This is a genomic window from Nonomuraea sp. NPDC051298 (assembly GCF_055586305.1).
The window spans coordinates 115,081-160,647 of the sequence record NZ_JBVJIM010000020.1 but is presented as its reverse complement, the minus strand read 5'-3'; the positions used below and the strand labels follow the sequence as shown (position 1 = coordinate 160,647).

Genomic DNA, 45,567 nt, shown 5'->3' with positions numbered 1-45,567 from the left:
TTCTACTGAGACGCCGTGCTCCTCGGGCGTCTCAGTAGAACTGTCACAACCGAGGTGGATGAGCCTCTCTGTGTCGCATCAATTGAGACGGGACAGCCGGGGGCTGTTTGTCCCATTTCAATTGAGCTGACACAGTATCAGCAGACCTAGCGCATTCGACAGCTTCTCAGTGGACCTGACATAAGAGACGAGGTCGGTCTCTCGCATCCTGATGGGCCTGCATCGCGGTTGCCGCCAACTGATGCCAACGCTCGCTGGCCGCGGTGAACCCTCGCATGTAGTAGGCGCCGGTAGCTGTTTCGCGAAAGGCGTCCCAAACGTTGGTGATCACTTCGGACTCGTCTTGCTGAGGCGCATCAGGCCGATAGGCATCGGGCCGGAAAGCGACGCTCATCGAAGCCACGGCGATGCTGGCTTCGGGGATGGAAAGCAGACGGAACGCTGCTGGCTTAGCTGCGTGGTGGAGCCGTCATAAGTCTTCCTGGTGGACGCGGAGGCCGGCGTGAACGGTGGGCTCGTTGTCTGGCTGAGGCACGTCGGTGACGGTGGCGTAGTCGTTGTCGGCGGCGTGTGAGCCGAAGGGCCCCGGTTCACCGGCTCTGCTGGCGCCCAGGATCGGTGCGCCGCCCTTGGCGCGATGTGGCGTGCGGATCACGGCTGTTCCTTCGGCTGTCGGGTCGGTGGCTTCATCGTGGTCGTGCGTCAAGGGGGCCATGAGACGGGACGAAGGAGCCCAGGGCTTCTTCTCCTGGCGTCTCCGTTCGGTTGAGGGCGGGCGGCACGGGGGCGCCGGTGCTCTTGGCGCTGTGTCGGGGCAGGGTGCGGACGACTATGTGCTGCTGCTCGTCCCAGCGTAGATAGCCGCGATCGGCCAGCCAGCGGAGATGGTCAACGAGTTCGTTGATCGTGACTCCGGTTTGTTCGGCGAGCTCGGCCAAGGTCACGGGTTGTCTGCGCGGTCCAAGCGGAAAGGTATCTGCGAGACAACGGTAGAAATTCGTCTCGCGGTTCCTCCTGTGAGGGCGCGCTGATTTTGTCGAATAGGTTCCATGGGGGCACAGCCAGCGCGTACACCGTTTGTGGGGAATCTGTGGCGTTGGCACTGCGATGGCGGTGTTCCTGGATTCGGTGTGCGAGACGTGCCCGCCGTCTCGGCTGCCGTGGCCTCTTTTTGCTCACGTGATGCTCCCTGTTTGGGATGATCGGATAGAGGGTGTCAATGCATTGTTCCGGTCCAACGTGGAGGAGAACCGAGTGATTCGAACTCGCCCCATCATAGAGATCAACTCAACTTGACAGAATAGGTCAACGTCGCCAATCTGTAACGGCACACAGTGCAGATCGCCAGCGGGCATCAGAGTGCAGGGGTCGAGCCATGGAGGCTGATCGTGCCGAGTCAACATGACCGATCTGGGCCGGTCGACCTGCTGCAACTGGCCGCTGCGGATGTGAAACTGGCCGTCCCGCAGGACACAGCCGCTGGCGTCCCAGGGACTGCAGACGAGACGTCCACAAGCGGTGCGGACGCATCTGCCCCACCGGAAACCTCTGCCGGAGGCGTCACCAACGATGAACCGGACAGGGAGTTTTGGGGAGACGATCTCGACGATGAGGCGCAGACAGGCCGGCGCGCTCGGACGCGCCTGCTTGCCGCAGCGGGAGCTGGGGTGGCAGCAGTGGTAGTCGTCGTCCTGCTCTTACGTGGAGGAGCAGGTGCCGAACCGGAAGTCCCGGTGACCTCCACTGCCACCCCGTCGACAGCCCCGTCATCAGCCCCGTCCGTACCCGCGCAACTCAAATCCCTGCCACCGCCGCCGACGGTTGACGGCATTCCGGAGTTCACCCCTTCACCGAGCCCCACAGCTCGACCGACCACGCGTCGGCCCACCCGTAAGCCTTCGGCCAGGCCCACTCAATCGCCGGCGGCTGTGACACGGCGTCCCAGCGCCCGGGCGACGAGACACTCTCCTGATCCGGCCACTCCGGGGGTGACGACCGGCCCGACGCGGCTGCCGCCGGTGCCGGAGGTGGAGAACCCTCTCGGGCCGACAGAGGCACCCCCCGTTCCGACCTCATGATGAGCAGGGGCCGCCCGTGCCGTGCCGTTCAGTCCTGGCCGCTGCGGCCAGACGGGCACGCTTTTGGGCGGCTGGTGACAACGGAAGCCGTGGAGGGCGCTGTCAGCTAAGGGGGTTACTCATGGCTGAGATCACTGGGGCGGAGCGCGGCACGCCAGGCGGCAAGCGTGCTGGCACCAGTTTGGGTCAGGAGAGCACGCAGCGTGCCCTACTGACATTGTTGTTGACATGAGGCGCTAACTCGCCGATAGGATTGTTGTCGAGTGAATTATGGCCGAGGTGGGGGCACCAGCGGCTGGCGCTTGGTGCGCTCAGCGAATGGGAGCCCTCATGGCTGAATACTTCACCTCATGCGCGCACGTGCGACGGCGTACGCGTGGCACGCGAGGCCGTCCTCTCTCTCCCGCGGTCCAACTCCTCTGCCTCCCCGCGGGCTTCCCACACGCGAAGCCCATCACCTGACCGGTAAGGCCCGCTGTTGGATTGCCGCATTTCAGCGCCCCGGCACGTCGACGCGAAGGGCTGGGCACCTGGGATCTCCCGCTTTCGAATACCGCCGGTGCCCAGCACTTTCATCAGTACGTGAGTGCGCGGTCCCTGGACCTGTGAGGTGCGGTGATGTCGTCGTCGATCGGAGCGAGGCATGTCGTCCACCGCACCCGGAAAGAAATCGCTGTTCCGCCGCATCCGCGCGGCTGTCTCTCGCGGCCGCCGTCGCGGCGAGCACCAAGCCGCCCAGCGGGCTCAGCAGGCGTACCGAGCACGCGCCGCTGGCGATTTCGCGCTACGTCGCCTGTCGGGCCAGCTCCAAGCACAGGTCACGCTGGCCCAACCCGCCATCAGCGAGGTCTATGACGACGCCTGGTGGCAACAGGCCACCCCCGAACGCATCGGCGGGGCGTGGCAGATCATCGTGTCCTGGGCTGCGATCGGTGAGCCTACTGCCACCGCCGCACTTGAGCATCTGCGCGAGCAGACCCATACCCGCTACGGCGTGCGCGTCGCTCACGTCCGCATGCAGGCCCGAGACGTGGTCGCACTGCTGGCCCGCGCCTGGCCGACACCTCCGGCTGCGCCGGCGGATGCCAACAGCGCTGCTGAGCGTCCGGTCTGCAGCTACGTCATCCGCGACCTCTGGCAGCGCACGATCGCCACTCAGGCGGTCGGCGTCGTGCCGCGCGAGGGCTTATCCGAGCAGGAGTTCGCCGCCGGACACATGCTCGCGTTCCAAGAGCGCCTGCGCGAGCTGGCCGGTCCACCGCCGGCAGACCAGCGCCTTCGGTACGTCATCGAACTCCACCGCGGTGTCGACGTCACGGGCCCACCAGCGCTGAGGCTGACCGACGGCCAAGCACGGCACCTCCACAACACCATCGAGGACCGTCGTCAGCAGATCCTCCATGGCGCGGTGGCACCGGCCGAAGAACGGCGTGATGCGCTCCTGGTACAGCGCGGTCGGCTCGATGACCTGATCACGTCCCATGAACGCGGCACTGCAGAAGAAATCGGCCCTCCTGGCGGAGCCGACACCGGTGAACTCACACCCCTGCGCGAGCAGCGAGCCTACGTTGAACTGCAACTGGCGGCCGTGGCAGCCGAGCTCCGCGGTGAAGACCCGCAATGGGTGTTCACCGCGTCGCAACTCCTGCACTGCCTCACCGAGCAGTGGTGGCAGCAGGCGAACCCTGAGCAGGTGGCGGGCCTCTGGCAGCACATCCAAGGCTGGAGCCAGGGGCAGGCTCAGCACCAGATGCTGACGCACCTCGTCAGTCAGATGCACGACCGCTACGGCGTCACCATCACCTCCGACGCATCCGCCGAACAAGTGTCCAACGCCGTGCGGGCCTTGGCCCCCCCACCGGCCGACACACCACCTCCTGAAGCGCAGGCCCTGCCCGACCCCACAGGAGAGCCACGCTCGACGGAGCCCGAGCATCCCGACCAGCGCCTGGCCGAGGCGCACGCCGATTTCGTCAGCAACGATTCGCCCGCGCCTGAACCTGCCGTGACGAGCACAGAGCAGACACCCTCGACCGAGCCGCGACCAACCGATGGCCCCGGACCCGAACAGCCCATTCACGATGACCCCGCCGCCGCCCTCGCTCCCCAACATCCAGCCGCAAGCGAGCAACCTGCGGCCATCCCAGCCTCGGGTCCAGAACGAGTCGGCAGTCCCCAGGCTCCAAGTCCCCCACCGCGCACGGAGCAGGGAGAACCACCCCCGCCCGCCCGCGCCGCGAGCAGCCCACAAGCAGCCGAAACGCCCACACAGCTCGAGCGACCCTCCGCTGCGCTCATCCCCGAGCAGCAAGAAGGCCCTCGCGAGCAACCGCCCACCTCAGCCGCAACGGCGCCGCCTCCTCCGCCGACGGAGCCTCAACAGTCGGCTGACCAGGCGCCTCCTGCACCGCGCCCCGCTTCCCCATCTCCCCCAGCCCCGTCACCCCCTGCTCCCGATGCTGATCCACAACCGGCCACGACCGGCCCTGAGACGCTCGAAAACGTCACCAGCACACAGCCCTCGTCACCGGCACGATCGATGCGCAACGAGGCGTTCAACGGTCCCGCAGACTGTCGCCGCGCACTGGACACCCTGGCCCAGCACATGCGGCGCTGGCTGAAGACCGCCACCTACCAGCAACTCGATGACGAAGAACAGCAACTGCGCGAAGAGTACGGATACGAGTGCACCAACGAAGGAGCTCGGCTCAAGCTCGCTTGGGTGAGCGCGGAGTCCCTATCGCTGGGAACCCGTCAGGACGTGCGGGCAGCGGTAAAGGGCTTCACCGAACTCGCCGACGTCGCGGCCTCGGCACACCGTCTGCTGGCCACTCGTGAGGCCTTCGCCCAAGCCGATGACGGCCTGATCCTTCACGCCGTGGCGATGCACGCCGCTGAGTTCGTTAGCCGCTTGCGCGCCACATCCACTTCAGCCACCGCACCGCACCAGCCGCAACAACAGCATGCCTCCCACCAAGCCATCAGCCAGACGGAGCCGCACCAGCTCGGACCAGTACCTGAACCTGCCCTCCCTCCAGCCGTCTCTGCCCAGGCAGGCACCTCATCAGCACCGCCACCCCCGCCAGGGCCGGTGTCCGCCGCTCCCACGCCCGTCCATGAGCCAGCCGCGCAGGCCACGCGCCCGGACAGCGGCCCACGCCACGCACCGCCGCCATCAGCACCGTCAGCTCCCTCGAAGCCGAGCTCTGAACAACAACGGGCCGAGAACGACAGCTCCGGATCGCTGCGGATCCCAAGCCCGCACAGCCCACGTCAGCAGCCGCCGACCAGGCCCGCACCGCCACGGTCGCACTCGACGCCACCGCAACCAACCGTGCCGCCCCAGCCCGCACTTGCCTCCGTGCGACCGCCGGGCCCCGACTCCGCGCCGTCGGCTGACGAGCCCGAGATCGCACGACCTGGCCCGTCGCAACGCCCGGAGAGCCGGCCAACTCAGCCCAACCAATCCGCACGGCCAAACCCGGCTGCGGGTGGCGACCAACGATCACACCAGCCACAGTCGGCCGCGCAGCCGCCCCCCACGGCTCCACCGCTCCCCTCCCCCGCACAGCATGTACTGCCCAACCCGGTCAGCACCCCCGCATCGCGCACAGCACCGTCACCTTCGACCCCCGACCAGCGACCCCCCGCCGCACCCGCACGCACCCCAGCCACCCCCCCGACACCCAGCCCGCCACGCCCCAAACCGGGCATCCCTGGCGAGGCACCCTCCCAGGCGGTCGTCCCCGCGCCGCAACCTGCTGCCCCAGCCGCGCCCCCTGCGCCCGTTCGCCCGGCGGAGCCACCGACAACGCCTCCCGCCCCTGCACCGTCGGCCTCCGCCCTCGGCACACCCACCGACCTCCGCCCACAGCAGCCGCTGCAAGCCGCCGCAGGCCCAGACTCAGCCGACACGCATCCTCCTGCACCGGCCCGCGATAGGGCCGCGCGGCGTCAAGGCCAGATGCCGTACCTCGCCCAGCCCGCCCAGGACGGCCCGGCCGTCAACCCCCAGGACGCCGCCGCCACCCCCGCGTTGACCTCCGACCAGGCCCGCCAGGCTTCGCCCGCACCAGGGCAGACGCGCCCAGCCGACTCGCCCACCATCACCCCAGCTCCGCCGCCGGAAAGGAACGCACCCCCTTCCCCTCCCCCAGGCCACACCCCACCGGCCGTCATCCGCTCTCCCGATCAGCCGCCTCAAGCCCCAGAACCGTGGCTATGGCAGAGCAAGCCCGACGGCTCACGGATCGAGCGGCGCTTTCACTACCTCTGGCTCGACGGCGCATGGCAGCTCAAGGCCACGGACGTCGAAGTCCCTAGCTCACTCCCGGCGAACCTGCCCCCCATCGCCTACGCGCTAGGTGGGCACGGCCCAGTCGTTCTGGCCACCCTGCTCCGCGCCGTTGAAGACCCCCGCCACCTCGACGACCTGCGCGCCCGAGCCCGCTGGGCCAGCGCTGACGCCGGCCCGCTGACACCCCCAGGCGCTTGTCAACTGCTGGAGACCGGCATCCGCATGCACCAGGGCACAGACCAGGACTCCAGCCACGAATGGAGCTGGGCTGAACTGGTGACCTGGCTCCACCTGACGAACAACACTCCGCTGAACCAGATCGTGACCCAAGCGGTCGCCCTGCGCGATGCCTACCGCAGCGGCCGCAGAACCCTGACCCTCACCGGACAAGCCCACGTGGGGCGGGCGATCGAGCACGAGCTCACGACCATCGCCGAGCAGGCAACCACCGATCTGCTCGTCGAAGCCGTCGACCGAAACGCGCACCCGCACCGCTACCGCAAACAAAACGCCCAGGAGAGCGAGGCGGAAGACGAGCAGGATAGCGAAGAAGAAGAGGATGAGGAGCAGGAGCAGGCGGAGAGTGAGCAAGACCAGGAAGGCGAGCAGGCCTCGGACGACAATGGCCTGTTCTCGTTGGAGAGCATCTCTCCGGCCGCAGCTCAGCAGGCCCTTGAACGCCGTGAGAAGGAGCGGATGGCCAAGCTGGCCGAAGCCCAGCAGGCCCGTATCCGGCGTGCCCAAGCGAGGCTGGCCAAATTGGCCGAGGCAGCGCCACCTCGCGACGACAGCGGACAGCGGCGGCCCTTGGCGGGACTGCTGCCCAATATGGTCGTCGTCGACGCCCACCAGCAACCCTCACGGCTCCGGCTCACCCACCCGCCCGCCCACGCGCCCGACCGGCTGACCCTGGTCGGCAGCCTGCCCGAGGCAGGTGACAGCGCTGGCGAGCACAGGTGGACCTACACCGGCAAGGACAAGGACCGCTCGCTGTGGGTGCTGCGCGCCCCCAGATCCTTGGCGGCGTTGGTCACAGATGCGGCAGCGGCACCGCCCATGGCCACGGAGGACCAGATCGTCGAGGCGGGCCGAAGAAGCGAGGGCTTCGCCGACCTGGCCGCCCTGCTGACCTACCTCAACGCCCTGCCACCCGAGACGCTTGCCGCCCGCGCACCGGACGAAGGGCCGGAGAAATTCGATGCTCGGCGCGACGGGCGCCGCGCCCTCATTCGCCAGATCAGCATCGCACCTGACCTCGCCCTGAGCCGTCAGGGCCACCTGGTCATCTTCAGCGATGGACGACAGCATCACCTCGCCCTCGCCCGAACCCTGATCTTGATCGCCGACCGGCTGGTCGAGGGACACAACGGCCAGCAGGTACGGGAGTTGGCCGATCGCATCGAGCGAAGCTGCGTCGACGCTCAGGGCAAACCATTCGGCTGGGGCGCGGTCGACGTCCGCGACACCCTGCAGACGTGGGGCTCGGCCAGCGGCCGCAGCCTGCGCGAAGAGATCCATCATGTGATCGCGGGTTTCGACCGCGAGCACCATCTCGACACCATGGCCCTGCGCCTTCAGGAGCAGGACCAGCGCAGCGAGCAGCAACTTCGCCAGTCCCGCCCCACCGGCCCGATCCCGCCCGATCACATCAGGGCCGGAGATCACATTCGCCTGGTGTTCGCGAATGGCCACTGGCAACAAGGCCAAGCCGCCCAGCTCGCGAGCCCCGACCCTGCCCGGCCGGGCCATTGGACCATCACCCTGCGCACAGGCATGGGTGGGGCGGAGGCCCGCGTACCCTTCAACGCGGCCACCGGAAACGTGATCCGCCTGCCCGACCCGCTGCCGGACATCCCCGACACCGCCATCGCGACAGCCGATCCTGCGACACCGGCGTACGACGCCGGACCCCAACTGCTCGCCCCTTCCCATGCGACTGTGACGCGCCGCTTCTCCGACGCCGCAGACCCACCGCCGACTGCTTCGCCCCCAGCCTCGTCACCCGCCGCCCTGGCACCATCAGCGTCACCGGTGGACGGTCCTCCGGCCGCCGGCGCCCTGCCAGCCGCCCCCGCTCAACCCGAGGCGACCTCGGCCCAGGCTCACCCGCCATCCCCCGGCTTCGATTCCGCCGGCGGCTCACCCACCAGCCTCAACCGCCCACCCTCAGCGCAGGAAGCCGAACTCGAGGCCGAACCGGAGCGGCCGGGTTACGATGCCCACGGACACCCCCAGGCTTGGACGCCGCACCACCTGGCTCGCCCGCAACCCCTCGATGAGCTGGCCGGGATGTCCGTCCGGGTGAACGCCGACGACGGCCATACCCTGATCGGGATCCTCACCAGGACCGATGACGGCTGGCAGGTCGCCGGTGAACGCTCCGACGGCAGAGCAGACGTTCTCGAAGTGCACTTCGGCGACGCCGCGTTCGCCCGGGCCGAAACATCTCCGCCCCGACCGCCCGGGCCCGCACCGGCGATCACCCAGCCGGCGCCACCGGCTGGCATGACCGCTCACCGCCAGGCCGTGCTCCTTGCCGCGATCCATGCCCGCGCCGCAGAGTTCGCCAGTCGAGGAAACCCGGCGGCCGACGTCGCCGACCTGGTCGACGCGACTGCTGTGGAATGCTCCTGGATGTACGCGTATCTGCAGGCGCGCCCTGAGGTTCTCGTGCTCGCGGCCGCGGACCGGGAGGAACAGGCCCGGCACTGGATGACCCTCGCCGCGAGCACGGCCGGAGCTGACAGCCGCCCCGACCCCGCCGTGGCGGGCACCGCTGCAGATCCGGAGGATCTGACCACCGCGCCACCGGGGCCTGAGCCGGGTGTGGTGCCGCCCCGCACCGCTGCGCCACGCACCAGCCCTCGACCACCAGGGGACGAGACCACGGCCGCGCAGGCAACCGCCCCGCCTCCCGTCGCCGACATCGTCTTCGCTCTGCAGAGCCTCGACCCCCGCTTTGTCGCCAGGCTCATCCGATCCCTCAACGACCCCGCCGCCCTGTTCGACCTCACCAAGACCCCACGACGCTTCGTCGACCTCGACCACCCCGAGACCACGTGGGTCCAGGCCACTACCCAAGGGGTGGAGTACGCCCGGCACGCCAAGCCCGGTAGCCCTCCAGCCCGCCTTCGCTGGCATCAGGTCATCAAGCACGCCATCATGCCCGGCCTCACCGACCAGCACCGAAGCCTGCTGACCGACGCCTGCCAGGTTCTGGAGCGCTACCAGCACCCTGAATGCATGCTCGCCCTCGCAACGGTCGGCAAGAAGGAGCTGTGGTACCAGGCCCTCAGCGAGCTTGATGCCATCCTCACCGCGGTGGGCGACGACGTGCTCGGCCACGCGCTGGCCACCACGCCCGCTCAGCAAGGCGAACACTCCGGCGATCGTTTCAGCGACGCCGACCAGCCACGACTGCCGCACTCGGCACTGGCCGACGCCCAAGGCCGGGCCGATCTGCCTCGACTGCGGCACCGGCTGACCGAACTGATGCAAGTCCTCCCGGAGAAGTGGGTCATCCGCAAACCGCTCAAGGACCTGCAAGCCGGGGACGCGATGGGGGATCTCCAGGTCGAACCGGAGGCCCTCATCCTCGATGAGCCGCCGCGCACACCCCGATCCACCCAACGCAAGCTGCGCCTGAAGGGACGGCCGCTGATCGAAGGCGTCCTGGGTAAGCCCACGACCGCGGAAGTATGGGTGAACCCGAAGGATTCCTACCGTGTGGTCGTCTTCCCGATCGAGCCCGACCAGCACATAGACACGTCGTCGGCCATTGTCGGGGAAGGACCGCAACGTGTCCCCTTCGCTCATGAGGCGCTGGTCTCGCCACCGCACGACGATGCGCCGGCACCACGCCGGAAGACACGTGCGCGGGGTGATACGGCCAGACCCGCCGATCAGACGGCCCTGCCCCTGGCAGCAGGCGACGACGCCGAACCGGGCTCGCCGGCCAGGCGCTTCGTCACACGTCAGCAGGTGGTGGAGCACCTGCGGCGCGGCGCCGACGGACATGACACCCACAGCCATGTCGGAACACAAAACCTCGCCGAACGCGATGACTGGTACCTCGTGGAGGGCGGCTCCTTCCTCGTCGCCCCCGACCACGCCTTCAAAAGGGGCGAGGAATTCCAATGGTGCGTCATCCCCACGAGCCACGGCCATCTGTGGCGCAAATACCACCTGCCAACCCCTGCCGCGGCCGAGGCCTTCGCGCGGCGGCTGAAGGAACAACAGACCGAACTCGATTTCCACTGGGACGACCCCCACCACCCCGACCCGCCAACCCAGGTGACCTCAGGACTGTATGTCGAGGTGTTGGAGAGCCTCGACGATGTGCCGTTGTCGACCCGTATGGCCTGGGGCATCGGCAAGGACACCGCGAACCCCACTGACGCCGAACCATCTGCAAAACTACGGCCCGCGCCGCCCGCGCCCCTCGAAGAGGAACAGGTCGACCCGTCCCACCGTCCTGACCAGGACCTTGCCGGACCACGCCGTGGAGACGAGCTCGCAGAGCCAACAGCCCCCGCCGCCCCGGTCGTAGCGCCAGCAGCGGCGGCGCAATCGCCCGACGACGCCTCCGCACCAGCCCCCGCATCCGGCTCGGCGGAAGCTCACCCGCACGGGCTCGCCACGGTCGCGCACGGTATGCCGCTGTTCCGGCTCCTGCGCAACGACCTGGCAACCGGCCGCGCAGACGAGGACACCGAGCGAACCACCGCCGCTGCCCACGCGCTCGCGCCCCTGGCCACCGAAGCTTTCGGCCAACAATGGCTGCGGCGCGCCGCGCGTGACCGCACCGAGATCGACTTCACCTGGCGTGTGGTGTCCATGTGGCTGCGGCGACAGCTTCACGAGCGCACCGCCGCCGCCGAGGACTTGCAGGAACAATGGTTCGGACCACACCAGCACATCCTCATCGACGCCTTCGCCCGCTACCTGCTCCAGCACCTGAGCGCCGACCACAGCCTGCCCATCCAGACGTCACCGGAGACCAGCGCGGACACCTCGGCGCCGCCCGCACTGAATGAGGAAGAAGCCCAGCAGGACGCCATCCTGAGGGAACTTGACGCGCAAGGGCTGCTGCGCAGCCTCACCTACCACGAGATGGGGGTCGTCAAGGTCACCCTCCAGCAGACCGACGAGACGATCGTGCTCGCGCTGGATGAGGCAGCCACCCGATTCGCGCCGCACCTGGAGATCGCCCCGCTGCCCTTGAGGGCCGATGACATCGCCGCAGCCTTGGGTAACCTAGCCCGCAGCCAGTTCCACGAACTCGTCGCGCACATCGACGATCTTGACCTCCTGCGCGAGCGCTTCGGCCCCCACCGCGACTTCTTCACGCCGTCGCTTGTGGTCCGGTTCGCCCAGAACGGCATCCACCTGAGGGTCTACCGGGAGCGGACCCACACGGGCCTGCTCGCCTGGGAGGCTCTGCGTGAGCAGTGGATCAGTCCCGGCCTGAGTGGCGAGTATCGCACGGTTCTCTTGCAGGCCCGGGACCTCGCCGCCCGAGTGCACGACGGCTTCGTCGCGTTCGAAATGGCAGGACAAGTCGAACGATGGAGGCTGGTCACCGCCGACGTCGCCGGTGTCGTTGATACTGTCCGCGAGCACCTCTTGAATGTTGCCCTGGTCGGCCTGCTTGGCTCGCATTCCCCGGCCCGCCAGGGCGCGAGCGTAGGCTCAACGCAGACAGCACTGCCTGACCTGCCGTCCGAGCCCGCAGGCCAGCAACCGGCGCCGCTGCTGGCACGTCTAGCTGCCGTGGCTAGCATGCTCCCCCCGAGGTGGACCGCCCCCAAAAGCGTGCTCGATCTCCACAGCGGAGACATCATCACCGACCTCGACAACACCACACGGGTATTCGAGCTCACCGCAGCGCCCACCCGAGCAGGCAACTCCCTGCACTTGCGCGGCCGCTACGCCCGTGACGGCGTGCGGAGCGCTGAGACCTCCCAGCAGATCACGCTCGGGCCACGCCCCGACCAACAGCAGCAGCATGTGCTGGTACTGCCGGACCTTGATGCCACCCTTGCGGCCGCAGATCCGTCTGCCCACGAGAGCGCCGCGCAGCTCAGCGCACCGCCCCCGGCCGACTCGGACAGTCAGGGATCCCCCGCCGGTCGCACGACCGCCGCGCCAGCTGACGACTCGTTCCTGCCGGACGCGCCGGACGGCGGCCACGACACGAACGCCCTCCCACCTGCGGCCACCAGCCAGCACCCGCACCGCCAGCGCGCCCGTCGGCCATCGGAGGAACGAGCTGCTGGGATCGACGACATGGCCGCACGCCTGACCGCCGACGCCCTGACCCACCCGGCCCTGCGCCGCGCCGCAGCCGAACTGGACGACATCGACTTCACCTGGCGCGTGCTGGCGATGTGGCTGGCCCGGCATGCCCGCAACGGCCCCTTCGCCGAGGCCATGCGCCCCTACTGGCGCCCCCCCGAGCAGCAGCGCCTCATCACGAGGGTGGCGCTGGACCTGCGCCAGTACGCGGCCGGGTCCGCTGACGACGAGTCACCAGCCAACGACGACGACACTCTCCTTCAGCCCTGTGACAGCGCGGAAGCGCAGCAGGACCTTATTCTCAGAGGGCTCCACGCCCAGGGCATCCTCCGCAACCTCACATACCACCCCAGCGGGTGCGTGAGGCTGTTCATCACGACGCGCGATTATGAAGATGTCGCACTTGCGCTCGACGAGGCCGCCGCCCGTTTCCTCCCTGAGCTGCGGATCGCACCGCTCGCCCTGCGCGATGAGGACATTGCCGCAGCCCTGCGCGCTTACAACACCCACTGGTTCATCGGCCTAGTGGACGCGCTGGACGATGATCGGAAACTGCGGGCCTTCGCAAGCACGATCAACGGCATAGGCACCGGGCACGTCAGGCCCAAGGGCCTGCAGATCACCGTGCACGAGCAGCGCACCCGCACCGGCACCGTGTCGTGGCAAGACATCCGAGATCATTGGATCACGCCCGGCCTGACCGGCGAGCATCGCGCCCTGCTCGCCCATGCGTCCGAGCTCGACTCCCGGCTCCGCGCCGGGATGGCCGCCTTTGATCTCCTTGACCAGCACAACCGCTGGGCAGATGTCCTGAAGGAGACTGCGGACGTGGTCAAAGCCGTCCGCGAGCATGTCCTGGACGTGGCCCCCTCCCGCCCCTCCCGACCTGCCAGCAGACGAGCACCCAGCATCAAACGCCAGGACGACACCCTGTTCGACCTTGATCCCGGCACCTCGAGCGACACCAACGGTCCCGGCGCTTCCCCGGATGTGCGGCCGTTGCAGGCCCGACTGGCCGCGGTGGCCGACCTGCTGCCTGCGGACTGGACCAGCAGCAAGAGCACAAGCGAGTTGACCGTAGGCGACATTGTCACCGACCTCGATCACAGCACCTCGACCGCTTTCGTGATCACCGGACCCGTCGGGCACACAGCCTCCCACCTCACTCTGCATGGGTACCACCTGCGCAACGGCCTGCGTGGCCAGCCCACCACTATCGAACTCGACCTGGAAGACAACCCCGCCGACCAACCACGCCAGCTGATCACACTCCCACGCCTCGGCACAGAGGCAGACCTGGAGAACCTGCCGGTCGCCGACACCACCAGCCTCAGCGTCTACAGCTTCACACCCGAGGCCTTGGCTCGTGCGCAGCGCCGGGACGAGTCCGGTACCCCGAATCTGCCGCCGGAGGACACACCAGCGGCCGATCTTGAATTCTTGCCGCCCAACGGCCGCCCCACCCAGCCAGTCGTACCGGCGACGCAGCCAGCACCGGCCGTGCCGCCCGCCGCCGCGCGGAAGACCAGCACCACGCCGACTTCGTCGAGCCCCCGATTCGCCTCGGAGGCGGATGTGCGCCGGCACCTGCGCACCGGCGGTGACCTCACCATCCCCATCTTCCAGACAGCCGCGCAGGAATTGGCCGACCGCACTGATTGGCACCTGGTCGCCAACGGCACCTTCCTCGTTCTCCCCGCTTCGGACCAGTCGGGCGCGTGGTGGACCGCCCATTGCGGCAGCGGCCTGATCCTGAAGACATACCCGCTGCCCAACCAGGACGCGGCCGAGGCCCTCGCCTGGCGCCTCAGCCAGGTTCAGGTGGACGGCCAGACCGTCGACTGGGACGACCTCGACGCGGCCACGCGCCTGTCCTCCATCCGCGCCGAACTCCGCCAGGCATACCAGGCAGTCCTCGCCCAGACCTCGCCCGACGCCGCCGACCCCACTCAAGCACTGCTGGCGCCACCAGTCGCAGATCAGCCGCCCGCCCCGCGGGAACTGGCCCTGGACTGGATCCACTACGCCTGGGACGAACGCCGCGGCGGCGTGGGCGCGGTGCGCTCCTCACTGGACAACACCCGCGGCTGGGACCACCATCTGGGTCCCTGGCTAGACCCGGGCAATGTCCCCGGTGCCAGCATCTGCCGGCTGCTCATCGAGGGCCGCACCGTAGTGCTCGCGCGTCTTCGCTCCCCCGGCACCGACAGCAGGCGAAACCTGCGGGTGATGGCCTACCTGGGCGACGACGCCTCACCCACCGTCCGCGAGGCGCTGGCTCTGGCACCGGCCTGGGCCGAGCAGCCGCTACCGGACCGCACTCCCCTGAACCTGCGCTCCCTGACCGGCATCTTCGCCGAACACGCCGAGACACTCGAGCAGCAGGCCCGCGCGGCAGCCCCCGATCTGGCCCCCGTCGTGGCCGCCGCGCTGCGCAGCCCCGGCACCGAGTTGTCCGTGCTCACCCAGGGCGACCTCCGCGCACAAGCCTGGGCCCTGACCCACATGGTCGAACTGGCGCTCGGGCGGAGCATGGAGACGTTCTCGACCTACGAAAGCGACGACCTGCGGCCAGGCACGGACGTCATCTTCCTGCGCCAGTGGCCGGGAGCCTCCATACGCGCCTCCCAACGTCAGCGCGTGGACCTGACCGCACCACCAGCACCAGACCGGTACGACGAGATGGCCGCCCTGATCGTCGACGCGTACGCGCAAGGTTCCCTGGAACTGATCACCCAGCAGCTCAACCTGACCGGCGACACACCCGCCGCCCAGCGCATCGAGATCCTCCGCGAAGCCTTGTCGGCACCACTGCCGGCGCCTCCTCCTAACAGCAAGCCCGCCGGCCCGCCTCCGCCAGATCAGCCGGCCGCCACCGAACAGCCGTCCCGCACACCGGAATCTCCCCCTACGCTCCCAGCACCGGACCCCCAGCCAGAACCCCCGCAGCGCGGCGCCGACCGCGGCGGTACCGACGACACACCGTTGCCCGCCCTACCTGAGGCGTTCCAAGAACTGCTGGAACGCAGTTCGCACCTGAGACTGCGTGGCGACAGGCACTTGGAGGACGTGGCGCGCCTGCTCATCCACCGCTACCAGCAGCACCCCGGCCTGCGCCTGGCCCAGCACACCCTCGAACGCATGGACTTCATCAACCGGATCCTGTCGTTCTGGCTCGCCGAACAGGTACGCACCGACGAACAGATCCCGCAAGAGTTCGCCACCCTGTACTTCGTCGCTGGCGGCCGGACCGCGGATCTGCTGAGAGGCTTCATCAGCTACCTGCTCGTCAGCGACGAGGCCCCGCCCCCACCGGACTCAGCCGACGTCGCCATCCCGCTGCCAGAGGAAACCACCGACGCCATCTTGCGCGGCCTGCGCGACGCCAATGTGTCGTACGAGACAGCACACCGGCAAGACGGCCGCGTCCTTGCCCTCCTCCACGAGGTGGGCGACGAGCTGCCGCTCGACGTCGTTGCCGCCCGCCACGTGCCGGACCTCGGCATCCGCCCCGGCAAGGCCACCGACCTCGACATCGCCATGACCTTGGAGCACTTGGCGCCATCCTGGTTCGTGCTGCTCTGCCAAGCCGTCGCCGATCGCAGCAAGATCAGCGAACTGCATCCCGAATCCGCTTGGGTACGTTGGCGAAGCTGGGAATTCCCGCCAGGCGCGAACCCTCCCACACCGACAGTCCCGGACTCTCTGGAACTTGACGCCACCGCCACCGCCACCGGTCTGCGGCTTCGCCTGCAGACCCCCACCGGGACCCGCACCGGTTTCCCGAAATGGACGCAGATCCTGGACCGCGTGCAAGCGGTCCTCACCCCCGATCGGGCAGCGATCATCGCTGAGAGCGCCACAGCAGAGCGGAAGTTCTACGACTCCCACGACACCTTCGAGATCACCGGCGAGAGCGCCCAGCAACGTCTAGCTCGCGAGGAACTGGACGATCTTGCTGATCGTACCCGCCGCCAGATTCTCCGCGATGCCTTCACACAGCCCGCCACCACACGTGGTGAACGCGCCGGGCAACAGGCCATCAGCTTCGAAATGGCCGCAGATACCGCCGCGACAACCCCCGGCGGGGAGCACGATGCCGATGCCATCACGCTGGTGCGCGTGCGCCAGCTGGCCTCGGTCCTGCCGGACAAGTTCATCACCTCCGCAACGATCTCTGACCTGCAACCCGGAGACCTGGTCCACCGGCGCGAAGGCCGTCTCGTGCCGCTGGTGGTCTCCGAGACCCCGCGCGAGATCGACGGCCTGCTGCACGTGCCCGGCACTCTGTACGGGCATCCCGAGGCCGAGCCGATCTTGTGGCGGCCCCGCGCCTACGACGACGTCCGCGATCCCCAGGTGCTGCTGGTCCATCTGCCCAAGACGCTCACGGGCATCATCGAGGCCGACGACAAGCCGCGCCCAGAGCCCCCACCCGCCGCGCCTGCACCCTCACCCTCCCCCGATCCTCCCCCGATCGTTCCCACCACCGGCGGAGCGGCCAAGCCCACGCCCCCGTCCAGCCCCACATCTCAGCCGACGGGCCTCAGCCACCGCGACATCGCTCAAGCCTTGCACTTGGCGGGTCGGGACTTCCTCGCAGTCCTTGTCAAGAGCCGCCACGACCGCAAGGCCCCGCGCGACCTCATCAACAGCCGCCGAAGCAGCGGCTGGAAGGAGATGAGCGTTGCCATCCGCAAGACCGGTTTGGAGATCCGTAAAGGATCCGGAGACCAGGCCACCGACCACAAGCTGACCTGGGGCCAGATGCGCGCCTGGCTCGAACCGGGGCTGGACGATGATATCGAACACGTGCTGCTCCGCTCCGACGGCCTGCAAGGCGCATGCATCTGGTCCTTCAGGCACTTCTGGCTGGTCGGCGAAGGACCCTGGCAGGCGGCAGCAGCCGACGAGATCCGCCGGATCGGAGAGCAAGTCCGCCTCGAGGTGGTCGTGCGAGCCTTGCAAGCTCACGAGCCGAGCTTTCGCGCCGAGCGCGCACCCGGCACCTACCCCTGGTACGAGACCAGTTCACATCCCGGCGAGTTACCTGTCGACCTGCCCAGGATCCGCCGGCGTCTGGACCTGTTCACCCAAGCGCTGCCCTCGACCGAACCCGACGATGTAGACGTCACACACCTTCAGCCCGGCGACATCATCACAGCGCGCGGAGATGACGACAGCGGATCACTGCGCCTGCTGGCGCCGGTGGTCGAGCTTGCCGACCGATACGAAGTGAGGGGTGAACTGGCCGGTCCGTTCCAGGCCAAGGACATTCCACCCACCTGGAGTCCTGTCACCTGGACCTGGCCCAAACACGAGACCTACATCCCCCAGACGAACCTCGTACGGCTCCCGCGCGCCTCGCTAGCCCCCCTGTTCACCGACGACAGCATCGACAACGACGGCAGCAGTCCAAGTCACGACGCCGCAGCCACGGTCGTGCCGGATGCAGACGAGCCGATCCCCTTGCCCCCTGCCTCCGACACGCTGTTCGACCTACCGGCGGGACGCGACGCCAACGCGGCACGACAACCGCCCGACGAACCGCTTTCACCGGCACGGCCATCTGCCATGCCGACACCACCGGAGCCCTCCGACACTAGCGAGCAGGCAGGGCCGGGCCCGGACGAACGAGCAGTTCCACGTCCAAAAGCAACCGTCGCCGCGAACGAGCCCGTCGAACCGCACAACGATGGCGCGCTGGACACACTGTCGGACCGGGACATCTACCTCGTTCTTTCCCGCATGGGACAGAACCTCGTGGCCGCGCTGGTGGCTAGCCGTACCGATCCCGGCGACCTGAAAAGAGAGATCAGCGGTCAGGGCGGTTTCGGCGGACGCATGGGCGAGACGGACGAGTGGACACTCCTTCGCATCACACGCCGCGGGCTGGACGTGGAGCTAGGAGACCAGTCAACACGCCGCAGGCAACTGCTGACGTGGTCCACCCTACGTACCTGGCTCGAACCCGGACTGAACGACGAACTCGCCCACGTCCTCATCCACGCCAACCGCCTGCACGGCACCTACAACGCCATCGAAGACCGTTACCAGTTCATCGGCGAAGCTCACCTGCAGCACGCAGTGCGCGCAGAGCTGAACACCCTCACGAACCGGGCCTGCGCGGTCATCCTCCAACAGGCATTGACCGCCCACCGCAACGCCCCGACCCTGGACGAGCCTGAAGGCAGTGCCCACGACTTCACCGAGATCGCAGAGCCCCCGGATGCCGCCGTCTTGCAGCGCCTTGCCGCGCTAGATGCGGCGTTGCCCACCATCCGGCACCGTGACGTCCCTCTGGCCGACGCACAGATTGGCGATGTGGCGAGCATCTACGACGATCGGCCGCGTCTACTTCGCCTGACGCAACCCGTCGCGGAGTTCGCGGATCGCGTCGAGATCACCGGAGAACTTCACGACGGCAGCACCCTGACGAGACGTTGGGTCAATCGTCTCCCGGATGGGCAATGGGGCTCTCTGCAGGTGGTCAGCCTGCCCACCTCACTGGCCCCCCTGTTCCCCGATTGGGAAACCAAACGATCGACGGCACCCCTCGCTGTTGTGACACCAACAATCCAGCAGGATCACCAAGCTTACGAACACGGCACGGCCCCCTCCCCGCCCCCTGCTCTCGCCCCAGCCGCAGACCTGGCCGACTCGCCCACTTCGCCCCCGCTGCCGGATCCCGCTGTCGCAGCGGTGGAGAAATCAACACCGGAGCACGACACCGAAACAGCGGCACACACGGGGCCGACAGGCATGACCTTCACGACCCCGTCGGACGATGAGGTCCACCTCGCGCTCACCGCGATCGGCCGCGTGTTCGTCGCCGCTCTGGTGGAGAGCCGCACCAATCGCGAAGCCCTGAAAACTCATATCGACGGTCACCACGGTGCGGGGGGCGGCCAGGGCCCGCAACGCATTCATGCCCAGACCACGCCACACGGGCTCAACGTCGAGGCAGGACCTGCCGAGGCCCGCAAACATCACCTGCTGACCTGGTCCCAGCTCCGCTTGTGGCTCACCCCCGGCGTCAATGACGAACTCGCCCGCATGCTCATCCAAGCCACCCATCTGAGCAGCGCCTACAACGCGATCCATGATCGATACCAGCTCATTGACGAGGAGCACCTCCAGCGCGCCGTCCGCCAGGAACTGGACAGCATCGCCAGCCAGGCCAGCACAGCCATTCTGCAGCGAGCACTGATCACGCACCGCAACGCCCTGACTCCCGACCACGACGACGGCACTTCCCCCACCCAGGCGGCCGAGACCATCAACGTACCGGACCCAACCACGCTGGTCCGCCTTGCCGCCCTGGGCGACGCCCTGCCGCCACTCCCACTCCGTGACGTACCACCCGCCGAACTGCAGCCCGGCAACGTCGTGCACCTGTACCACGAGGGAAACTCCCACCTTTTGACGCTCGCTCAGCCAGTCATCGAAGGCGACGAATACCTCGAGTTCACCGGGACACTGCATGACGGCGCGGTGCTCGTCACTCGCTGGTCCAGGCGCCTACCTGACGGCCAATGGCCCCCAGCCAAGGTGATCACCGTTCCCTCTTCGCTGGCCCCGCTCTACCCCGGCTCCAGCGAGCCACCACAATCCGGCCCACCTCCCGCTGCCCCCTCTGCCGCCCCGGCTGCAACGCCGGCCGCGCCCGCCGACCCGCAACTGCCGGACAACGGTGGCCGCGTGCCGCCCAAACAGCCGCCCGGACCAAGCGCCGACTACCTCGACGACGTCACCCCGATCGAATTGCCCACCCCGCAGGAACTAGCCGCGGCAGCCGCAGCCGGCCAAGGCCCTCTGGCGGGGCGCATCCGCTTCCACAACGACGGCACGATCATCGGCACACGCCACGACGACCCGATCGAGGCCCGGCGCGCGCTGCGCCAAGCGCACTTCGACTGGCAACGCGGTGAGCACGGCAAAGGCCGCGGCAAATGGATCCACATCGGCAACCCCGGCGACCTTGCACGAGACACCGCCACCGCCCGGCAAAGCCTCATCGACCTCGACGTCGCCGAGTCCGAAAGCCTGCTACGCCAGGCAGAAACGGCCGAGAAAGCGGCCTCCACCTTCGCCCCCACCGAGCAGCAGCAGGCGATCTTCGCCGCCGCCGACACCGGCGGCGACGTCGTCGTGCAAGCCCTGGCCGGCACCGGCAGAACCACCACGCTGCGGATGCTCGCGCGCCGCATGGACGACCGAAAGATCCTCTACACCGCGTTCAACGCGTCGATCATCGCCGAAGCCCGCGACAACCGCGTGTTCGGTCGTCACGTCACCTGCCTGACCTTCCACAGCATGGCCTATCGGGCACTGATCAACGGCCGCTACGGGCCCAAGGTCCGCAAGGCGCGCAACTGGGACGGCGCCAACCGGCCCGAGGAGATCGCCGCCCAACTCGGCATCACCACCGCCCGCGACGGCATCGAACCGGAGGACCTTGCCGCCTTGGCCATGGCCACGGTCAAGAAGTTCCGGGAAAGCGCCGACCCGGCCATCACCGCAGCGCACCTGCCCGACAACGCCGCCCGCCCCAGCATGGCGCGATACCTGCTGCAGTACGCGAACAAGGCGTGGGAGAACATTTGCGACCCCGAAGGGACCGTCAAGTTCTGCCCCGACGACTACGTCAAGATCTGGGCCCTAGGCAACCCCCGCCTCGCCTTCCAAACGATCTTCTTCGACGAAGCGCAAGACATCTCGCCGGTAATGAAAAAGATCATCCAGGACCAGAGTGCGCAGGTCATCGTCGTCGGAGACTCCCAGCAGGCGATCTACGAATTCCGCGGGGCGATCGACGCCCTCAAGGACTGGCCAGCCGAGCACGTGCTGCCCCTGACCCAATCCTGGCGCTTCGGCCCGGCCGCCGCGGAGGCCGGCAACAAGATCTTGCAACTGCTCGGCTCCGCACACCGGCTGCAAGGCAACCCGGCGCTCGCCACCCGCCTGTGCGAGGTCTCCGAACCGGACGCGATCTTGTGCCGTACCAACGCCGGAGCCGTGGCGGCCGTAGTCGAAGCTCTCGAGAACGGCAAGCGTGTCGCTCTGGTCGGCGGCGGCACGACGATCGAAGAGACCGCGTGGGCCGCCCACGACCTGAAGGCCGGCAAACGGACCAAACTGTCCGAGCTGGCAGCGTTCAAAGACTGGAACGAGGTCGTCCGATACGCCCAGCGGCCTGAAGAACGCAACCTGGCCATGCTCGTGCGGCTGATCGACAAATACAGCCCCCGCGGGCTGATCGACATCATCAAGAAGCTGACCGACGAAGACGAGAAAGATCCCGAGCTGCAGCCTGAACTGGTCGTCTCGACCGCGCACAAGGCCAAGGGCCGCGAGTGGAACCGGGTCCTGATCGCCGATGACTTCCTGGCCAAGCCCGAGACCGACGAGACCGGCCGAGAGAGGCTGCCCAGCGAAGAAGAACGACGGCTGGCGTATGTGACGATCACGCGAGCCAAGCTGGAACTGGACGTCGGCTCGCTGGGCTGGTACCTGAACTACCAGCCGCCGGAAACGACCACCACCCGGCCACCGGCGGCCGACACCCCCATCGTCAGCGCAGCCACCGCTCCCCCCGCCCACCAGCCAGCTACACAGGCCACAACCTCCACGGCGCAACGCGCCAGCGCAGCCGCCAATGGGACCGGCGCCCTCCCCTACCCCAACCCCGGTGCCCTGCCTGAGGCTCTGCACCACCGCATCACCGCCGCCCTCGACGCCTACCACACCGCCCACCAGCACGCAGACGCTGGACAACGCGCCGAGACCTTCGCCACGCTGACCAAAGAACTGATCATCGTAGAAGTCGACCCTCACGATGAGGCCAGCAAAGAACAGGCCGCCGAGCTCAATCGCCTGCTGCAACACGCCTACACCGCCCATCCCCACCACGCCCTCGAGATGGCGGAACGGGCGCTGCTGGCCTTCCAGCTTCCCCAGCAAGCGGGGGAAGGTTGGACGGCCGAAGACCTCAGTAACCTCGCCGCTGCTCTCACCCACCTGGACGAACTCGACACCGTAGCTGTCGAGGCGATCGGCTGGATGAGCCTGGCGCGCTCTGACGCCGGACAAGCCTCCCCCATGCCGCTGGCCCTAGCCGTGGCGTTGGAGGTGGAACTGGCCCGTCGCGGCCGCACCACCCCCTGGCACGACGCTCAGCCCGGTATCGCTCTGGCCCGCACCTACACCGGAGCCCCCCACCACCTCGACCCCGCCTGGACCATCGCACCGGCCGCCATTGCGGCCGCGATCGCCTACGCCACCGGCCGCGTCCGCGCCCCGCAACCCCTCAACACCGACCAGCACACCTCCTGGCAAGCAGCCGTCGAAGCGCTGGGCCACATCCGCGACCGCCGCGCCTGCACCGTCTCAACCGCGACCCTCGGACGCGCCCGCGCCAGGGTCGACCTCATTCACGCCTCATCCCTGCACGCCCGCATCCTCAACCTGAACGACGAGGAACGAGCCAACCTCACCCTGGCCGCCGCCAGTTACCACGCCCGCTGGGAAACCCACACCGACCACCACCTGCACCATGAACTGATCGGCATCCACGCCGCCACCCACCACCTGTTCTGGTACAGCTACGACGCCGCCGTTGTCGATGCCGAGGCACACGACCTGGCCGCCCGCCTGGTGGCCTGGGACAGCCTCACCGCCCGCATCGCCGCGACCGAACCCGATCGCTGGCCGCAGCCCGATACCGCCTACCTCACCGGCATCGAAATCGCCTGGCAACTGCACAGCGCCCCGGGAGATGCCGCCCATGCTGACCTCGCCGCGCTCGACCCGGCTACGCTGCAAGGCGCCCTTGACTACGCCCGCACCCGGGCGGCCATCACCGCACCGATGCCCCGCAATGAGGACAAACACGCCCTGCACCAGCGCCGCTGGACGACCTTGGCCGACCACCTGCGCGACCTGCAGCAGGGCGGACGCTCCCTGTCCCCCAGCGAACTCGCCGACCTGCTCGCCCCGCCACAAGCCGAGCATCCGCAGCCTGAGCAGACCCGATCCGCCCAGCCGAGCACGCCTGCCCGGCCGCCCTATGCGCCGAGCACGCTCCCGCTCACCTCACACCTGCGCCACGACGTGGTGGCTCCGGCCGACCTGCAGCCGCTCACCGATGCCCTCCAACCGGACGTCACGATGTACGCCCCAGCCCACGCCCTGGCGCGCGTCATCGCCGAGGAGGAGTTCGCGCCCCTGACCGAGGCGCAACAGCGCAACGACGACAAGACGGCAAGTCGGATCGGGCTTGATCTCTCTGAACGCGTCCGAGCCTGGGACGATGCCGAGGCCGCCGGCAGGCCGCTCCCGACACAAGTCCCGCCTTCGCGCGGCCCGTACCCGGAAAGCGCTCGCGAACGGCTGGAGGCCATCGAAGGGACCCACCTGGCCTACTTCGGGCGGCTACTGACCCTGGAGTCCCGGGCAGTTATCGGCGGGCTCATCCGGCAGTGGGACGCGCAAGGCGAGGCCACCTACGCCGCGAGCCGCGACGAGACGCGCGCCGCGCTTAGCGCGATCCCCGCCGGTGACCAGGCCGCCATCGACCGCGCGGCCGTGCTGGCGGTGTCCGGGATCTACAACCTGGAGGTGTATCCGGGCAGCGTCTGGGTGATCGCCGGCGTCATCGGCCAATGCGTCGCGGTCCATCAGGAGATGCGCACCCGCGACTACCCGGGGCCGAGCCTGGACTATGTCGAGGGCACCCGGCGCTTCCAACGGCTCGACGAGCAATACCCCGACGCCATGCAGGCCTACGAGCAGGGCACCTTTTCCTGGCATGTTCCGAGCGACCTGCCCGGGCAGTTGCAGGCGCTCAACGATGAGCAGTTGCGCGGGTTCACCGACTTGGCCTGGCTCGCCGCTCAGCGCGACGACATCAACCGCGCCTCCTATCACGAGGCGCTGCAGCTTGCCGCACAGGAACACGGTCGGCGAGACGCCGAAGGGCTGGAGCGCAACGCGCCGTCCTCCGTTGGGCCCGGCGACACGATGACGCTGCGACGGCGAGCCGCGATCGAGCGTTCAGACGCCACCGAGCGGCTGGTTGCCGAATTCGCCACTAGCCACGAGCTCAGCGACACGGCCCGTAGAAGGCTCACCGGCATCCTCTCCTACAGCCCGGGGTCGGCCAAGTGGCTACGCCGCGCTCTGGCTGCCGACGGCGGGCGCATCCCGCACTGGGTAGAGAACGTGGTCCGGATCGCCGAGGCCACCCTGACCGCGCACACGCCGAAGGCAGAGGCTGCCGCGCTGCTGCTGCACCGGGCGGTCAAAGCGGCCGCCCGGGGCGGTGCCTATGACGACGGAGCACAGCACGATCTGCTGGCGGCGCTGGAGCACGTGGGCGTGCCACCGCACGCCGGTCCTCACGAAGCGCCGGGTGAGGCTGTACCGAGCCAGGTGTCCGAGGACGTCGCGCCTGCCTCCGAGAACCTTGGCACCCCGCTGGCCGAAGCGACGGGCGCGACGGACGCCGCGAGCCAGGCCGGGGCCCCAGCACAGCCGCCACTCGCAGTCCCGGTCGACGGCACACCGGTACACCAGCCGCTGGCCGCGCCGCAGCCCGGCGCGCCCGGCGATGTCACCGAGATGTTGCGCTGGTGGCGCCAACTGGCAGCCGACGAATCGAACGACCTGCCCTACCGGCACCGCATGTACTTGGGCAGCCGCGCCGAGAACGCCGATACGGTCGGTGCTAGCTACACGCTGGCACCCCGTCATCGCCTCGTCGTGCAACGCGACGGAGCCAAGGGCCGCTACACCTACAAAATCGTCCGCGCCGCCGACGGCTACGTGGTGCCTGAGGAGTTCCAATCCGAGCACGGCGGCCGCAAGGGTGCCCTGGCGCTGGCCAGCGCCTACGAAACCCAGCTCATCGACGCCAACGGCGTCGCCTACGTCTGGGCCGAGAGCGCCGAGGCGAACCGAGTGTGGACATCTGAGCGGGGCGAACCGCTGGCGGACGCCATCCGCCGCGTCAAAGGCGAGCACGACCGCGAGCACGGTCACACCACCAAGGCCGCCGCCTGGCTCACCACCTACGAAGCCGCCGTTCGCATCGACCCCAGCCGTCCCGACCCAGGCCCTCATCACGTCTACGCCGACCGAGTGGTGATCGGCGACCGCGTCACCCTCACCGTCGGCTGGGAGCGCACGAAGCGGGTCGGCGAGGTCGTATCGGCCGCTGAGGGCCGACCTGGCCACTTCCACATCGAGCTCGCCGACGGCACCACCGAGGAGGTGATGCGCAACGCCCGCCTCGAACGAGACCCCGACGACCCCGCCGTGCGCGACCAGCAGAGCCAGCGGTATGGCGAGCGGGTGCCGAACTACCGGCTGAACGCGGGAGACAGCGTCGAGTTCGTCGAGCTGTACCAGCCGATGCGCGTCGCCGCCGGCCTCGAGGCGGGCGATGACCTGCTGGTGCGCGCCCGCATCAGCGGCGAACGCTTCGACTGCGTGGTCGGGGCGCCGCTCCGGGATGTGTCCTTCCACCGCGCCGACGGCAGCGAAGTGGACCTCGACGACGTCTGCCGCGCCCACTACACCCGCTGGGTGCCCGCCCCCACAGTGACCCGGCTGGATGAACCGCAACCGGCGCGGCTCATGCGCCGCGCCGGCACGGCGGCGACCGACAGGCCGCTCCCAGACGGGTGGACGCACCACGCTGACGCCTTCGCCTACCAGCTTCAGCCCGGCGACGAGGTCACCCTGACCGTGAGCACCTCCACGACCGACAACGCCGAAGCCTTCGCAACCGCCGATGCTCCCGTACTGAGCTCGGTCCGCGTCACCGGGCGGGTGGCGCCGGAAAGCCGCCTGCAGGCCGGCGCCACCTACGCCGAGTTGGAACTCCTCCAGGCCAGATGGCAGGCCCTCGACAGCTTCGGCCAGCCGATGGGCGGCCTGCTCCCCCTAGGCAGCGACCACCAGGACGAGATCGGCGCCCCGCTTACCCACCTGCGCATCTCCAGCACCACCAAGGTGACCTACCGGCGCCCCCCGGCCACGCCACCCGCCGAACTGGCCAGCCTGGGCGTGCGCATCGAACAGAACGACAAGCAGGACCATCTCGTCTATCGCGAAGATCAGCTGATCGGCCAGATACGACAGTTCCACCTGGCCTGGCGCTACAAGCACGAAGACCACCCCGCATCCGACACCGAATTCGCAACCTGGCGCGACGCCTTGCGCCAACTTCTCGCCGCGGCCCAGCCTTCGCCTGGATCGAAGCCTGACGCCGTCCTAGCCGACGCCCCAGCGCGCTTCGCCGACATCGAGGCGGCGCAAGCCCACCTGCGGGCAGGCAGCGATGCCTCGACCCCGGGCGCAGCCGAAGCCGCCCAACGCCTCGCGCTCCACCCGGACCTGCACCTGGCCGGTCAGGGGTCCTTCCTGCTGCTGCAGAACGGCGAAGGCCTCTGGATCCTCGCCCACACCGGCAGCGGCCTCATCCTGAGCAACTACACCTTCAGCCTGCGGCAAGGCGCCGACGATTTCGCCACCGAGCTCACCCGCCTGCACGGCAGCGACGGGGAACTCTTCGACTGGGACAGTACCGGTGCGATCGGGCGCATCGCCGTCGTCGAACACCGCGTGGCCGAGGAGTATGTGCGCGCGAGCGAGAGCGTCCTGCCCCACGTGTCGGTTTACGGTGACGAGGACACCGCCGCGCTCGAAGCACAGCGCGAGGAACTCAGCGCCACCAGCGAACTGCCGAACCTACGGCTGTACGACCCGTACCCACCGGACGAAACAGCCAGCGAGGGCAGCACTACCGCCGCGATTGAAGCGGCCATGGCCACTGCTGAAGCGGCCAGCTTCGCCATCGAGGCGGAGCACACCCACGATGGCCTGCGAGGCGTCAGCCTGCGTGACCGCGCGAGCAACCGCCTCCTTGACCAGCGCAAGCACGTCGACCAGGCCGACGTGGCCGACCAGATCGCTCAACTCCCGCACGCCCACCAGGCCCCTGAGCCTGAGCCCGCCTCCGAGCCGAACCTGGCCATCATCAGCGCCACCTCTGGCCCGCTCGTCGAGGAGAAGTACCTTAGCCTGCAGGGCCTACGCGCCCACCTGACCCAGCAAGCCGACGCCCTCAGCCAATCACCCGACCGCGCAGGCCAAGCCGACCTCGCCGCCGAACTTCGTCGCCTGGCAGCCGACCCGTCGTTGTCAGTGTCGGCCTCAGGCAATCTGTGCTGGTACAACGTAAGCGGCAAACGCTGGCAGATCGCTGCGGTCGGCTCCGCCATGCCGCTGCTGCCGGACAAGATGCTCATCCAAGAAAAACGCGTCGCCATGCTGGCCCGTTTCCTGGAGAAGCATCTAACCGGTCCGGACAGCGCCCCCTTCCCATGGAAGGCTCTCAACCTGCGCCAGATGGGACCCCACTGGAGGTCGGAGCAGGGCCTAGATCTGACTGGTGCTATCGTCACCGTCCGCGCCGACTTCGACCGCAGCATCGGCCTGACCAAGTCGCCCGCCATCAACGCGCACCTCAGCCAGGCCCGGCAGCGCGCCCAGGACGAGCAGGACGCCGAAGCTCAGCGCGACCTCGCCGCTGCCACCGACCGTCACCTCGCCACCAGCGCCGACCTCCTCACCGGCGATGAAATCGAATTCACCGCCACGCTGACCGCGGCCGACCGCAAACGCCTGAACGGCGACGACCTACCCAACCGCGGCGAACAGGTCACCATCACCGGAACGCTCATCGCCCGCCCCAGCATCGACCCGCCCCAGATCACGTGCGCGGCCGGCACCGGCCACTGGCGCCACGCCGACGGCCGCGCCGGCACCCTCAAGCACACCAACACGCCCTGGCCCGACGAACGCGTCCACCATTGGTCCCTGCCCAGCGGGCAGGTCCTCGTGCGACGCGACCCCTACCTACAGCACCTGACCCTCACCGATCTCCGACCCGGCATTGCCAACCACGCCCAGGCCATCGGCCTCACCCCCGCCGTCCGTAACGCCATCACCCTCTACCTCGACTCCCTGCAGGACGAGGCGGCGAGTACCGCAACGCTGAGCCTGCGCGACCACGCCGCCCGGCTCCGCCATGCGGTCGATCTCGACCTGGATGCCGCCACCGCCATGCTCCGGGCCGAGGGCGACGCGGCGGATACCTACGGCCAACTCGATCTCGTCCAGCACGCCGAGCGCATCGCCCACATGAGCACCGCCCTGGCTGCACTGCACAGCGAACGCCGCCGCCGCGGCGGCCCCGCCGCTCCCAGCTCCGTCTACCAGCACGGCTGGCAACTGGCTCTGGAGATGATCCGCACCGGCGAGGTTCCAGAACTGGAACTTCTCCGCTTCGACACCTACCGCGGGGCCCGCGACTACTGCATCGGTCGCGACAATGCTCTCAACCAGCCGGACCCGACGATACGGGCAGCCGACGAGGCCGTGCTCAGCTGGCGGGATCTGCTGGAGGCGTTCCTCGACGTCGAAGATGCCGCCCCTTGGCGCGCCTCCACACTGCCCCGCCGCATCGCCGAACTGGACGACCCCACCGGCGAACAGGACCGAATAGGCCGTGAGGCGTTCCGCATGCTGCTGGCCATCGACGACAACGACGTAGGAGCGATACCGGACTACTGGGCCAGCATCTCCGACTACCTCGCCGACGCCGACATCCGCGGCATCGAGGACGCCGACTTCCTCCACGACGACTTCGCCGGCCTGTTGCGCACCGCTGGCTACGAGGCGCCCTCCCCCGAACTACGGCGCCACCGCGCCAGTTGGCAGCACATGTCCGGCCCGGAACTGGCCGCCGCGCTCCAGCAGTTGCCCTCCGACGCGCACGAGACCCGCCGGGACCTCGAACACCTGATGGGCGAGCGCGGCTGGCAGGACTCCGGCTTGCCCCAGCGCGGCAGCGCACACCTGCTCACCGAACCACAGCCACCCACGCTCACGCTCGTCGGCAAACGAGTGGCCTTCAACGACGATGACGACCACATCTTCGGGATCCTGCGCCAGGACTCCAGCGGCGAATTCCTCATCGCCCACCATCACAACGACCACGAACAGACCATCTACCTGCTCGACGGGGACCGCATCGGCGTCGTCGCGGCCGACGATCCCCGCCTGGCCGAGCGACTGGCGCCCGAGCATCTGCTCACCGACGAACTCGACGCCCACCTCGACCACCTGGCGGCGGCCGCTGCCGCCGAATGGGACCAGGGCCACCGCATCGGGCACGAGCGATTCGACCACCTGCTGCTCACCCACCGCCGCGTGCTGCAGATCTATACTCAGCGCCCCGACCGCGCCGAGCCTCCTGCGCCCGTGCTGACTGCGACACTGCCATGGCAGCCGGGCGACCCGTTCCCGCCAGGCCCCGACGACTCCGGCCGCACCACCGTCCCCGACGACGATCTCACCCTGCCGGCCGCCTCGGCGATGATCAAAGCCGAGCACGCCGCACCGGCTCCGCACATCCTCGTTATCGACGACAATGAAGACCACCACGCCTCGGCGACGACATGGTGGGAAGGAGCGGACCAGGATGACGCTGCTCAACCCATACGCCCTGAAGGCCCAGGAGTTCTACCAGCAGTTTCACCCGAACATTCTGAGGCAGATGAAGGATCCGGAGGCGTTCTTCAACGATCTGGGCCAGCAGATCGAGGAAGCGATCGACGCGGACTGGCAGGCGCGGATGGACAATTTGCCCTCGACCTCAACGGGCTATCAGGACCAGCAGGCGATGTTGGAGACCCTGAGGAGGGAAGCCGAGCAAACAGTCCTGGACCGGATGCTGCGGAGTCTGCCCGATACCCCGCCGACCCGCAGCTAACGCCCTTCCGGCTCCAGCCCGGCCAGGACCTTCGCCCTGCGGGCACGGCCGACCGGCTGGCCGCCAACATGGCGGCCATCGAGGTCTGGCACCTTCTGACGTCCGAAAAGCGTCGAGCCACCCTCGACGAACAGCAGACCCTCGCCCGCTACACAGGCTGGGGAGCACTGTCCAAAGTCTTCGACGACGACCACGAGCCGATGGCCACCGAACGGACACGACTACGGGAACTGCTCACCGAGGACGAGTACGCCGCGGCCCGCTTCTCCACTCTCACCGCCTACTACACCGACCCCGCCTACGTCGACATCGCCTGGCAGAGCTTGACCGATCTCGGGTTCGACGGCGGTCTGGTGCTCGAGCCCGGATGCGGGCCCGGCGCGTTCCTCTACGGTGCGCCCGCCGGCGCCGAGAAGATCGGCGTCGAAGTCGACCCGATCACCGCACGGATCGCGGCCGAGCTCAACCCGGACGCCACCATCCACGCCGCCGACCTGGCCAAGCTCCACTTCGCCGAGGAAACCTTCGACCTCGTGGTCGGCAACCTGCCCTTCGACAGCATCCAGCTACCCGACCCGCGCTACAACCCCCGCACCCTGCTGTCGATCCACGACCACTTCGCCATCAAATCCGTGGCCGAGACCCGGCCCGGCGGTCTGGCCGCCGTGTTCGTCTCCCGCTTCGTCATGGACGGCCAGAACCCGCAGACCCGCCGGGAACTGGCCGCGATGGCCGACCTGGTCGCCGCGGTGCGGCTGCCGTCCGGCGCGCACGCCAAGATGGCCGGCACCGACGCCGAGACCGACTTCCTGATCTTCCGGCGGCGCGAAGAGGGCCGAGCGCCCTCGGACGTGAACTTCGAACGCACCCGCCTGTTCACCGAGCACAACAGCGAACGCTTCCGCGTCAACGAGGTCTTCCTGGACGACCCCGCCCGCGTGCTCGGCCAGATGCGCCCCGGGCAGGGCGCCCGCGGCCGCCCCACCCTGCGTGTCGAAGGCAATCCCGACACCGCCGAGGCGCTGCGCGTCGAACTGAGCCGCCAAGTGGAACTGGCCCGCCAGCAGAACCTGACCATGAGCGAGCGGCCGACCCACCTGCGCGGTGCCACCCTCCTGCCGCAGCCGATGGCCGCCACCACCCGGGAGAAGAGACAGGGCACCATCACTGCCCACCCCGACGGCACCTTCACCCGCCTAGTCGGCACGCAAGAGGTGCCCTACTCGGTCAAACCTGCCCGGACCGACGAACTGCGTCAATTGCTGGCCCTGCGCGACGTACTTTTGGGCATCGCCGCGGAGGAGTCAGCGACCCGCGATGACACACCACGCCTGCGACAACTGCGCGCCCAACTCAACCGCGCCTACAACCGCTACACGGCCGCCCACGGCGCGATCACCCGTTTCACCTGGGCCCGCACCGGCCACCTCGACGCCGATACTGGCGCGCCGATCATGCGCCGCAACCGGCCCGACATGGGAGGCTTCCGCAAGGACCCGTGGGCCGCCCTCGTGCTGGCCCTGGAACTGGACTACGACCCGCCCAGCCGCCGCGCCACCAAGGCCGACATCTTCACCCAGCGCACTCGCTACGTCCTGCCGCCCCGCCTGGGCACCGACACCGCCGCCGACGCCCTGCAAATCTGCCTGCACGACCACGCGAGCATCCGGCTCGGTGAAATCGCCCGTCTGCTGGGCCTGGAACACGAGATCGAAGCCCGCGAAGCCCTGGGCACCCTCGTCTTCGACGACCCGGAGACCGGCCGCCTGGTCATCGCCTCGGAATACCTCTCCGGCGACGTCCGGCACAAACTCGAAGCAGCCCGGCACGCCGCCGACACCGATCCCCGGCTGCAGGCCAACGTGGACGCCCTAACCCAGGTACAACCGCCCGACCGGGGGCCGGCCGAGATCACCGCGCAAATGGGTTCCGACTTCGTCCCGTCCACCGTCATTCAGGACTTCCTGCGCGAAATCCTCGACGACACCTCCATCAACGTCTTCAACCCTCATCCCGGCGTCTGGTCCGTCGAGGGCGGCAACGACAAGTCCGTCCTGGCCACCTCACGCTGGGGCACCCCAGCCGTCAACGCGCTCGAACTGGCCCAGCACATCCTGGTCGGCACCCACGTCAGCTTCACCGTGGGCACTCACGAGATGACCACGACAGCCCGGGCCAAGGCCCGGGAAATGGAAGAGTACTTCCTGCGCTGGATCTGGCAGGACCCCGACCGCGCCGACGACATCTGCCGCCGCTACAACCAGATGCACAACTCGCGGGTGCCGAGATCCTTTGACGACTACATCATCGAACCCGTCGGCATCTCCCCCCACATCCGGCTCCGCGACAACCAGCATCCCGGCATCGCCCGCCTGCTCTACGACCCCGACGCCGGTATCATCCACGACACCGGCGGCGGCAAAACCCTCATCGGCATCGTCGCTTGCGAAGAACGCAAGCGCCTCGGCCTCAGCGCCAAACCCTGCATGGTCGTCCAGAAAACCAAGCTCGACGACTTCCGTGCCGAATACCTCAACGCCTATCCGGACGCCCGCCTGCTCGTCGCCGACACCGACGATCTCAGCACAGCAGCAAAACGCCGAGAATTTCTGGCAGCCTGCCAGAACAACACCAACCTCACCGTCATTCTCACCCGAGAAGCATTCCAAGCGATCCCTGTCAGCCCGAAACGACAGGAACAATTCCTCCGCGCCAGCATGCGCGAATGGCAGCACGCCGTAGAAGCGGTCCGCGAGGCAGGCTGCAGCAAAAAGACCATCAAAGAACTCGAACGTGCCCGTGCCAGCGCAGAAAGGAAAATCGCCAAAAAGCTCGACGGCATCAAACATGACGTCACGCTGAGCTGGGAAGAAACCGGCATGGACTTCATCTTCTACGACGAAGCCCAAGCCCTCCGCCTCGGACAGATCATCTCACGGATTCCCGGACTGGGCCGGTCAGGATCCGACCGAGCGGTCGATGCTCGCCTGAAAGCCCAAGCCAACCGAGACCTCTATGGGCACGGGAACATCGCACTCGCCAGCGCCACCCCCTTCGCCAACAGCGCCGGAGAGATCTGGAACTTCTTCGATCTTCTCGGCGCCCAGCCTGGCCCCTTCGACCAGTGGGTGCGGACTCACTGCCGCGTGGAATTGGTCTACGAATACTCCGCGACGGGAGACTTCAAACAGAAGGCGCGGCTCATCGAGATCGTCAACGCGGTCGACCTGCACCTGGCGCTGCGCGAAATCTCCGACATCAAACTTGAGGATGATCTCAACCTCGAGCTTCCAGAAATCCGCGGCGGCAAACCGCAGATCATCTCGATTCCCGCCACCCCAGAACACGCAGAACACGCCGGTGAACTACGCAAACTTCTCGCCGACGCTGAACTCGATCCAGCGCAAGCCAACGCCATCCACCTCCGCATCATGGGCGAAGCGAACAAGGCCGCCCTGGACATACGCCTGGTAGGCAAGACCCCCACAGCTGAGCAAAAGCTCGACGTCCTCGCCGAGATGGTCTACCAGAAGTGGCTGCTCCACCGCAACGACGTCTACCCCGGCCCCGATGGCAACCCGCATCCGGTCACCGGCAGCCTGCAATTCATCTTCGTCGGACTCAGTACTCCCAAACGCCGCCGCCAAGACGAAGGCGAATTCAACTTCTATCGAGAATTCGCACGCACCCTGGTCGCCAAAGGCGTCCCTCGCAACGAGGTCGCCTTCGTGCACGACGCCCGCGACGCCGCCCAGATGGCGCAGCTCACCTACCGGTGTAACAACGGAGAGATACAAATTCTGCTCGGCTCCCCCCAAAAAGGGGCCGAAGGCCTCAACGTGCACCGACGCGGCATCGCCTCCTACCACGTCACCCCTGACTGGAACTTCGGGATGATCAAGCAGGAGATCGGACGGCTCGTCCGTGCCGGGAACCTCAACGCTATTGTCGAGGTCTTCCTCTTTGTCACCACACCGTCCCTGGATGCGCTGAAACACGAACGCACCCGACAAAAGCAGATGATGCACGCCCCGCTGCTCACCGGAAAAATCGAAGGCCACGTCATCCGCATCCCCCACGACGATGTAACGGCGGCCGAAGCCGTCGCCGCCGCCAGCGGCGACCCCCGCCTGCTGGCCAAACAGAAAATGGAATTCCAGATCAAGGGACTCCGCGCCGAAGCTAACCAATGGGACCAAGAAAAAGCCAGTCTCGCCTTCCGCGTCCGCCGTACCCGGACAGCACTGACCGACGCCGAAAAGACACGCACCCAGCTCGAAGACGCCCTACAGCAACGACAAATCACTCGCGGCAAGAACTTCGCCATCACCCTCAACGGCACGCACTTCACCAAACGCCCCGACGCCGCCACCGCGCTTATCGCGCTCCTCAACCAGCACGCCGCCCACGCACCCCAACGCGAAACCATCACCACACCGCTGGGGCAGCTCGGCGGCTTCGACCTGATGGCCACCTACGCCCCCCTCACGCTGCCCACCGACGACGGCACCTGGAACTACGCCGATCACAGCATCAGCCTCACCCTGGCCGGCCTGCCCCACAACGAACCCCTCGTGCTACGCGCCTCGGACCTTCCTACCGGGCAAAGCATCCTGACCCGGCTCGAAAACGCCATCGCCGACCTCGACCGGCGCCTGCAAACAGCCGACCAACACATCGCCTACCTGTACGAGGAAATCGAACGCGCCCAAGCCACCAAAGAGGACCCCTTCCCACGCCAGCAAGAACTCGACGACCTCGTACACGAGCTTGCCGCGCTGGAGGCCGAACTAGCGGCCGAGGCCGCGGAACTGAGCGAACACGACAAGGCTCTTCTCGAAGCCAGCGAGGAACTCGCTAACAGCAAGCTCGAAGACCTCAGAGATTCTGTCCTCTGGCAGGACACCTACGCCAAGGTCCAGGGCCTGCCCGACGCCCAGAGCTTCACCGACTGGTACACCGCCACCTACGGCAGCATGGACCCCGATCGGCAACCGCTGGTCCTGCAGGCATACCAGGACATCTGGCCCCAGCAGCACTCCTTCGACCCCGTCTTGCATACGGCCGGTCGCGCGCCGAACGCCAGAGCCGGAGACGGCGGTGACGGGGCAGATGGCGGCTGGGCTTCCACCACGATCGCCGCCGGCACGGAAGGCCGGGCGAGCTTCGATGATGCCGCCACCACCGACGTCAGCCAGGCCCAGCCCACAGACATGGACCTGCCTGACCAGGTCAGGGACAGTCTGCGCGCGCACTTCCTGGCCCTGTCCTTGACCTCCGCGCGCGTGGCGCGGTGGGCGCACGCCAACGATGAGGACAGCTTCGCCACCTCCTACGGGCCCTGGCTCACGGACCAAGCCCACGACTACGCCAGCGACGTCGAGACGACCGAGCCGTCCATCATGAAGGCGCTCTTCGGCCGCAACGAACGGTTCGTGCGGCAACTCGTCCAAGAGCTGACCCCGCAGGTCTACCGAGCCCACCGCGAAGGCAACGAGCACACCCCCACGCAGCCCTCGGGCTGGGGTGCCTACAACGTGACCTTCCGCAGCACCGGGGAACACCTACACGGTTTGCCCGACAGCGACATGTATGAGGCTGCGCACGAGTTCATCGCGGACGGGCTTGCTCGCGTGAACGTCCTGGATGACGGCCGGATCGAGGTGCTGTGGCTCGAGGGACATCACGACCAGGACTCCGACAACTATCTCGCTGTCCCGATGAGCGCCCAGGAGGCATGGCACTGGATCAGCGAGCATCCGGGCGCCCTGGCCAAGGAAAGCTCTGAGCGCCATGGTGGGGCTGCCCAGCAGCAATACCTGGTGGAGAAGGCGTGCGCGTATGTCCTGGAGACCGAGGAACTGCGCAACCTCCCGCGCACCGCGCTCTTTGCGGCGTGGATGACCTGGCAAGCCAGCGTTGGCCATCCCGACGTCCCCCAGGACTTCCTGCAGCGCTACAACAGCGATCTGACCTTCCGCGAAAGCCTCGCCCATCTCGCCGGCCTGCAGATCCAGCGCGTCCCGCAGCACGGCCCGACGCCCATCGTGCACGTCACCACCCACGTAAGCTTCGCCGCGGCCTGCGAGGCTGCAGCCGACCGCGCCGTCGAACAGAGGGCCCGCCACTATGTCTGGCACGCCGCCAGCACTTACATCACCGGCAGCTTTCCGCCCGCCACCGACCACGTCTCGGTCGCTCACCCCGACAACTGGGTACAACACGTCGGCGGCGTGACCGCCGCCCTGCCCGCCAGACCCACCGCCGAACCCGCCGAACCCATTAAACGCCCTGGTGCCGCCACCCCACCCGTGGATGTGAACCTGCCCGATCACGTCATCAACGCCCTGCACGACCGCTTCTTGGCGACGTCGCTGACCGCGAAGCAGGTGAGCCAATGGGCGACCGCCAACCACCAGGACACCTTCACGCAGGTCTATGAACAATGGCTCGTCGATCAGGCCATCAACTACGCCTTTGAGATAGAAGAGACCGAGCCCCTCATCGTCCAAGCGCTCGTCGACGGCAAGGCGCTGCTAAACCACCTAATGCGGGAGCTGGCGCCGCAGGTCTATCGCGCCCACCGCGAAGGCGCCGCGCATCACACACCGCAGCCCATCCCGTGGTCGGCCTATCAGATCACCTCCAGCGTAGACGGCGCGCCACTGCAGGGACTGCCCGGCATGGAACTGATCAAGACCTTGCACGAGGTGGTCGCGAGCCGGACTGGCACCCGCGTACGCATCCTGGACGACGAGCGCATCGAGATCACGTGGAAGAATCGGGACAGGTCCGAGAGCCTCCGCGACGACTACATCGCTGTCGCAATGAGCACACAAGACGCCCTGCAGTGGATGACCGATCACCCCGATGCCCTGGCCAGCTTCAGCAACGGGCCCTCCCCCAACGCCGAAGCCGCTCGGCAACAACGCCTCGTGGCCAAGGCCTGCGCCTACGCCGTCGACACGGAGGAGGTGCACCGTCTCCCTCTGCGGGAGCTCTTCCCGGCCTGGATGGCCTGGCAGGCCACCAACGCTCACCCCGACGTGCCGCAAGCACTGCTTGAGCAGTACAACAGCGACCAGGAATTCCACCACAACCTCGACCACCTCGCCTCCTGGGCAATGCACCGGGCTCTCGTCCAGCAGCCGGCGCCCCCACCGGCACACGTCACCATCCACCACTCCTTTGCCACGGCGTGCGAGGCTGCCGCGACCGCCGCCCGCGGCGAGGAACGGTATTACGTCTGGCGCGTTGGCGAAACCTACGCCACCGCCAACTTCCGGCCCGCAGCCGACCACGTCTCGGTCGCCCATCCCGGCCCATGGATCCAGCACTTCGATGGGCTGACCGTCGCGTTGCCCCACAGACCCGCGACCGAACCCATCAACCCCCTCAAGCGCACCGGCTGGCCATCCTTCGGCGGATTGACCGGACATCTATCGCCCTACCGCAAGCCCGACCAGATTGTCGCCGACCAGCAGGAACTGGCCCAAGCCTTCACGCTGTACACCCTCGCGCGCAGCGCCACCGAGTGGCCCGAACATCCCGACAAGAATCAGCTCGACGCGCTATGCCTGCGCATCACCCAGCATTTCCGTGCCCTGACGCCCTTCCCCGCCGCACGGGAGCAGGCCGCTGACCATCTAGCCCACCTGCACGAGGCCGCCACTGAACTCGGCGATAAAACCGACGGCGAACTGAGTGCTGCCGCCTACCTGCTCATGGCAGCGGCTGAGGTGTTTGGCGCCCGCCTCATGCCGCCCGAAGAAGGCACCCGCGCCGCCCTCGATGTTCCCGCCGCCTTCGATATGGACGCGGCCCGGCAAGCGATCCAGCCCGTCCCGCTCACCTCCCGCACCGACCATGAACGCTATCGGACAGAGCTCTTCAACGAGATCCGCTGGTCCGCGCTGAAGGAGCATTATCCCCGGGTGAAGGGACCTCAGCGACGCCTGCATATGGCGCTGTTCCAGCAAGAACCGCAGAGGAGCCGGCCGGTTCGTTTTGAGCTGGAGCGTTGGGCAGGAGCCGTGGACGATGCGCTACAGGGGGTGCGAGACTGCCACGACATGGCCGAGCGTCATGCCCTGACCGACCTCGCCCGGCAAGCCGCCGCCTACCACCGCCGCCTCAACGCCCATGTCCTCACGGCCGAACGGCACGTCACTCCCTACCCCGATGCCGTCACCGCCCAGGCCGGTATCGACCGCATCGAGACCGCCTGGCACGAATGGCTGGCCACAGCCACCGGACGGACGCTGGCCAAGCGCAGCCAATCCAGCCGCGTCCCACACAAGCTCAAACCCGCAGCCCTGGCCCACACCCTGGCGATCGACGCGCGGAACAACGCTCGCACGGCTGGCAGCATGGCGAGTCTGTGGAACTACGCCCACGCACTCCACGATATTGCGCTGAGCCTGCCTGACGAAGAGTTCCGCGCCGGCCACGACAAACAAGTCCTGCACGACCTCATCACCGTGGCGCACCTCCACCCCGCCCGCCTGGCCGTATCCGATCTGACCACGAGCGCGAAGCAGCCCGCCCCAGCCCCGGCCGCCGCCCACGCCTCGAACGACGACACCATTGCAGCATCCTGGAACGCGGTCACTGGAGCGCGTGAACGCCGCCCCTACACCTCCGCTGAAGAGATCACCCAGGCGGTACAGCGCCTCTCGCAGACCTTCCACGATGATCAGCCGCAGCCCCCGAGCGAAGCCTCGACGCACATGCAGCGCGTCAACGACGACCTCGACCGGCTTCGCCACGCCAACGTGCTGAAGCAAGGCGTCACCGACGCCTACTTCGACTGGCTGAGCCTGATCAAGACCGCCACTCGCGCCCAGGACGGGGCCAGCGTCACGGAGAAAAGCTGCCTCGCCCAGCTCATCACGGATGCACAGGAGCACGCCGACCGGCTCGGCGCCTTCCACAGCTACGGTGACAAGTTCAGAGCCTACGCCTCCGTCGAGGACATCCTGAAGGTCGATCAGAACCTCTGGCAGAGCTATCGCGCCTGGCTGACCAGTGCCACCGTCAGGGCCGGTAATCACGGCCTCGTGGAGCTTTTCGACCGCCAACGTTACAGCGCCCTCCTCAGTCGAACTGGTGATCGCAAGGGCACCGTGGCCATGTACAAGCGCATCACCGCGTTGGCCGATGCGTCCTTCGCGCTGGTGCTCAAGCTGCCCACACGTGCCTACATCGAGGACGGCGACCGGGATCTGTTGCGGCGGGTCACGCTTGACGCCTACTACCATGCCGGTCGGCTCGGCAACGTGCTTGGGCAAGAGGACGATCTCCGGCCCGAGCTCATCGCAGCCATCGGCAATACCCCCCACTATTCCGACCTCCTGCACGGCGACGAGGAGGCCATCGAAGCCGATGGCCAGCATCTGGGAGCCGTCGCGCGGCCTCAGCGCCAGCTGTCCGCTGCGCTGGCCGCATCGGTCTATCGCACCCAACTGCCGGACACCGCTCGGAGCGCAGAGCAGCCCGAGCATGCCGAGCGGATCTTCGATCGCCTTTACGACCTGGCCCTGGACGGGCATGTCGCCGGCGTCGAACTCAGCACGTCACGCACGATCAAGGTCAAGGGGACGGACTCCTACCTGACTTATCTGGCCTACCCCATGATGCCGCTGCCTCTGACCGAGGCACGTGCCTGGCTCGCCGACCATCCCCGACCGGCCCCCCAAGAATTGCGGCACCCTGCCATGGTGGCGTTGTGCAAACAGGTCGTCGAGCACGCCTACGACGATGACGGCTTGCGCGACTATATCCGCCAGAGCATCGGCCTCCCGCTCGTCGAACTCGATCCGCTGTGGTACTGGCTGAACAATGACTCCCTGGTCGGCCGCCGCGAGGTTCCCGAGCCGTTCCTCGCTCGTTACAACAACGACCAGAACTTCCGTAATGTCATCGGGCAACTCGCCGGTGTGCACCTCTACCTGGCGGCCACCAGTGACCCTCCTCATGACGCCAGCAGGCATCGAACGTTCGCCGCCGCCTGCCAATGGGCGACCGAGCGAGGGCGTGCGGCGGGCAGCGACTACCACGTTTGGCAGTGGGGCAACCACTACCACGCCTCGAACTACCCACCGGGCCTCCCCCACTACGCCGTCGGCCAGGACGCGGTGTGGACCTGGCGCGAGGGCGATACTGCGGTCACGTTGCCGGGCCCTCCAAGCGAACCTGCCGAGCCAGGGCAAGCAGCACCGCCAGCGCAGCCGTATGCCCATGGGCGGGAGATGGAGCAGGCGCGCACCGAGCTGTTCACCCTGTTCCAGCAGTGGCCTCCGGCGCAGAACCGTCCCACCGGGGAGCCGCAGCCGGACGAGGTGCGCACGATCGTTTCGGCCATCAACACCGCGCACTACGGCGAAGAAGGCCGCGATCTTGGTCATGCCATCACTCAGTGGGGCAAGATCCGCGATGCTCTGGACGCGCTCAGCACCGTAACCCCCGATACCGACGAACGCGACCTGCTGCTGCGGATGGCAGCCGCGGCCGACGCCCATCACGCTCGCTTGACCGCTCCTCAGCAGCGGGCCCAGGCGGATGCGACGCGCTATGAGCGGCCGGCGGAGTTCCTGGAAGGTGTCGCCGAGATCGACTACGCCAGGAGTCTTTGGGACATCAGCAAGACGGGCCAGGAAGTGCAGAAGGAGGGGCGGAAGGGGACCAGCCGGTTCCGGAACCCGGCCTTCACCCTGGCTGTTACCGCTGATCAGCGCTTGACCAGTGAACGCTATGCCGCCACCGTGAACAGCGGCAAGGGCGGCGACCTGGAACGAGAAGTCGCCCAACGTGGACAACTCGCCGAGCGAGTCGCACATGCGACCTATCAGCTCGTCCTGGCGCTGTCGCCCCAGGACTACCAGAGCGGCCAGGACGCGGCCCTGCTGGCCTGGCTGGTACATGTCAGCTACCGTCACGCCGCTCGCGTCAGCGCCGGCGCGAACGACGAGCGCTTCGGCCAGCAGCTTCATGCACTGGTCACCGGGAGCACCCTCGAAATCGAGCGACCGAATGCTCACGCTACCGCGCTGAATGCCTGTGATCCAGACGTGCGCGAAGCGATGGGACGGCTGGCAGCATCACCAACACCGTACGCCGACCGCACAGAGATGCTCGCCGCTCGAATTGCAGCACTCGAACAGATCGCCACCTGGCGACAGCGCCACGCCGCCGCCGCGTCCGCAGACACCCGATCAGCCCAAGCCCTGCACACCACCTATGAAACTCTCACCACCACCGAACCCGGCGTGCTCCCGCTGCACGCCGAACAGCGCCACTGGGCCTCGCTGTGCACCAGCGCCGTGCACGCCGGGCACCACAGCACCAACGCGGACGAACAGCGCCAGCTGTACGCCATCGCCCGCGACGCCTACCAACACTGGCAGCGGCTCGAAGCCTACGAACACATCCACCATGACAGCGCCGGTTACGACACCCCCGACCAAGCAGCCGCCGCCGTGCGCGCCATCGCCGCCGCACACGAAGCATGGCTGACCACCACCACAGGCAATCTCCTAGCCAAAAGCCCCTACGGCGCCAAAGAGGCGAACCTGGAGCGGGCTGCCGAAGCCGCGCAATACCTCACCCAAGCATGCCCACCGGCGACAATAGGGCGCCCCGAAGCCGAAGCCCACCGCACCTCGCTGGTCAACCAGCCCGGACACTACAGCAAGGCCACAGCACAGGCCGCCTACCACCTGCTCCTGAGCCTTGCTCCGCCGGGCCCGGGCGGCTACCGCGTCACCAGCGACCAGCAGGTCCTGCAGGCCCTCGTCGACGCCTGTTACCGGCACCTTGCTCGTGTGCACGCCACTACCACCGATCGTGCCTTCTGGTCATCGGTGGGCGAGCAGCTCCGCGCCCCCGCCCCCGCCCCCGCCCCCGCCCCCGCCCCCGCAGGAGGGGAATCAGCCCGCCCTACATCCGCCAGCACCGCAGGCATCCTCATCGAGCACGGCCAGGCCGGCACCCGCGTGAGCAACATTCACCCCACCGACGACGCCGTGCGCAATCTATTGCGCAAACACGGCTTCAAAACACAGTTCGGAAAGAACTTCTATTGGCTGGACCCCCGGTGGCGCTACGACACCCGCAGCAGCCGCGTGCAACGACTCGCGAACGGACTGGAGCAACTCGGGCGCCCGTTCACCACGACCGAACACGAGGCACGCCATCCCCACGTCACGGCAGCAGACCTGCCGCCTCTGCCGAAAGCACCGCCCTTCACCCGTGCCGCAGAGATACGAACGCTCGATAAGTCGGTGCGCTCCCTCTACGACCAGGCACGATCGACGAAGGCCGGACACTCGCTCCTCAACACATGGTCAACAGAAGCTCGCGAGGACTCACGCGCACTCCTGGACGCCCACAAGCGCATCGTCGAGGAGGGCTTCAAGGGCACCGCGGAGCAAGTCGTGACCCGCTTCACGACTTTCGCTCGCGCCAGCCGGGCCCTGCTCATGAACCTGCAGCGCGAACGCAAGAATGCCCCGACACTCCTGAAACACCTCGGCGAGCTGGCTGACGTCGCCGAGAAGCTCGCGGCCGGACTCCAGGCCACCGCCGATGATCCGGAGGCGTGGCAGCGCCTGTACCGCGCCTCCACCAGTTCAACGGACGCCTCGTCAAACGCGTCGACATCAGACGGCCCTACCGAGCACATGGCCACCGCGGCCCTACAGCCGACGGCCGAAAGTCGGCAACAGTCGTACGCCCAACCACCCGCCCACGCCGCCACGCCACGCCACCACACCGAGGCCGTCCTACTGGCCGACCTCCTCGCTGACCCCGGGCAGATCCTCGCAGTCGCCGACGTGGTGGGCACCACGTCGGCGATCACCCACCCACACCTAGGCGCCCTGCTGGATGCGGCAATCGACCTGGCCACCCAGAACCTCACGGTGACCTGGCAGACGCTCCAGGCCAGCAGCGGCCTACACCCGAACGACCTCATGACAGCACACGCCCTGATCGAACAGGCGCAAGCCGCACGAGGAACCGACACACGCGATGCCCTCGGATACGCCCAGCAACTCCTCGAAGCCGAGACTCACGACCTCGCCACCGCCTACACCACCGCGATGTCCACCAATCCGCCGGCAGCATCCTCGCCCGCCTCGACTCCGCCTGCCCCGCCGCCCTCCGCCACCCGCGACCAGCCGATGAGCTACGAGCCTCCCGAAAGCACATCAGGAGGCACAGCCACCTACGGAATGGGTCTGTGAGGACGAAAGGTGCAACCCGCGGGCGACCATGGCCACAGCCACGCACAGAACACCCTGTCCCTTGCCCCTGCCACCCAAGCATCGGCACGTCCGGCGCCAAACCGGCCGAACCGTGCGCCAACGGTGGCCCAGCCTCTCCACCCGTTGGGATGCATCATGCCCTCGCACCTAAGTCTCCTCGACATCGAACTGCGAGCCGCTGCGAGAAACGGAACGTCCGCCACTCGCCATGCCGCCGTCCTCGCGCTTCTGCGCCGCGCGTACGCCGGCGCTGTGACCCTCCAGACCATCGGCACCGAGAGCGAGTTCGCTGCGGCCTGCTATGCGGCTCAAGCCTGTCTGGATGCGCTGCACGCGCTGAATGAGCCGCTCGCCCCGCTGAGCCCCATCGACCATGAGGAGCAGGCTCCCCCGGTGGCCGAGTCCCATCTCCTGGCCGACACCGTCGCCGAAATCGGCATGCTCAGCCGCCTCGCCCTGCTGGATCTGGCCGCCATTGAGCACGAACCCCACCGTCGGCTCGCATTCTTGACCGCCGCCGTGGCTGCCGCAGAGCTTCACCATCTGATGCAGAGCGATCAGCCATGACCGCGCGCGTGGGCGACTTCCTCCACGTCGCGCGCCAGCACCTGTGCATCGCTGCCTACAGCAACAATCTGGGCGAATTCGTATCAAGCGCCGCCGATCGTGCGGCCATGTCGGCGGCTGGCGACCTGCTTTTGGCGCTCCACCGGCTGTCGTCGTTCACCAGGCCGCGCCCGGGCGCAAGCGCCCATCGCATGCATGCCCAGAGCCGAAGCTACGCCTACCAAGGACGGATCCTCGACACCCACGTCTACGACGCGCTGAGCCACGCGGCATCCTTGGTGGTGCCATCACGGCGGTCCGAACCGAGCGGCGACCATCTGCTCGCTGCACACCTGCGAGCGGCAGGGCTGGCCAACGCGACCCTCGTCGACCTCCTGAGCACGCACTACGCACCCTCCCCCGTGCTCGCTCAGGAAGCACTCACCAAAAACCTCCCGCCTGCGGGCGGGGCCGTGCCCGCAGGGCGTCCGATCCTGTCCGACTGGGCCCGGGTCATCGACTCCCCGCAAATCCGTGACGCCCTCATGCAGCACCTGGGCGAGCAAATCGTCGCCATGATCCCGCTGCTGAACCGACTCGCCTATCGACGTTCGAGGCGGCACTTCGTCTCAGAAGCCGAACGCCTACGACACAGCGCACGCAGCCTGAACGCATGCGTTGAGGCATTCCTCGGTCCGGCCACCGCAGAATTCCGCGCTCCCACCAGCGCACTGCTAGCCCACATCCCCGCCCTGCACAGGCCGGCGCCGCACGCCCCAGATCTTCATCCCCCGACGCAAGCGCAACTGTGTCACGACATCGTCGACAACGCCGAAGCGCTCCGCCAGGCATGCTTCTCCGGCCTCGGAAGCGATGAACACGACCCACTCGACATCCACCAAGTCCAGCACGCATCCCTCGCCGCGAGCATCGTCAGCCACTGCGCAACACAGCTCTGCCGCCTTCTCCAAGAGCGCGCCGAACAACTCGCCGACCACAGCACCGACAGCCTCCCCTCCCAGACCTGGGACACCGTTCATCAAGCCCAGACTGCCTGCGGTGAGGCCACAACTCATTGGCGCCACATCCATCACCTGTGGACCCAGCATCCCCCGGAGTCCACCGGCGGTCACACGAGCGGCAGCCTCAAGCACCTGGGGCACCTGGGGCACCTGGTAACCCGCATAGGACGTCTGCTGTACGTCAATCCCGCCTGGACGCCAGCTCGCCGTGACGCGAGCG

The 45,567-nt window shown here is 67.8% G+C and carries 5 protein-coding genes (1 of these 5 only partly in view); 3 read left to right on the top strand and 2 right to left on the bottom strand.

The features are described from left to right. Window positions 1–469: 469 nt before the first annotated feature. Together ACZ6S0_RS39895 and ACZ6S0_RS39890 are read right to left on the bottom strand one after the other, a co-directional pair. Window positions 470–706, bottom strand: a complete 237-nt coding sequence (locus tag ACZ6S0_RS39895; RefSeq protein WP_465924522.1) for a hypothetical protein — start codon at window positions 704–706, stop codon at window positions 470–472. A gap of 2,558 nt (window positions 707–3,264) precedes the next feature. Further along, window positions 3,265–3,858: a hypothetical protein gene (locus ACZ6S0_RS39890; RefSeq protein WP_465924521.1), complete on the bottom strand. Its 594-nt coding sequence runs from the start codon at window positions 3,856–3,858 to the stop codon at window positions 3,265–3,267. Between the two features lie 2,793 nt (window positions 3,859–6,651). On the opposite strand from ACZ6S0_RS39890, the gene ACZ6S0_RS39885 reads away from it, so the two are divergent. The 3 genes from ACZ6S0_RS39885 to ACZ6S0_RS39875 all read left to right on the top strand — a co-directional run. Then, a complete protein-coding gene (locus ACZ6S0_RS39885) occupies window positions 6,652–43,758 on the top strand; it encodes a UvrD-helicase domain-containing protein (RefSeq protein WP_465924520.1) in 37,107 nt (12,368 codons plus the stop codon). 156 nt (window positions 43,759–43,914) lie between these two features. Then, complete coding sequence (locus ACZ6S0_RS39880; RefSeq protein WP_465924519.1) at window positions 43,915–44,346, top strand: hypothetical protein; 432 nt, start codon at window positions 43,915–43,917, stop codon at window positions 44,344–44,346. Further along, on the top strand, window positions 44,343–45,567 hold the 5' portion of the coding sequence (locus ACZ6S0_RS39875) for a hypothetical protein (protein WP_465924518.1). The gene runs 752 nt beyond the window's last position; 1,225 of the gene's 1,977 nt are visible here — the first part of the coding sequence; it begins with the start codon at window positions 44,343–44,345; its stop codon lies beyond the right edge, outside the window. The genes ACZ6S0_RS39880 and ACZ6S0_RS39875 overlap by 4 nt, the downstream gene beginning before the upstream one ends.

Bases quoted from the DNA above. Each gene is read 5' to 3' on its own strand.
- ACZ6S0_RS39880 (WP_465924519.1), top strand. From the start codon at position 43,915: ATGCCCTCGCACCTAAGTCTCCTCGACATCGAACTGCGAGCCGCTGCG.